Consider the following 52,975-nt stretch of genomic DNA (forward strand, 5'->3'; position numbering starts at 1 on the left):
AGGTGAACGCCGCCAACGTGATGGCGCCACCGACCAGGAGTCCCATCTTCACCTTGAACGACGCGAACGGGTCCAGCGGCCGGGGCAAGCGGTCCCACCAACCGGCGGCGGATCCGCTCACCGCGGCGTCTCCAACGAGTAGCCGACGCCGTGGACCGTGCGGATCAGCTCGGTTCCGAGCTTGCGCCGCAACGCCTTCACGTGACTGTCCACGGTGCGCGTCTCGACACCGGACGCCCATCCCCAGACGTGCTCGAGAAGAGTCTCCCTCGGCACCGCGGCGCGCGGACGGGCGGCGAGGAAGGCAAGGAGGTCGAATTCGATTCTGGTGAGGTGAACTTCCTCGTCACCGCGGTGGACGCGGCGGGCCTGCAGGTCGATTCGGCAGTCCCCCACCGCCAGCGGTTGCACGTCTGCCGCCCGTTCCACTCGGCGCAGCAGGACCCGGACGCGGGCGACGAGCTCCCGCATGCTGAACGGTTTGGTCAGGTAGTCGTCGGCACCGATGCCCAGGCCGATCAACATGTCGGTCTCGTCGCTGCGGGCGGTCAACATGAGCACCGGCGTCGACCGCGCCGCCTGGATGCGCCTGCACACCTCCAACCCGTCGAAACCGGGCAGCATGACGTCGAGCACCACCAGGTCGGGGTCGGTGGCGGCGGCCTTCTCGACCGCCGACGGCCCGTCGACCGCCGTCTCGACCAGGAACGCCTCGGCGCGCAGTCGGGTCGCCACGGCGGCGAGGATGGTCGGCTCGTCGTCGACCACCAGGATTCGCTTCACACACCAGACTGTATGTGCCGGTCGTGGTGCTTTCGGGCAGCGAATGTGAAGAAACGGTGCAGATGTCCGCCGCTAGGCGCGTTGGCTCGACACCGAGATCACTTCACCGGTCAGGTAGCTCGAGTAGTCACTGGCGAGGAAGGCCATGGTGGCGGCGACTTCCCACGGTTCGGCGGCCCGACCGAAGGCTTCGTCGGACGACAACTGGTCGAGAAGCTCGGAGCTGCTGGTCTTCTCGAGGAACTTGTGCCTGGCGATGCTGGGCGACACGGCGTTGATTCGGACGCCGTACTCGGCGGCTTCGATTGCGCTGCAACGTGTCAGCGCCATCACGCCAGCCTTCGCCGCCGCGTAGTGCGACTGCGAGTGCTGTGCCCGCCAGCCGAGAACGCTCGCGTTGTTGACGATGACACCGCCGTGCTCGACGTCGCGAAAGTACCGCAGCGCCGCACGGGTCGCACGCATGACCGAGGTCAGCGTCACGTTGAGCACGCGGTCCCACTCGTCGTCGGTCATGTCGACCAGCGGCGTTTGACCGCCGAGCCCGGCGTTGTTGACGAGCACGTCGAGGCGGCCCATCTTGGCCACCGTGTCGGTGATCAGCGCGTCGACTGCCGGGGTCGACGTGACGTCACAGACCACGGCGTCGACCCGCCCCAGTCCGAGTGCGGCCAGTTCGTCGCGGGTCTCGCCGAGTCGGCGTTCGTGGAAGTCCGAGACGACGACGTCGGCGCCCTCGGCCAGTGCGCGCCTTGCGGCAGCCGATCCGATGCCGGTGCCGGCTGCGGCCGTCACCAGCACGACCTTGCCTGCCAGCAATCCGTGACCGTCGATCTCGTTGGGTGCGATGGAAAGATCCACTAGCCCCTCGCTTCCCGCGGTAGGCCGAGCACTCGCTCGGCGATGATGTTGCGCTGGATTTCGTTGGAACCGCCGTAGATGGTGTCCGAGCGGGAGAAGAGGAACAAGCGCTGCCACTCGTCGAATTCGCCACCGTCGAGCAGCAGTCCGGCCTTGCCCTGGACATCCATCGCGATCTCGCCGAGTTCACGATGCCAGTTGGCCCACAACAACTTCGACACGCTGTCTTGCCCGGGACGTTCGACGTCCATGGTCGCCATCGCATAGGAACGCATGCTCTTCAAGCCAACCCAGGATCGCGTCAGCTTCTCGCGGATGACCGGATCGTCGATCGCGCCCGTCTTCTTCGCCAGCTCGACGATGCCGGACAACTCTCGCGCGTAACGGATCTGCTGGCCGAGGGTGGATACGCCGCGCTCGAAGGTGAGCGTCGCCATCGCGACACGCCACCCGTCACCGGGCTCACCCACCACCAGGTCGGCGTCGGTGCGGGCGTCGTCGAAGAAGACCTCGTTGAACTCCGAGTCGCCGGTGAGCTGGACGATGGGGCGAATCTCGACACCGGGTTGGTCGAGCGGAATGAGGAGGTAGGACAGTCCGGCGTGCCGCTTGGAGCCCTTCTCACTGCGGGCGATGACGAAACACCACTGCGCCCAATGGGCCAGCGACGTCCAGACCTTCTGCCCGTTGACCACCCAGTGGTCGCCGTCAAGCTCCGCGGTGGTCGACACGTTGGCAAGGTCGCTGCCCGCGCCCGGCTCCGAGTACCCCTGACTCCACAGCTCGGTGACGTCGAGGATCCTGGGCAGGAAGCGCTGCTGCTGCTCGGGGGTGCCGTACGCGATGAGCGTCGGCCCGACCAGTTCCTCACCGAGGTGGTTGACCTTGTCGGGCGCGTTGGCGAGCGCGTACTCCTCGTAGAACGCGACGCGGTGCGCCACGGTCAGCCCGCGCCCGCCGTGCTCTTCCGGCCACCCGAGACACGTCAGCCCGGCCGCGGCCAGGTGCTGATTCCACGCTCGGCGCTCAGTGAACGCCTCGTGTTCTCGACCCGGCCCTCCGAGCCCCTTGAGCGCGGCGTATTCACCGACGAGATTGTCGGCGAGCCACTGCCGGACCTCGGCCCGGAACTCCTGGACCTCTATCACCCCTGTAGGCTAACCTACCAAGCACTTGCTTTGTTAGAGGAGTCTCGATGGAGAGCAAGCCGAGGACCATTCCCGGCGAACTGAACCGGGTCACGGGCGAGTTCTCCGATCACGAAGCGCTGGTCACCGACGACCGCACGCTGACCTACGCCGACCTCAGAGCCGAGGTCAGACAGGCCGCAGCCGCCATCGTCGACCTCGGCGTGAACGCCGGAGACCGCGTGGCGATCTGGTCGCCGAACACCTGGCACTGGGTGGTCGCCTGCTTGGCGGTCCAGTACGCCGGCGCGGTCGTCGTGCCCCTCAACACGCGCTACACCGCGAGCGAGGCCACCGACATACTGGCCCGGACCGCAGCGCCACTGCTGATCGGAATGGGCCGGTTCCTCGGCTCCGACAAGACCGCCGAACTCGACCGCACGGCACTGCCCGCGTTGCGACACGTCGTCCGCGTGCCCATCGAGGACGACGACGGCACGTGGGACGAATTCATGTCGCGTGGAACCGATCTCGAGGCCGCGGACGCGCGCGCCGCCGCCGTCACGCCGGATGACGTGTCCGACATCCTCTTCACCTCCGGGACCACCGGCCGCAGCAAGGGCGTGCTCAGCGCCCACCGGCAGTCACTCGACGCACCCGCCGCCTGGGCCGCGTGCGGTCAGCTCACCAGCACCGACCGATACCTCTGCATCAACCCGTTCTTCCACAACTTCGGCTTCAAGGCCGGAATCCTGGCGTGCCTGCAAACGGGGGCGACGCTGATTCCGCAACTGACGTTCGACCCCGAAAAGGCGATGCGGGCGGTACAGGACCAACGGATCACCGTGCTTCCCGGTCCGCCGACCATCTATCAGACCCTGCTCGACCATCCCAAGCGCGCGGACTACGACCTGACGTCTCTGCGGTTCGCCGTCACCGGAGCCGCCGTCGTCCCCGTCGTGCTGATCGAGCGGATGCAGGACGAGCTGGACATCGACATCGTCCTGACGGCTTACGGACTCACGGAGGCAACGGGTTTCGGCACGATGTGCCGGGCCGACGACGACGCCGTCACCGTCGCGACGACCTGCGGCAGACCGATCGCGGGCTTCGAGCTCAAGATCGACGCGATCGGCGACGCCGAGGCAGGCGAGGTGCTGCTGCGCGGTCCGAACGTGATGCTCGGCTACCTCGACGACCCGGATGCCACCGCCGCCGCGGTCGACTCCGACGGTTGGCTGCATACCGGTGACGTCGGAAAGCTCGACGAGGCAGGCAATCTCAGCATCACCGACCGCCTGAAGGACATGTACATCTGTGGCGGCTTCAACGTCTACCCCGCCGAGATCGAGCAGGTCCTGGCCCGGCTCGACGGGGTCGCCGACAGCGCCGTGATCGGGGTGCCCGACGAACGCCTCGGCGAGGTCGGCAAGGCCTTCGTCGTGGTCAAGGCGGACCGTCACCTCGACGAGAAGACCGTGATCGACTACACCCGTGAACACCTGGCGAACTTCAAGACCCCGCGGTCGGTGGTCTTCGTCGACGTGCTGCCGCGCAACCCTGGAGGAAAAGTGGTCAAACCGCTTCTGCGAGAGATCCGTTGATGGACCTGACGTTCGACGACGAGACCGAGGAATTCCGCGCCGAGGTGCGTGACTTCCTCGCCGCCAACACCGAACACTTCCCGCGCGTGTCCTACGACCTCGCCGAGGGCTTCGAGCAGCATCGCCACTGGGACAGGGTGCTGTTCGACGCGGGCCTGTCGGTGATCGCATGGCCCAAGGAGTTCGGCGGCAGGGACGCCACACTGCTGCAGTGGATCGTCTACGAAGAGGAGTATTTCCGGGCGGGTGCGCCGGGCCGGGCCAGCGCCAACGGAACCTCCATGCTTGGCCCGACGTTGTTCGCGCACGGCACCTCCGAACAGCGCAAACGCATCCTGCCCAAGATGGCCAGCGGCGAGGAGATCTGGGCCCAAGCCTGGTCGGAGCCCGAGTCGGGCAGCGACCTCGCCTCGCTTCGGTCCACCGCGACCAAGACCGACGGCGGCTGGAAGCTCAACGGCCAGAAGATCTGGAGCTCGCGGGCACCGTTCGGCGACAAGGCCTTCGGCTTGTTCCGCACGGATCCGTCCGCGCAGCGGCACAAGGGTCTGACCTACTTCATGTTCGACCTGCACACCGAGGGCATCACGGTCCGCCCCATCGCCCAGCTGGGCGGAGCCACCGGCTTCGGCGAGATCTTCCTCGACGACGTGTTCGTCCCCGACGACGACGTGATCGGCGCCGTGGATGCGGGCTGGGCCGCTGCGATGAGTACGTCGAGCAACGAGCGCGGAATGTCACTGCGCAGCCCCGCACGCTTCTTGGCACCGGCCGAACGTCTGGTCGACGCCTGGCGCTCGGAGCGCAACCCCGCGTTCGCCGACCGCGTTGCCGACGCCTGGATCAAGGCGCAGGCCTACCGGCTGCACACCTTTGGCACCGTCACGCGGTTGACCGCAGGCGGCGAGCTCGGCGCGGAGTCCTCGGTGACCAAGGTGTTCTGGTCGGACCTCGACGTCGCGCTACACCAAAGCGCACTCGACCTTCGCGGCGCGGACGCCGAGCTGGCCGACACCTGGACCGAGGGCCTGCTCTTCGCCTTGGGTGGCCCAATTTATGCAGGTACCAACGAAATTCAACGCAACATCATCGCCGAGCGGCTACTGGGCCTGCCTCGGGAGCCGAAATGAGGCTTCGCCGTGCACTTTGAGCTAGACACTTCGCAACGCGACTTCGCCGCCAGCATCGACGGTGCCCTGGCCGCAGCCGACGTGCCGAGCGCCATCCGCGCCTGGTCGACGGGTGACACCGGGCCGGGCCGCAAGGTGTGGGCGACACTGGCCGACCTCGGCGTCACCGCCCTGATGGTATCGGAGGACTACGACGGCATCGGCGCCCACGCGACAGACCTGGTAGTGGCGGCGGAACGCTTGGGCCGCTGGGGAGTACCCGGTCCCGTCGCCGAGTCGATCGCCGTCGCACCCGTACTGTTGGCCGACGACCAGCGGAGCTCGGCGCTGGCCGCGGGCGAACTGATCGCGACCGTCGCGATGCCGCCGCGCGTCCCCCGCGCCGTCGACGCCGATGCCTCAGGACTGGTGCTGCTGGCCGCCGACGGCCAGGTGTGGGACGCCGAGGCGGGAGCGCGACACGACTCGGTGGACCCGGCGCGCCACCCGTTCGACGTCACGTCCGTCGGCGACGCCAGGACCGCCGACACCGCAAGGGCCTTCGAGTTCGGTGCGTTGACCACCGCCGCCCAGCTGATCGGCGCCGGCCAGGCCATGTTGGACGGCTCGGTCGAATATGCCAAGCAGCGCAGCCAATTCGGCCGGGTAATCGGCTCCTACCAGGCGATCAAGCACGCCCTGGCCGACGTGCACATCGCCGTGGAGTTGGCCCGCCCGCTGGTCTACGGTGCCGCGCTCTCACTCGCCGACGGCTCGTCGGACGTCGCCCGCGACGTCAGCGCAGCGAAGGCGGCGGCCTCGGACGCGGCGCTGCTGGCGGCCCGAACCGCGTTGCAAACCCACGGCGCCATCGGTTACACCCAGGAGCACGACCTCTCCCTGCTGATCTTGCGGGTGCAGGCTCTGCACTCCGCCTGGGGTGACCCGACCTGGCACCGTCGCCGAGTACTCGAGGCACTGGCCGGGAGCGCGTCATGAGCGAAGAACGGGACATGCTGCGCGACACCGTCGCGTCCATCGTCGCGAAACACGCGTCGCCCGAGGCGGTTCGCCGCGCCATGGAGTCCGAACGTGGCTACGACGAAACGCTGTGGACGTTGCTGTGCGAACAGGTCGGTGCCGCCGCGCTGGTGGTCCCCGAGGAGTTGGGCGGAGCGGGTGGCGAACTCGCCGACGCCGCCGTCGTCGTCGAAGTCCTTGGCAGCGCCCTGGTTCCGACTCCCCTGCTGGGCACCACCCTGGCCGAGCTCGGGCTGCTGGCAGCCGACGAACCCGACGTCGACGCGCTCGAGGCGTTGGCCGCGGGCACGTCGGTCGGTGCGGTCGTGTTCGACCCGAACTACGTCGTCAACGGTGACGTCGCCGACGTGGTGCTGGCGTGCGAGGACGGCAGGCTCGACCGCTGGACGGGCTTCACCGCCCACCCCGCCGTGACCATGGATCCCACCCGCAGGCTCGCGCGCGTCGAGGCCGCAGACCCGGTGACGATCGGCTCGGATCCCGGCCTCGCCGACGTCGCGGCGATCCTGCTCGCGGTCGAACAAATCGGTGCCGCCGCAAGGTGTCTCGACCTGACGGTCGCCTACACCAAGGAGCGGGTCCAGTTCGGCAGGCCCATCGGCAGCTTCCAGGCGCTCAAGCACCGGATGGCCGACCTCTACGTCCTGGTTCAGACGGCGCGCGCCCTGGTTGACGACGCCGTGGCAGAGCCGTCGCCGACGTCGGCGGCGCTGGCGAGGGTCGCCGCAAGCGAGGCGTTCTCTGCCGTCGCGGGCGAGGCCATCCAGATGCACGGCGGAGTCGGCATCACCTGGGAGTACGACATCCAGCTGTACTTCAAACGGGCCCACGGCAGCGCGCAGCTGCTCGGACCGCCGAGGGACTTCCTACGCCGGCTCGAGCCCGAGGTGCTCTAGCCTGGCTGAGATGAGCCACCGAGTCGCCCAGCGGGCCGGGATCGCACCGTTCTACGTCATGGACGTGTGGCTGGCCGCCGCGGAACGCCAACGCTCCCACGGCGACCTGGTGAACCTGTCCGCAGGACAGCCGAGCGCACAGGCTCCGACCCCGATCCGGGCCGCGGCCGCCGACGCCCTGCCCAACCACAACCTGGGATACACCGTCTCGCTTGGCATTCCCGAGCTGAGAGAGGCGATTGCCGCGTCGTACCCGCAGCGTTACGGCATCACGGTCAGCCCGGAGGACGTCGTCGTCACGACGGGGTCAACCAACGGATTCCTGCTCGCCTTCCTGGCCTGCTTCGACGTGGGCGATCGCGTCGCCGTGCCAAGCCCGGGGTATCCCTGCTATCGGAACATCCTCTCCGCATTGGGCTGCGAGGTCGTCGAGATCCCCTGTGGCCCGGAGACCCGGTTTCAGCCGACCGTCGAGATGCTGGCCGACATCACCCCGCCCGTCACCGGCCTCATCCTCGCCAGCCCGGCCAACCCGACTGGCACCGTCATTCCCCCCGAGGACCTGGCCGCCATCGCGACGTGGTGTGAGACGTCGGGGGTTCAGCTGGTCAGCGACGAGCTCTACCACGGCCTGGTCTACCCCGGCGCGCCCGCGACGAGCTGCGCGTGGGAGACCTCCCGCGACGCAATCGTCGTGAACAGCTTCTCGAAGTACTTTGCGATGACGGGCTGGCGCCTCGGCTGGCTTCTGGTGCCACCGCACCTGCACCGCGCGGTGGACCGGCTGACCGGTAATTTCTCGATCTGCCCGCCGACCCTGCCCCAACTCGCTGGGGTCGCCGCGTTCACGCCCGAGTCCGTCGCCGAGGCCGACGCACTCGTCGACGACTACGCCGTCAACCGGGAACTCCTGCTGCGCGGGCTGCCGGAGATCGGGTTGCCCCGGCTGGCGCCCGCCGACGGTGCGTTCTACGTCTACGCCGACGTCTCCGACTACTCGACGGACTCACTCGACTTCTGTGCCCGGCTGCTGGCCGACACCGGTGTTGCGATCGCTCCCGGCGTCGACTTCGACACCGTGCACGGCGGCTCCTACGTGCGGCTGTCGTTCGCCGGAGCCACGGCCGAGGTATCCGAGTCGCTGCGCCGGATGGGCCCGTGGCTGGCCGGTCAGCGGGCCGACCAGCCGCCGTCCATCGTGTAGGACGCCCCGGTCACCATGCCCGCGTTCGACGACGCGAGCCAGGCCACCAGCGAGCCGACCTCCTCGGGTTCGACCAGCCGCTTGATCGCACTCTCGGTCAGCAGCACCTTGTCGAGCACCTCGTCCTCGGTGATGCCGTGAGTTCGGGCCTGATCGGCGATCTGCTTGGTCACCAACGGAGTTCGCACGTAACCGGGGTTGACGCAGTTGCTGGTGACACCGCGCGACCCACCTTCGAGTGCGGTCACCTTCGACAGCCCCTCCAACGCATGCTTGGCGGTGACGTATGCAACCTTGAACTCAGAGGCGCGAAGGCCGTGCACCGACGAGACGTTGACGATGCGGCCGAAGCCCTGGGAGTACATGTGCGGCAGCGCGGCCCGGATCAGCAGGAACGGCGCTTCGACCATCAGCACCTGCATGGCGCGGAAGCGGGCCGGGTCGAATTCGGGGATCGGCGCGACGGTCTGGATGCCTGCGTTGTTGACCAGGACGTCGGTGTCCAGCCGCAGCGACTCCAACGCCGACACGTCGAGAAGGTCGACGGCCCAAGCACTTCCACCGATGTCGGCAGCCAGCGACTCGGCCGCGTCGGCGTCTACGTCGGCGATCGTGACCTTTGCTCCCAGGCCGGCGAGCGCCTTCGCACACGCCGCCCCGATCCCGCTCGCCCCGCCCGTCACCAACGCGGAACGACCGTCCAGGTCCGGCATCAGACGGTGGCCCTGCGCCGCTCGGCGACGAGATCCTCGGCGTCGGCGATGTCGAGCGATTCGAGATCGATGCCGTTGGTCTCCCTGGTGAAGAGCACCGCGACGAAGGTGATCACACACGCCGCAGCGAGATAGATCGCGACCGGCACCGAGGAGTCGTAGATGTCGAGCAGCTTGACCGCGATCAGCGGTGCCAGCGAGCCCGCCACGATTGAAGTCACCTGATAACCAAGGGACACACCGGAATACCGCATCCTGGTCGGGAACATCTCGGCCATGATGGCCGGTTGCGGGGCGTACATGAACGCGTGGAACACCAGGCCGATCGTGACGGCAGCGGTCACCACGACGTAGTTGCCCGAGTTCATCATGGGGAAGGCGAAGAAGCCCCACGTGGCACCGAGGACCGCGCCGACCATGTAGACGGGTTTGCGACCGAACCGGTCCGACAGATGGCCCACCAGCGGCACGACCGCGAAGTGCACCACGTGGGCGACCAGCAGGTACCAGAGGATCGAGCTGGTGTCGGCACCCACCTGAACCTTGAGGTAGGTGATCGAGAACGTGACGACCAGGTAGTACATGATGTTCTCGCCGAAGCGCAGACCCATCGCAGTGAACACGCCGCGCGGGTAGCGCTTGAGCACCTCGACCACGCTGTACGACGACGCCTTGACCCGCTCTGCCTCGCGCTGCGCCTCGACGAAGATCGGCGCGTCGGTGACCTTGGTGCGGATGTAGTAGCCGATCAGCACGACCACGGCGGACAGCCAGAACGCCACGCGCCAGCCCCATGACAGGAATGCCGCGTCGGACAGCGTCCCGGTCAGTACCAGCAGCACGACCGTCGCGAGCAGGTTGCCCATGGGGACACCGGCCTGCGGCCAGCTGGCCCAGAATCCTCGTTGGCGGTCCGGGCTGTGCTCGGCCACCAGCAGGATCGCCCCGCCCCATTCGCCGCCGACCGCGAAGCCCTGGATGAACCGCAAGGCCACCAAGAGACCTGGCGCCCAATATCCGATCTGCCCGAACGTCGGCAGACAACCCATCAGGAACGTGGCGGCGCCGACCAGGATCAGGCTGAACTGGAGGAGCTTCTTCCGACCGAACTTGTCGCCGTAGTGGCCGAACACCACGCCGCCCACCGGTCGGGCAACGAAGCCTACGGCGTACGTGGCGAAGGCCAGGAAGATGGCATTCAGTTCACTGGTGGTCTCCGAGAAGAAGATCTTGTTGAACACCAGGGTGGCGGCGGTGCCGTAGAGGAAGAACTCGTACCACTCGACCACCGTCCCCGCCATCGAGGCCGCGACGACGCGGCGCAACCCGGTCGGTACTGGCTCTGCCATGTGACTCTCCATTCTTCACTGGTGTGACGCGCAGCACACTCCATGCTGAGTATTACTGCAGCTCCGAAAGCCCGCAATGCCCAACGATGCACCGATGCTCTGCAAAAATGCAGATGTGACCGAGCCGAAGCGATTGAGCGCCGACGATCTGCTGGTCCTGCTCGCCGTGGGTCGCTCGGGCCGCTTCGTCTCCGCCGCCGACGAACTCGGCCTCAACCACACCACCGTCTCGCGCCGCATCGCGGCACTCGAACACTCCGTCGGCGGGCGGCTGCTCGCCCGCAGCGCGGCGGGCTGGGAGCTCACCGAACTCGGCAGGGAGGCCTTGGCCGCCGCCGAAGCGATCGAGTCCGCGGTCCGCTCGCTGGCCGGGCCTGCGGGGTCAAGGACGCTGGAAGGCGTGGTCCGGATGTCGGCGACCGACGGGTTCAGCGCCTACATCGCCGCGCCCGCGGCGGCCCACGTCCAGCAGAGGCACCCGAAGGTGTCCGTCGAAATCGTCACCGCCACCCGCCGGGTCACCCAGCAGCGCGCCGGACTCGACGTCGAAGTCGTGGTCGGCGAGCCGCAGGTGCACCGCGCCGAAGTGGCCCGCCTCGGTGACTATCGCCTCGGCCTCTACGCATCACGGCGGTACCTCGCCGACCACGGTGCGCCCGGTTCCACCGCCGACCTCGCCGCCCATCCGCTGGTCTACTTCATCGACTCCATGCTGCAGGTCGACGACCTCGATCTGGCCCGCACCTTCGCCCCTGCCATGCGCGAATCCGTCACCTCGACCAACGTCTTCGTCCACGTCGAGGCGACGCGCGCGGCGGCCGGCCTCGGGTTGCTGCCGTGCTTCATGGCCGATCGGCACGACGACCTGGTCCGCGTGCTGCCCGACGACGTCGGACTGCTGTTGAGCTACTGGCTGGTCGCCCGTGCCGAGACGCTGCGCCGACCAGAAGTGCGCGCGCTGGTCGACGCAATCCAGGCCCGCATGGAAGACCAGCGCGACGTACTCCTCGGCAGCGGCGTTCGACCGGCCCATCGTGGGTAACCCCATGACATGCATTCAGTGCGGACCGGATCCGGCAAGCCACTCCTCCTTATCCACGGGATCTCCAATCTGCACAACTGGGATCCGATCGTTCCGGCGCTGGCCCGCGAGCGCACCGTCATCGCCGTCGACTTGCCAGGGTTCGGCGACAGCGAGCCTCTGCCGGGTCAGGTGACCGTCGCGTCCTTGACCGACGCGGTGGAGAAGTTCATCGCCGAAGAGAGTCTTGGCGACGTCGACGTGGTCGGAAGTTCGATGGGCGCCCGGATGTCCCTCGAGCTGGCCCGCCGCGGACATCGCGGCAACGTCGTCGCGCTCGACCCCGGCGGCTTCTGGACCGACCGCCAGGTGAAGCTGTTCGGAGCGACCGTCGGCCCGTCGATCGCGTTGGTGCGGCGCATCCAGCCCCTGCTGCCTGCCCTGACCGCAAGCCCGGTCGGGCGCACCGCGTTACTGCTGCAGTTCTCGGCCAGGCCGTGGCGGCTGCCCGCCGATCTGGTGCTGCAGGAGCTGCGAAACTTCGCCGGCTCCCCCAGCCTCGACGACGCCCTGCATGCCCTGGTGCACGGGCCGAAACAGCAAGGCGCTCCGGCCGGTTCACTGCGCGGGCGCGTCGTCATCGGTTGGGGCCGCAACGACCGCGTTACGGCGCCAAGCCAGGCGGAGCGCGCGATCCAGCTGTTCCCGGACGCCTCCCTGCACTGGTTCTCCGATTGTGGGCACTTCCCGCACTGGGATCGGCCGCGGGAGACCGAACGCCTCATCCTCGAGTCCATCGGGTAACAGCTGAGCGGATGTCTTGCGGGACGGCGGCCCACCTGATGGGCTCGACGCATGCCCTTCCTGGAGACCGATGCCGGCCGTGCCTACTACCGCCACTGGGCGGCGCCCGACCCACGGGCGGCAGTGATCTTCCTGCACGGGTTCGGCGAGCACACCGGGCTCTATCACCGATACGGCTTCGCGTTGAACGCCGCGGGCGTGGACCTGTGGGCGGTCGACCAGTTCGGGCACGGCCTGACCCCCGGTGACCGGGGGGACTTCACCACGCTGGAGGCCAGCATCGGGTTGGCCGACCGCCTCGCCGCGTTGGCCGAGGCGGAGCACCCGGGCATACCCCTTGTCGCCCAGGGCCATTCGTTCGGAGCGGTGGCCACGCTCTGGAAGCTACTGACAGATCCCGCGCCCTACCGCGCGGCGGTGATTTCGGGCGCACCGCTGGTGCCCGTCCCCAGCCTGGTCGACGCCAACTCGACCTTCGAGATCGCCCCGAGTCAGCTGTCGGCCGACCCGTTCTATCTCGACGCGATGGAAAACGATCCGTTGGCGTTCGTCGACGCCGACGGTGGCCCCCTGGCGCGGGAACTCGACCGGGGCTGGGACTCCTTCGGCGCCACCCTGCCCACCCTGACGCTGCCGACGCTCGCGGTTCACGGCGTCAACGATCCCATCGCCCCGGTCGGTGCCATACGGGCCTACGCCGAGCAGATCGACAGTCTGTCGATCGTCGAGATCGAAGGCGGCGGGCACGACATCCTCAACGACGTGACCCATCGCGAGGTGGCCGCCCACATCACGACCTTCGTGCTCGAGCTCTCAACGGACTGAGTCAGTCGGGCTGTCCGTACACGTGTTGGTAGCGGTTGAAGAGATGGTCGACGGCCGCGTCCGGGATGGGACTCGGACGGCCGAGCTGCCACGCGACGTGCACGGTCTTGGCCACGTCCTCCAACATCACCGCGGCCTTCAGGGCGTCCTTCGCATCGGTGCCGATGGTGAAGGGACCGTGGTTGCGCATGAGCACGGCCCGGCTGCGGTGCCCCGTGAGCGTCTCGACGATGCCGCGACCGATCGAGTCGTCACCGATCACCGCGAACGGACCCACCGGTACCGGGCCACCGAATTCGTCTGCCATGGCAGTGATCACGCATGGGATCGCCTCGCCACGGCAGGCCCATGCCACCGCATACGTCGAGTGGGTGTGGACGACTCCACCCACCTCCGGCATGTGCCGGTAGACGTAGGCGTGCGCTGCGGCGTCGCTGGACGGTGCGCGGTCCGCGCCGACCGAGTCGGGAACGACCCGGCCGTCCAGCGTGCACAACACCATGTCGTCGGGACCGAGTTGGTCATACGGCACGCCGCTGGGTTTGATCAGCATGAGATCGGCTCCGGGAATCCGGCTGGACACGTTGCCCGCGGTCCACACCACCAGGCCGTTGCGCACCAACTCTTGGTGCAGAGCCGTCAATTCGTGCCGCGCCTCGGCGACCGCCGCGTCGGTGGCACTCATGCCGGAACACCCATCGCGCCAGCCCCGGCCACGTCGAACCGGTACTCGGTGCGGCTTCGATAGGCCTGGCCCGGACGAAGTTCGACCGACGGGAAGTCCGGCTGATTTGGTGAGTCCGCGAAGTGCTCCGGCTCGAGGGCGATGGCGTCGCCCTGACGGTAGACGTGACCGCTGGCTCCGACGACGCTGGCGTCCAAGAAGTTGCCGGTATAGACGTCCAGGCCGGGTTCGGTGGTCCACACCTCCAGCACGCGTCCCGACGACGGTTCCCGGAGGTGGGCGGCCCTGGCGAAGGAACTGACGCCCGACGGCTTGCGCAGCACGAAGTTGTGGTCGTATCCGCGCGCGAGCCGCAACTGCTCGTCTCCGGTGCGGATGCGCTCGCCGATGGGGTGCGGCCCGCGGAAGTCGAACGGCGTGCCGTCGACCGGCGCGAACCGTCCGGTGGGAACCAACTGCGCCGTCACCGGCAAGTAGAAGTCGGCGTCGACCGTCAAGACGTGCTCACTCACGCTTCCAGAACCCTCTCCACCAAGGTTGAAGTAGCTGTGGCCGGTCAAATTCACGATGGTGGGGGCATCGGTGCTCGCTTCGAAGCCGAGCCGTAACACGTTGTGTTGGTGCAGCAATTCGTAGCGCACGGTAATGGTGACGTTGCCGGGAAAGCCGTTGTCCCCGTCACCGCTGGTGGTGGTCAGCGCGACGCCGCACGCCTCGTCGCCGTCTACGGACTCCATTGCCCACACCCGCTTGTCGAGGCTGGCATTGCCGCCATGCATGGTGCCGAACGGATCGTTGCGGTCCAGCTGGTAGGTCACGCCGTCCAGGGCGAATCGGCCGTCCAGAATGCGGTTGGCGCACCGCCCAACGATGGCGCCGAAGTAGGCGTCGTCGGACTCATAGCCGGACAACTCCTCGAAGCCCAGGACGACGTTTGCCGCCGCACCGTCGCGATCGGGAACCTCCAGACTCTGGATGATTGCGCCGAAGGAAAGGATCGACACCCGCATCCCCGTGCTGTTTTCGAGGACCGCTCGACGGACTCGCGTGCCGTCGCTGGTGGTCCCGAAATCGTGTATCTGACTGAGACAGGTCATGTCATCCTTGCTTCGTCGGCGTCCGCGGCCGCCTTCGCGTCGAAGAGCTGAAAATTGTGCCCGTCGACGTCGGTGTTGATGGTGTCGTGACTGGTCACCGACAGCGCCGAGAGCGCGGTCGCCCGTTCGTTGGCGGCAACCAGATCAAATCCGGCGATCGTGCCGAGGATCAGCCCCGCCAGATGCGAATCACCGGCTCCCGCAGTGTTCTTCGCCGCCACGGTGAGCGCCGCCTGGTGATGGAGAACCTCGCCGTCCCACACCCAGCTGCCAGCGCGGCCCGCCGTGACGCAGAACGCAAGCCCGGGATGCGAGTCGACCAGGAGCTCGACTGCAGCATCGACGATCCCGGCGGGATCCAGCTGCCGCTCGAAGTGCTCGGCACCGACGAGGGCGGCGGCTTCGTCGACGTTGACCGCCAATACGTCAACCAAGCGCAGCACGTCGTCGGAGTAGGCCTGACGGATCTCACCGGAGAGGAACGACGCGAACCGCGTAAAGCCGTGGCGGGTCGCCGATTCGAGCAGGGCCACCCGCGCGTCGACCGGCACTTCTGGAGCCGCCAGCACGATTCCACGATTGGCGTGCGTCTCGAACAACGAGGACATGGCCTCGACGTCCATCGGCCCGACCACCGAGCTGGCGGTGTCGGTCAGGGTGAGGTTGCCACCGTCGCCGTTGGGGTAGCTGAAGCAGATCGAGCTCAACGTCGGACGTGTGTGGTCGACGGCGACGTGCGAGACGTCCATTCCCTCGGAGACGAGTTCGGCCAACACGGTTCGGCCCGCGGCGTCGTCGCCGACGCGGCCAACGGGCACCACCCGCACGTGGCGATCGACCAGCCGGGCGACGTAGTGCAGGATGATGTGTAGTTTGCAGCGGTCCTGTGTGTCGACCAGCCGGACCGCTCTGCTCTCTTCCCTGCCCAAGGTGTGGTCGCCCTCCAGAGCCACGAAGGTGCCGGTTCCCAATCCGCCCGTACCGATGACGACGTCACATCGGCGGCGATGGACACCGCTCACAGCGCGGTCAGCCAGCCGGGGTTCAGCGAGATCTCGTGTTCGGCAGTCGCCTTGGTGGCCGTCAGCATGGCATCGGGGTGATCCTGCAGGAGCGTGACCGGATACTCCACGGTGGGCAGGCCAAACAGGGCCACCCGAAGAGCCGTCTGCTTCCACGCCCCGGTGTCACTGAACAGACGCACCTTGCGGGCCGCGAGAATCTCCCGCATGCCAAGCGTCACCGACATCGGCGGAACGAATTGGTAAGCGCCCCCTAGCGTTCGCTGTGAAAGTGCGATGATCGTGTCGACGTTGTTGTCCTGGATGCGGGCGGTGGAGTTTCGCAGGTCGTCGACCGAGAGCTCGCTGAACGGGTTGCGCCGCGCCTGGTTGTAGGCCACGTGGCCGTCCTGCCCCCACCCGCCGTAGGCGAGGTCGGCGGGATGTTCGATCAGCTCGGCCGACATGGCGGCACACGTGTCGGGCGTCAGCCAGTGTCGTCGCTCGACGGCGGGCCGCAGTTCGGCGTCGACCGCCCCGTAGAACTCGCGCTCCATGGTTCCGCGGAAGCTGTAGGGGTGCTGGTGGGAAATCTCCCGTCCCTGCCAGTCCAAGCATTCGTCCATGTGGAAGACCTGAAGGTTGTGCAGACTTACGCTGCGGGAGTTGATGATTCGAGCGAATGGCGCCATCCATGCCATCGGTCCGCACGGCAGGATCACTCGAAGGTCGCGCTCCTCCTGCTGCGCCTGCACGATCGCGTCGACGAACTCCTCGGCCATCAAGCGGCCCATCTCGGCGGAGTCCTCGACCATTCGGAAGGGAATCCGACGGGCGGGGTGGGTGGCGAGCTCGGCCGCGGGAATCGCGCACCACGTCAACAGCGCGCTCTTGGACAGGGTTTCCATGAAGACTTCTCCTCGTGTGGTGGTGACGGTCGCCGGGTTCGGGACCGTCGTCAGGGCATGGGGTTGAGCGAATCGAAGGCCCGCTCGGTGGCCTTGTAGAGCGCTCCGGTGACACCGCCGTCGCCCCCGAAGGCGGCCAACCGCACGTCGGGCATGACCGGCACTAGCTCTCTTAGCTCGTCGCGCAGCGCGTCCAGGAGCAGTTCGCCGCCCTTGGACAGACCGCCGGCAATCAGCACGCACTCCGGGTTGATGACGCATACGGCGGCGGCGATGCCTGCCGCGATGCGGTGAGTCATGCAGCGGAACACCGCAAGCGAGGCTGGGTCGTCCTCACGGATGCCGCGAAACACGACCTCGGCGTCGACGTCGTCGGGATTGCCGCCTGCGAGCTGCCGCAGTCGCGAACCGCCGGGCTCGGTGGCAGCGGCCCGACCATGCCTGGCCCAGGCCCGTCCGCCGGCAGCCCATTCCCACGGTCCGATGCCGCTTCCCGACGGCGGGTCGTCACCGAAACTCATGGGGAGATAGCCGAGTTCGCCTGCCGCACCGTCGGCGCCGGCGCACGGGACGCCGTTGGCGATGATCCCGCCGCCGATGCCGATGCCCAGCTGGACGTAGAGCACCGTTTCGATGCCCTCCGCGGCTCCGGCTACGGCCTCGGCAAGCACGGACAGGTCGGTCTGTCGTTCGACGAAGACCCGCTCCGGCTCGACGCCAAGGCACTCGGCGAAGGCGGCGCGCAAATCCGTACCGTCCCAGCCGAGTATCTGCGGTGCGAGACTGACCACCTGGGTGCGTGGGTCCACCACACCCGGCGTGCTGACCACGATCGTGTGAAACTGCGAGCCGTCCTCGGGCCCGTCCTCCCGCAGCGACGCCACCGCCTCGGAGACCAGACTCAGCAGGTAGTCCTTGTCGGGCTTCTCCCGGCGCGTCCGAACCTCCTTGGACGCCAGGACGTCTCCGTCGAGAGTCGCCGTTCGGGCGTTGACCTTGTCGGCGCCAACGTCGACGCCGAGCACGCATCCGGGTGTGGTCGAAATCCTCAGACTCAGTGCGGGACGGCCTTGTTGACGCTTGGACGGCTCCGACTGGTACTCCTCGAGCAGACCCTCCGCGACGAGGTCGTCACAAATTTCCTTGATGGAGGTCTTCGACAGCTTGATGATGGCACCGAGTTGTGCGCGGGTGACGCCGCGACGGCTGTGCACGACGTCCAGCACCAGGCGGCGATTGCGTGCCCGGGCTCGCTGCGGGCTGTCGAAGACGACCATGGACGTCAGGCCTTCTCGTCGATCGGTGCCGTCGGCGACAGGTCGGGAGCGGCGATCACCGCTGCGGGCTCGCCGCGGAACTTCGAGACCAACGCCGCCACCGCGGCGACCGCGATGAACACGATTGCGGCCAGGTTGCCGAGGTTGCCTGGGTACGGCGGCCACGGAATGAACTGGAAGTACAGGGGCGCCAACAGAATTGCGATAGCCAAGCCGGGAAATATCACGTGAAGGACGATATTCGTGCCGCGCTCGGTGCGGTCGGTGAGGTGGTACTTGATGCAGGCGATGCAGGTCATGATGTAGATGATGATGGCGAACACCGTGATCAGTGCGCCAAGCACCGAGAACGTGACGACCGGCCCGAGGATGAGCCCCAACCCAAGCGCGGCAACGATGGACACCGCGGTTTGGAAGTAGATGGCGAAGGTCGGAGTGGCATGTTTGGGGTGGGTGCTGGCGAAACGTGCTGGCAGTCGGCCCATCCGCCCGAAGGCGAAGAGGATTCGAGACGCGGCGATCGTGCCGGCGTTCGCGTTGCCGAGGAAGCTGTTGACCAAGGCGAACAGCACGAGTACCCACGCCGGGCCCCAGAACTTTTGCGCCAAGACGGCCCAAGGGCTGTCCGAGCCGGCGAAGTTCGCCATGTCGTCGAAGCCCCATCCGATCACCGAGGCGTAGGAGCACACGACGTAGAACAACCCGCAGGCCACCGCCGAGTACATGATGGTGCGCGGAATCGTACGACGTGGATCCTTGACCTCTTCGGCGAGGGGCGCGGCCGTTTCGAAGCCCTGGAAGGCGAGGATCGAGAAGACCACGGCCTTGAAGATCCCCGTCCAGCCGGGTTCCAATGCGTTGGCGGGATCGAACACGGCGAGGGTGTTGTGGTGCCCGCCGGCGACGATCATCCAGACTGCGAGAACGAGGAAGACTCCGATCTCCGCGGCACCCATCACCACGCCGGTCGCCGTGGACTGCTGCACCCCGCGGACGTTCAACACGCACACCAGCAGAGCAGTGGGTATGACGAACACCCACCATGGGATGTCGACCCCTATCGCCGTATTGACGGTGCCGGAGAGGAACTGGCCGAAGAACACCAGAACGATTGGGGCAATCAGCAATTCGAGTGGTGCGTACAGCCAGCCGACGAAGGCTCCCGCGCGCTTGCCAAGGCACTGCTCGACGTAGTCGGCGAGACCGCCCGCCGAGCTGAACACCCGGGCCAGCGAACCGATGGCCACGCCAACCAGCAGAATGACGATCATCGCCAGGAGCACCGCCAAGGGCGTCGCGGGTCCGGCGAACGACACCGCCACCAGTAGCGAGGATGCGACACCTGACGCCGGCCCCATGTGGGTCAGCGCCTGGAAGACCCCGGGCACCAGGCCGATGGAGTTACTGCTCAGAGATGGCGTCGTCGGTGGTGCTGTCATGTCGGTCTCCCATTTAGATCGGACAGTGTCCGTATTAATGAAGAAGAAGTTAACCCCCGGCGGTCCACCTGGCAATAGCTGCGCGTAAAGACTGTGTTACGCGATCACCACCCGGCTATCCACAGGAGTTATCCACACTGTGGATGAATTACACGGCTGTGATTTCGGCTGGCGCTCACTCCGCCGAATGTGAACGTGCCGACGCGACGCGCCGGGAATCCGTGGCCGAAGTCACGCTGGAGTGCAGGTGGGAGGTGCCGCGACCCTACAGCCAGGTGTCGGCGGTGGTCGCGGTCAGGAAGGCGTCGAGATCGTCGCGCCACTGGGCCGGGGTGGTCTTGTCGGGTTCGATGCCGGTGTACTCGCCACGGTAGAAGAGCAGCGGCCGCGGTTTGGTCTTCGGTGGCTCCGACATTGCATGCACCGCGCCGAACACCACGAAGTGGTCGCCGCCGTCGTGCACCGAGGCCACGGTGCAGTCGACGTGCGCGAGCGTCCCGGCGAGCACGGGCGACCCCAGGTGCGACGGGCTCCAGTCGATACCGGCGAACTTGTCCGGCTCCCTCGACCCGAACCGCGCCGACACGTCCTTCTGGTTCTCGTGCAACACGTTGACGCAGAACTTCCCGCTGGCCTCGATGGCCTGCCAGGATCGCGACTGCTTGGTTGGGCAAAAGAGCACCAGCGGCGGGTCCAACGACAGCGCAGCAAAGGACTGACACGCGAAGCCAACGGGCTCGTCGTCGTGGACGGTCGTGATGATGGTGATGCCCGTGCAGAACTGCCCAAGTACGTGGCGGAACGTGCGCGCGTCGATCGGCTCCGGCATGGCTACTTGAAGCCGACGCTGAAGTCGTGTCCCCACAACGACACCGCGGTGCTCTCCCGGGCCACCCAACTGGTGTCTTCGACTTCGAGCCCCTCGCAACCGAATTCGATGTCGAATCCGCCGGGAGTCTTGATGTAGAAGGACAACATCTTGTCGTTGGTATGCCGGCCCAATGTCGCCGACATCTTCACCTTGCGGCGCAGCGCGCGGTCCAGGCAAAGGCCGACGTCGTCGGCTTCCTGGACCTCGACCATCAGATGCACGATGCCAGTCGGGTTGGGCATCGGCATGAAAGCCAACGCGTGGTGGCGGGGGTTGCAGCCGTAGAAGCGCAGCCAGATCGGATCGCCATCGGCGGGGCGGCCGGCCAGTTCCGGCGGCAGGCTCATCGAGTCCCGCAGCCGGAAGCCCAGCACGTCCTGATAGAACGCCTGGGCCGCGGCATCGTCGTCGCAGGTGAGCACCACATGCCCGAGGCCCTGCTCGGCAGTGACGAACTTGTGGCCGTACGGGCTGACGAACCGGCGGCCCAGATACTGGGCGCCGTGGAACGCCTCCAGGACATTGCCCGCGGGGTCGTTGAATCGGATCAGTCCCTCGACGCGCCGTTCGGATTTATCCTCGCGGCTGCCCTCGGTGAATTCGACGCCGGCCTTGGCCAGCGTCTCGCGCAAAGCCTGTAGAGCGGGCGCGTCGGCGACCTCCCAACCGGAGATGAGCAGACGGTCGTGCTCGCCCGGCACGATCACCAACCGGGCGGCCATCTCGTCCATGCGTAAATAGAGCGCGCCCTCGGTGGATGCCTTGTCGGGGGCGGAGCCCTCGACCATGCCCAGCACCTTCAGCGCGAACTCACGCCATGCCGACACGTCGGTCGCCTCGATGCGCATGTACCCCAGCGCCTTGATGCTCATGGTCTAACTCCCCAGGAAATTAACAGTGAGCTCGTTGAATTCGTCGAACTTCTCGAGTTGCGCCCAGTGCCCGCACTGACCGAACACGTGAAGCTGCACGCGCGCGATCTGCTTGAGCGCGACCAGTGCGCCGTCGATGGGATTCACCCGGTCCTCACGGCCCCAGATCAGCAGCACCGGTTGACGAAGCTTGTAGACGTCGCGCCACATCATGCCGAGCTCGAAGTCCGCGCCCGCGAACGACTTTCCCATCGCCTTGGCCGCCGCGAGCGATTCTGGCTGGCTGGCGATCGCGAAGCGTTCGTCGATCAGTTCCGGGGTGATGAGCTTCTGGTCGAAGACCATGATGCGCAAGAACTTCTCCATGTTCTCGCGCGTCGGATCGACGGTGAATTTGCCGAGCAACTTGACGCCCTCGGTCGGGTCGGGCGCGAAGAGGTTGACGCTCAAACCGCCGGGGCCCATCAGCACCAACCGGCCCGCCCGCTTCGGGTTGTCGAGCGCGAAGCGCACGGCGGTCCCGCCGCCCAGCGAATTACCCACCAGCGCAGCGCGTTCGATGCCCAGCTGGTCGAAGAGGTTCAGCAGGGCGGTGGCGCTGTACCGGTTGTACTGCTCGTGCTCGGTGTGCTTGTCGGACAACCCATACCCGGGCTGGTCGACGGCGAGGACGTGAAAGTGCTCTGCCAGCACCGCGATGTTCTTCGAGAAGTTGGACCAGCTCGACGCGCCGGGACCGCCGCCGTGCAGCAGGACCACGGTCTCGGAATTGCCGACGCCGGCTTCGTGATAGTGCAGGCGCATGTCGTCGCGCACCTGCGCGAACCGGGACGTCGACTGAAAGGTGATCTCCTGCAACGCAGTCATCGTCAGACCATCGTGTCGGCCGGCGGCAGCCCGAAGGCCTCGTTGCCGAAGATGAGGTAGGCCCGCTCCGGCTCGTTGGCGGCGTGCACGCGACCGGCGTGGGCGTCGCGCCAGAACCGCTGCACCGGCTTGTCGGTTTCGAGAGCGGTGGCACCGGACGCCTCGAACAGCATGTCGATCGACGAGATGGCACGGGCGGTGGCACGCACCTGGTCTCGACGGGCCCTGGCACGGAGTTCGAACGGAATCTCCTGCCCCGCCGTCAGCAGCGCGTACTCGTCGCCGACGTTGCCGATCAGCTGACGCCAACCGGCGTCGATGTCGCTGGCCGCCTCGGCGATGCGCACCTTGGCGAACGGGTCGTCCTTGGACTTCTCCCCGGCGAACGCGGCACGCACCCGCTTGCCCTGATGCTCGACGTGCGCGTCGTAGGCGCCGTACGCCATGCCCATGATCGGAGCGGTGATGGTCGTGGGATGCATTGTGCCCCAGGGCATCTTGTACACCGGGGCGGTGTTGGTCTGCAGTCCGCCCGCGGTGCGGTCGTTCATCGACTTGTACGACAGGAAGCGGTGCTTCGGCACGAACACGTCCTTGACGACGACGGTGTTGCTGCCGGTGGCCTTGAGCCCCACGACGTGCCACACGTCGTCGATGCGGTAGTCCGACCGCGGGATGAGGAAGCTGCCGAAGTCGACGGGACGGCCGTCCTTGATCACCGGCCCACCGAGGAAGGCCCACGTGGCGTGGTCGCAGCCCGAGGACCACTGCCAGGCACCGCTGACGAGGTAACCGCCGTCGACGACGGTGCCCGCTCCCATCGGCGCGTAGGAGGACGAGATGCGGACCGACGGGTCGTCGCCCCAGACCTCTTCCTGCGCCTGCTGGTCGAATAGCGCGAGGTGCCAGTTGTGCACGCCGATGATCGAGCTGACCCAGCCGGTCGAGCCGCATGCGCTGCCGAGCCGACGCACGGCCTCGTAGAACGCGGTGGGGTCGCACTGGAGGCCGCCCCACTGTTCGGGTTGCAGCAACTTGAAGAAACCGGCCTGGTCGAGCTCGGCGATGGTCTCGTCCGGGATGCGCCGGAGATCCTCGGCGGCTTGCGCGCGCTTGGCGATCAGCGGCAACAAGTCGTCGACGCCGTCTAGGACCGATTGCACGTCGCGTTGTTCAATGGACGTCACTGGTTGCCTCCGGGCATCTAGGGGCGGATGAAGAACTTGACCAAGATTAGAACACGTTACGATTTGTGTCGAGCAAGGCATTCCTATGATGGCTAGACCTGCGGAAGCGCGTTTTTGTAACATGTTCTAGTTTTGACCTCTCAACTGATGGAGGACGACCGTGACGGACGAGCCGCTCGGCACCCACGTGCTCGAGTTGCAATTGGCTGGCGTCGTCGAGGAGACCGCAGATGCGCGCTCACTGGTCTTCAAGGTGCCCGACGGCCCGGGCGTCCCGGCGATTCCCGCGGAAAGGCTTCGCCACCAGCCCGGTCAGTTCCTCACCCTGCGGGTGCCCAGCGACCGCACCGGGTCGGTGGCTCGCTGCTACTCGTTGTCCAGCTCGCCGTTCGGCGACGAAGCGCTAACCGTCACGGTCAAGCGGACCGCGGGCGGCTACGCGTCGAACTGGCTGTGCGACAACGCGCACGCCGGCATGACGATGCACGTGCTGGCCCCGTCCGGCACGTTCGTGCCCAAGACGCTCGACACGGACTTCCTGCTACTGGCGGCGGGCAGCGGCGTGACGCCCATGATGGCGATCCTCAAGTCCGCGCTGTCGGAGGGCGCCGGCAAGGTGACGCTGGTCTACGCCAACCGCGACGAGAAGTCCGTGATCTTCGCCGCCGCCCTGCGCGAGCTGGCCACGAAGTACCCGGACCGCTTCACCGCCGTGCACTGGATCGAGACCGTCCAGGGACTTCCGAGTGCGGCCGCCCTTGTCAACCTGGTGGCCCCCTACGTCGAGCGCGAGACGTTCATCTGCGGGCCGGGCCCGTTCATGGTGGCGGCCGAGGAAGCCCTCAGGGTCGCAGGCGCCGCCCCGGAGCGAGTCCACCTCGAGGTGTTCAAGTCCCTGGAGTCCGATCCGTTTGCTGCCGTCGTCGTCGACGAGGACGACAGTGACGAAGAACCTGCGACCGCGGTCGTCACCCTGGACGGCGAGACGCAGGACATCCGCTGGCCGCGCAACGCAAAGCTGCTCGACGTCCTGCTCGACAAGGGCCTCGACGCACCCTTCTCCTGCCGCGAAGGCCATTGCGGCGCCTGCGCGGTGCTCGTCAAGAGCGGCGAGGTGGACATGGACGTCAACGACGTCCTCGAAACCTCCGACCTCGCCGAGGGACTGATCCTGGCCTGCCAGGCCAGGCCGAAATCCGATTCGGTCGAAGTCACCTACGACGAATGACGTGCGGGCTAACATTCGCTGGACCCATAGGAGCGCTCGTGTTTCGATCGGCTAAGAGTCTCGCCGCGGTGTCGGCACTCCTGCTCGCGTTCGGCGTCCTCAGCCCGACTGCGCAGTCCGTCGCCGCGACGAACACCGCCACCAAGGGCATTGCCGTCGACGACACCCACACCGTGCAAATTCACGTCACGGCCAACTGCGTCAAGGCCGAGAACCGGTGCTACTTCGACACGCTCGCCGACGTCCTGACGCCGGACGGCACCACGGGATTCCCACCGGACTTCTACGGCAGGCAGAACACCACGATTCGGTCGACGAATCGACTGGTCTACATGGACGCCGACTTCGACGCCGCCAACACCCGGATGTTCAAGTCCCTCAGCGACACCCAGTTCGCGACGGTCTACTTCGCGGGCAACCCGCCCGTCATGCGCGGCGACGCCCGCACCGTCCAGTTCGAGACCGGGCAACCGAACACCGACGCCGGGTTCATCGCCTGCGCTTACATCCAGGTGGTCTACGGCGGCGTCAACCTGACCACCCCGACTGCCTGCGCCCAAACCACCTACGCCTGAACCGAATTCGTCAGTCGACCTTGCCCACCAACACAGGTTGCGCGCGGTAGTCGCCACCGAAGAGCTGCTCGAGCGCGGCGACCTTCGGCATGTCGTTGGCCGCGATGTAGGAGCTCGTCGGGTGTGAATTGAGATAGTCCTGGTGGTACTGCTCGGCGGGGAAGAAGCCAGTGTTGGGCTCGACCGTCGTCACGATGGGAGCGGGAAACACCTTCGCGGCGGAGAGCTGGGCGACGTAGGCGTCCGCGATGCGCTGCTGGGTGGCGTCCTGGGCGAAGATCGCCGACCGGTACTGCGTGCCCTCGTCGGGACCCTGCCGGTCGAGTTGCGTCGGGTCCTGCACCACCGAGAAGTAGATCTGCAAGAGCTTCCCGAAGCTGACCTGGGCCGGGTCGTAGGTGATGCGCACCGACTCGGCGTGCCCGGTGGTTCCGGTGCTGACGGTCTCGTAGTCGGCCGTCGCCTGCTGCCCGCCTGCGTAACCGGACTCGGCCATCGTCACACCCTTGACGTGCTGAAACACGCCCTGGACGCCCCAGAAGCAGCCGCCGGCGAGCACGGCGGTCTCCGTCGCCCCCGGCGCCGCCTTGGGTTCGTCGACCGTCGGTGCGGGGACGACGACGGAGGACGCCGACCCGATTCCCGCGAGCACCGCCGGGCTGGTGATGGTGCCCGACTGCACGCCGATGAACAGCGCCGCCGCCACGCCGAGCACCCCAAGACCACTGCCAAGCGTCAGCCTGCGGTTCGCCACCATGTCACCAGTGTCCCGTCGGACCGGCCGAGATGGGCGGCGGCGTTCTTACGGGAGACTGACGAAACCCGCTTCTACCGCGGCAACCCCAGCAGTCGCTCGCCGGCGAGGTTGAGCAGGATCTGCTCGGTGCCACCGGCAATCGACAGGCACCGGGTGTTCAGGAAGTACCGCACGTCGGGCGAGTCGACGATGCCCGCGCCGTCCCGGGAATCCATGATCGCCTCGGCGAGATTCTGCCGGTACCGCACGCCGATCAGCTTGCGCACGCTCGAGGGAGCACCGGGGTCGTGACCGCCGACCGCCATCTTCGCGATCAACGCGTCGAGAAGCGCCCCGACCTGAGCCGCGACGATGAGGACCCCGAGGCGGTCGGCCTCGGCGGGATCGAGATCCCCGGCGTCTTGGCGTGAGTCCAGCACCTCCAGGAGGTGTTCCATTCCCCGGTCGAGCGCTCCGCCGGCGGCCATCGCGACCCGTTCGTTGGCCAGCGTGGTGCGGGCCAACGGCCAGCCGCCGTCGACCGGTCCCACCACCATGTCGTCGGGCACGAAGAGGTCGTCGAAGAAGACCTCGTTGAAGAGGGCCTCGCCGGTGATCTCGCGCAGTGGACGGATGTCGATGCCCGGGGACTTCATGTCGACCAGGAAGTACGTGATGCCCTTGTGTTTCGGAGCGTCTGGGTTGGTGCGGGCCAGGCAGACGCCCCAGTCCGCGCGATGCGCATTGGACGTCCACACCTTCTGACCGCTAAGAAGCCAGCCGCCTTCCGTGCGAATTGCCTTGGTGCGCAACGCCGCAAGATCGGATCCGGCGCCCGGCTCACTGAACAGCTGGCACCAGTACACGTCACCGTTCAGCGTGCCGGGAATGAACCTCTCGATCTGCTCGGTGCTGCCGTGACCCAGGATCGTCGGGGCCGCCCACCACCCGATCGAGATGTCCGGCCGCACCACGCCCGCCGCCTCGAGCTCCTGGTCGATGACCAACTGCTGCGCGGGGGACGCCGCCCGCCCGTAGGGCTTGGGCCAGTGCGGTGCCATCAGACCCTTCTCGGCGAGGGCGGCCTGCCGCTTCTCCTCCGGCAGCGCGGCGATGTCGGCGACGATCCCCGCGACCTCGGCCCTGACGTCCTCACCGTCGGTGACGTCGACGTGGAGTTGACGACGCACCCCGTCGCGAGTCAGCGTCGCGCACCGGCGCAGCCACGACGACCTGCCGCCGAGGAACTGGGCGTTGGCGTAGGCGCGTCGCATGTAGAGATGCGCGTCGTGCTCCCAGGTGATGCCGATGCCACCGAGCACCTGAATGCAGTCGCGGGCGTTGACCTTCTCGGCCTCGATGCCGACCGCCGAGGCGACGGCGGCCGCGATCGAGAGTTGGTCGGGGTCGGCGTCGGTCACCGCGCCGGCCGCGTCGGTCGCGGCGATGCCGATCTGCTGGGCGCGCAGCAGCATCTCGGCGCACATGTGCTTGACCGCCTGGAAGCTGCCGATCGGCTTGCCGAACTGTTCGCGCACCTTCGCGTACTCCGTGGCCGTCTCCAGGCACCACCGCGAGAGCCCGCTGGCCTCCGCGGCCAGCAGGGTCGCGGTGAGGTCGACGACCCGTTGGTGCGGCAGGTCGATCTTGGTGGCCGGGGCCGACGACAGCTCGACGCGGGCCAACGGGCGGGAGAAGTCGGTGGCCTCCAGCCGCTCGACCGTCACCCCGGCGGCGGTGGCGTCGACGTGGATCCAGCCATCCCCGGCGGGCAGCACGAGAACCCCGTCCACCAGAGCACCGAGGACGTACTTCGCCGTGCCCGTCGCGGTCGTGCCGTCGAAGGTGATGTCCGAACCGAGCGCGACCCCCGCGGTGCGCTGCCCGGAGGCCAGCGCGTCGAGGAGCTTCTCGTCGGTGATCACCAGCGTGGCCAGCGCGGTCGTCGCGACCGGGCCGGGCACCAGCGCGGCGGCCGCCTCGTCGACCATCAGGCACAGGTTCTCGACGCTGCCGCCGGCACCACCGAGCTCCTCGGGCACGGCCACCCCGAACATGCCGAGCTGAGCCAGGCTGTCGTAGACCGGCCGCCACGACTCGGGGTCGCCCTCCTCGACGCCGCGCACCGCGGCGATGGCGCCAGAGGATGCCGCCCAATCCCGGACGAGCTCTCGTACGGCAAACTGATCGTCGGTGATGGTGGCGGACACCGCACCTGTCGAAGCCATGGTCGGGCCCTCCTGGGTCTTGGAGAGAAGACGATGCTTCTCACTAGAACGTGTTCTAATGGTGACATCGTTCTAACGTCAAGTCGACTGCCATTACGCCAGGACAAGTCGGCGACCCGGGGGCACGGAGGTGGGACATTCCTGATTCGCGTGCGTATCGTTTTCACCTAGTGCGTACTACGAAGGAGATGCCTACCGCATGTCCGGTTCTTCTGTGCCAGCAAGCGAGTCAGCAGCAACCAGCTCGGGTTCGGGGTCGTCGTCGACCACCGGCCCGCGCCAGGTGACGAAGGTGGCCGTCCTGGCCGAGTCCGAATTGGGCTCCGAGGCCCAGCGCGAGCGCCGCAAGCGCATCCTCGACGCCACCCTCGCCATCGCGTCCAAGGGTGGTTACGAGGCAGTTCAGATGCGTGCGGTCGCCGAGCGCGCCGACGTCGCGGTGGGCACGCTGTACCGCTACTTCCCGTCCAAGGTGCACCTCCTGGTGTCCGCGCTGGGCCGGGAGTTCGAACGCATCGACGCCAAGACAGACCGGGCGTCGCTGACCGGGGGCACTCCCTACCAGCGACTCAACGTCATGGTCGGGAAGCTCAACCGCTCGATGCAGCGCAACCCGCTGCTGACCGAGGCCATGACCCGCGCCTTCGTCTTCGCCGACGCGTCGGCTTCGGGTGAAGTCGACCACGTCGGAAAGCTGATGGACTCCATGTTCGCCAGGGCGATGAGCGACGGCGAGCCCACCGAGGACCAGTTCCACATCGCCCGCGTCATCTCCGACGTGTGGCTGTCCAACCTGTTGGCCTGGCTCACCCGCCGCGCCTCGGCAACCGACGTCAGCAAGCGACTGGACCTCGCCGTGCGACTGCTGATCGGCGACGGGGAACACCCTAAGATCTGAACGGTGGCACTCCCGGCAGACCTCGTCCGCGCCCTCGACGCCGTCGCCGCCACCCCGCGGCTGCTCGTCGCCTCCGACTTCGACGGCACCCTCGCCCCGCTCGTCGACCGTCCTTCCGACGCCCGGCCGCTGCCGCAGGCAGCCGAGGCGCTGATCGCCATCGCCGACTTGCCGTCGACCGAGGTCGCGCTGGTCTCCGGACGCGCCCTTGCCGTGCTGCGGGAGTACTCCGGCATGCCGTCGAGCGTGCACCTCGTCGGCAGCCACGGCGCCGAGTTCGAGACCGGTTTCGCCCTCGAAATCGACGAGACGCTGTTGGCCACGATCACCACCGAACTCAACTCGATCGCGGCGGGCAGGCCAGGGGTGACCGTCGAGCTCAAGCCGGCCAGCGTCGCGCTTCACGTCAGGAACGCCTCCGCCGCCGACGGCGAGGCCGCGCTCACCGCGGCCCACTCGGTGGGCGAAGTCTCGGGCGCCGAGATCACCGCGGGCAAGAACGTGCTGGAGTTCGCGGTCATCTCCACCGACAAGGGCGAGGCGGTCGACGTCTTCCGCCGACGGGGTGACGCCACGGCCGCGGTGTTCTTCGGCGACGACGTCACCGACGAGAAGGCGTTCCGGCGCATGGTCGGATCCGACGTCGGCGTGAAGGTCGGCCCCGGCGAGACGCTGGCGGCCTACCGGGTCGACTCCCCCGAGGACGTCGCGGAGGCACTGAGCCACCTGCTCGAGCGACGCCGCGGCTAGCGCGTGGTCGGCGGCGGGCCGCCAGCTCGGGCTCGAGGTGCGCGAACCACGCGTGCTCTACGACGTGTTCTCGGTCGTCGTCCATTTGGCCCCCTGCCCCGTGGTGGTCCGGGTGCCGACCGTGCTGCCGCCGTCGTACGCGCTTCGGCCGGACGCTCAACTCGCGCAGCAGCGCGCGGAGCTCGCCGTGACCGGGTGGCTTGCCGACCACGGCCATCCGGTCGTACCACCCAGCCCGCTGGTCCCACGTGAACCCGTTGTGCAAGAAGGGTTCTCGATGACGTTCTGGCAGCTGGTCGAAGAGGTCCTGGTTCCCGAGCCGGACACCACCGCTCGCCTCGCGATGACCGCGAAACTCCATGCCGTGCTCGCCGACTACACCGACGAGAACCTGGGCCTCTGGGCTCCCTTCGCCACCTACGTCCCCGACGGGCTGACCGCGCTGGAGAGCCTTCCCGACCTGCTGCCCGCGGCCGATCTCGACCGGGCTCGGCGCGAATGGTCGACCGTCGAGCCGATCGTGTCGAGCCGGGACGCCTTCGAGCGGGAGTTCCCAGGGGTGGCAATCCAGACGATCCACGGCGACGCACCGTTCCACAACATGATCACCACCCCAGCCGGCGAGTACTGGGCGGACTTCGAACTCGTCACCCTTGGGCCGGTCGAGTCCGACGTCGCACTGGCCGGCGCGGATGGCGTGGCGACCTACGATGAGGCAGCGGTGCGCCTCGGCCTGCGGGCCTCCGACCCCCGGGTGCTGCGCCTGGTCGAGACCGCCGGATCTCTCGCGACGGTCGCCTGCCTTGCCATGGCTCCCCAGCTGCCGATGCTCGTCGGGGCAGTCGAACCCGCTCTCGCACAATGGCGTTCGACGCCGCTCTTCACCGGACCCTAGCTAGGCGGGCGGGCCCGACGTGCGTCCGCGCACCAGCTCGGTCTCGAGGATCTCCAGCGCAGGCAGGCCCGACCGTGGTGGGTTGTGCAGCAAATGGCCGGCCCGACGCCCCTTTTCGACGCTGGGCTGCTTGACGGTCGTCAGCCCGCGCGCCAATGCATCGGGGACACCGTCGAATCCGGTGACGGTCATCTGCCCCGGCACGTAGATGCCACGGCCACGCAGGTAGTCCATCGCCGAAAGTGCGAGCACGTCGGTGGTGCACATCAACGCCGTGATTCGAGGGTTGATGTCCAGCGCGACCTCGGCTGCCGCCCCGCCGGAGGCCTGAAGATGATCGCGAGTCTCCACCACCGTCAACGAATCAGGTTGCAAGCCAGCATCCTTCATGGCCTCACGAGTGCCTTGAATGCGCTCCCGCTGAACGAAGAAGTGCGGGTTGTCCATGCGGTCCAGATCGGCCGCCGCGGCATCGGCGTCACCGTGGGGCCAGTCGCGCCCCAAGCGCATCGTCAGGACTCCGATGTGTCGGTGACCGAGCCCGATGACGTAGTCGGCCACACTGCGCATCGCGGCGCGGTCGTCGATGCCGACGCGCGAGGCGTCGGGGACGTCCCGTGGTTGGTCGACCACCACCACCGGCAGCGCGCGCTGCGCGACCACTTGAAGGTACGGATCGTCGTCGGAGGCCGAGTAGACGACGAAACCGTCGACGCCCGCGGACAGCACCGCGGCGGTCCCGTCGCTGACGCTGCGATTGGGGCCGGCGGCGACCAACAGCAGCCCCTGTCCCACCGCCTCACAGGACTCGGCGAGGCCCGCGACGAAGTCCAGCGCCGCCGGGTCACGGAACGAGTAGTTGAGCGGCTCGGTGAGGATCAGGCCGACCGCACCCGCGCGCCGGGTGCGAAGCGAGCGTGCGACCGGATCGGGTCCGGCGTAACCCAGCTGCTTGGCCGTTGCCAGAACGCGCTCACGAAGATCGGCGGACAACTGATCCGGCCGGTTGTAGGCGTTGGAGATCGTGGTGCGCGAGACCTTCAGTTCGGCGGCCAACGACGCCAGGGTTGCTCGCCGGCGTGGCGCAGGTCCTCTGGGCATGGAGTATGACGCTAGCCGATTCCCCGCAGTTCACACCGTCATCGGGCTGCGTGGCGCACGCTGGTGATCACGCGGACGGTGCCGCCCATGACGTCGGAGACGTAGACGGTGCGGCCGTCGCGACTCGCGGCCATCAGTCCGGGCTGGATGCCGACCCCGATGGTCGCGACGGTGTTGTTGGTGGCGGCGTCGACGACCGTGACGGTTCCGCAGTTGATGTTGCTCACGTACAGGCGGTCGCCTCGGACGATCATGTCGACCGGGGCCGCGTCCGGTGGGATCGCGTCGAGCGCACGGGTCTTGGGGTCGATCTCCACGGCCGTGGTGGTCGACCCGTCCACCACGGTGAGGGCGTTGGTGGCGGCGTTGACGACGTACAACCGCTTGCCGACGACGGCACCGTAGTACGGGTATCCGCCGGTCGCCGCGTGATCGGCGGTGTTGGTCGTCTGGTCCAGTACCGCCACCGTGCCGCCCGAATAGTTGGTGACGTAGACCCGGTCCGCCGTGGCGGCGAGCCCAAATGGGTCACCGCCGACGGGGATCCGGACGAGTTCGGTGTTGTCGGCCAGGTCGATCACCGACACCGTTCCGGCGAGATCGGCGACGTAGAGGCGGTCGCCGCTGACCTCGAGACCAAACGGATTGGCGCCTACGTCGATGACGTCGACGACGGTGTTGGTCGAGGCGTCGACCACCGAGACCGTGCCGTCGTCGGCGTTCCCGACGTAGAGCGTTCCGCCCCTGGCTGCCAGCGCGAACGGCATGCTGCCGACCTCGACCGAACCGACCACCGTTCTGGTCGTGGTGTCCACGACCTTCACCGATCCGTTGCCTGCCGCGTCGTCGGAACCGTTGAGGACGTACAGGCGGTCCCCGATGACCGCAAGACCGTAGGTGAGCCCGCTGCCGACGTCGATGGTGTCGGTGACGGCGGCCTCGGCCGGGTCGACGGGCGCGCGAACGTCGACCGTCTGACCGTCGGACGCCGCGACCGCGAACATCGCGACTCCGTCGCCCGGATTCAGGTGTGCCGCCAGCCTGGCGGCCTGGGTTGGCGTGAACGCCCACTGCCCGGAGTCGGCGTCGACCGTGGCGGCACCGAGCCGACGGTCGACCTGCCGGACCAACGAGTAGGTACGTGGAATGGGATGGCCGACGACGTTGACGTGACCGGCCACTCGTCCCGACATGCGGTCGACCCGGTCGACGACCGCACCCGGGGCGGCCAGCGGGTCGGCGTCGACCAGCTCGGTCCGCTGTGGATCCGCGACCGACAGCTGCCGATGGCCGACGGTGCCGGGCTCGGACTGACGCCGCACCCAGGCCAGTACCGCCCACAGCGCCGGGGTGTCCGCCGGGCTCCCCGGCACCGGGACGACGAAGGGCGCCAACACCGCGGCGATGACGCCGGTGAAGGTACTCGCCCGTTCACGAGTCGAGTCCTCGGCGGGCGCCGTGGACACGCCGCGGGCCGCGACGGCCGTAGCGTGGGCCGCCCCGTGCTCGTCCACGGATGTCTGATCGCCGGCCGCGGCGCCCAGGAACGTCCCGGCGCCGCCACCGCCGCCGAACGAGACGGTCGCCAGCGAAATCGACGAGATCGCCGTGACGACAACGCTATTCGACGTCGCGGCGATGACGTCCGCGGTGAAGACCCTGGCCGCCTTCGCGTCGTCGTGGACCGCAGCGGCCGCAGTCGGGACGGCGACGGGCGCGGCCTCCGGGGCAGGGATGGCGATCGGCTCCGCGGTGGGTGGCGTGACGACCGGCGAGTCCTGGGGCGCGGCTTGTTCCTGCGCAACGGATTCCTGTGCGACCGGCTCGGTTCCGCTCGACGAGGACGCGCCGTCGGATGACCCCTGCTCGTATTCACTCGAGGTAAGCGCACCGCCGGAACTGCGGACCGAGACGCCGGGCGCCGGTTCGGTCGTCGACCCCGTCGACCCGAGAGCCTGATCGGGGTCTGACGATGCGTCAGACCCCGACCCGGCATCGACGGAACCCGCCCCCACGGGTGGTGTCGACCCCCCAGACGACACCACCCCGGGCTCCGCCTTCGAGTCCGGGTCCCCCGATCCCGAACTCTCGACCTGCGACACGCCGGGCGACGGCTCAGACGTTGGTTCGGCAGCCGCGAGACCCGGATAGGTCATCGCCGCCGCACCAACGCCGAACACCACTGCGAGGGCCCCCGCGCATCGAAGGCGTTTCGTGTTGCTCACCGCCGATGCCCCTCGCCGTTGTCCCTTCCGACGTCGTCCTCGTAGATGATCGCCCCGAATGCGGACCGGTCGCATCGGGGATTCCCCTATGGTTCTGCCGCCTACGACCCCATGCCGCCGACTCTCGTCACGTCAGCCGCCCGTGGCGACGGGGCGAGCCGGTTCGCCGCTCCACTGCGACCACGACCCGGGAAACAACGCTGCGTCGACGCCGACCACGGCCAGCGCGGCGACCGCCACCGCCGCGGTGACACCCGACCCGCAGTACGCACCGGCGGTGTCACCGAGTGCGTCGGCGAGGTCGGCCGTGGGGAGGAACGCGCCGTCGGCGTCGAGCAGCGACGTGCTCGGCACGTTGACGGCGCCGGGGACGTGACCCGCGACCGGGTCCACGGGCTCGACGTCGCCACGAAAGCGCTCCGGTGCCCGTGCGTCGGCCAACCGGGAGCCGAGCGCCGCGGCCTCGTCGGCGGTCAACGTCGGCATGGCCCCCGCGTAGAGGTCGGGATGGGTGAGGGTGACGTCACCCGGCTCGGGGTTGACGACGCCGGATTCCAGAGCGCCTCGCCACGCCGCCAGACCGCCGTCGAGGATGCGCACGTCGGCCAGACCGGCGGCCGTCAACACCCACCACGCGCGCGCCGACCCGGCCCGGTTCCAGTCGTCGTAGACCACGACCGGGTCGCCGTCCCGGATTCCCCACCGCCGCGCCGCCGCCTGCAGCGCGGCGCCGGACGGCAGGGGGTGCCTCCCCTTGCCAGTCACGGCGTGATCGGTCAATTCGTCGTCGAGGGAGACGTACACCGCGCCGGGAAGGTGGCCCGCCTCGTAGGCCGCACTGCCGTCCGGCTCGGCCAACTGCCAGCGGACGTCCAGGATTCTCGGCGGCGCACCTCCCGCGATCAGCTCCTCGAGTTCGGTTGCGGTGACCAATACTTCGGATCTCACGCACTCGAACGTACGCTGACCCGTGTGGGCGAGCACGCGTTCAGCGCAGCGGAGACAAGGGCCGTGTACCGAGCCATCGCCGAGCGCCGCGACATGCGCCGGTTTGCACCGGGCGACGTGCCAGAAGAGGTCCTCGCCAGACTGCTCGCAGCTGCACACGCCGCCCCAAGCGTCGGACTGATGCAGCCGTGGCGGTTCATCCGCATCACCGACGACGCCCTGCGCCACCAGATCCACGACATCGTCTCCGACGAACGTCGGCAGACCGCGTCGGCACTGGGTCCGCGGGCCGACGAGTTCCTCCGGTTGAAGGTCGAGGGCGTGCTGGACTGCGCCGAACTGCTCGTCGTGGCGCTGCGCGACGGGCGCGACAAGCACGTCTTCGGGCGCCGAACCCTGCCGCAGATGGATCTGGCCTCAGTGTCGTGCGCCATCCAGAATCTGTGGCTTGCGGCCCGTGCGGAGGGCCTGGGCATGGGCTGGGTGTCGATCTTCGACCCCGCGCGCCTCGGTCCGCTGCTCGGAATGCCAGACGACGCCGAGCCGGTGGCGATCCTGTGCCTCGGCCCGGTTCCGGACTTCCCCGACCGGCCCGCGCTGGAGATCGACGAGTGGACGTTCGGCAGGCCGCTCGACGAATTCGTCTCGGAGAACGGCTGGGCGGGCCAACCCGCGCCCGCCGTAGGCTTGCCGCCGTGTCCCCCGTGACCGTCGACCTCAACGCCGACCTCGGCGAGGGTTTCGGGGTGTGGCAACTCGGCGACGACGACGCCATGCTCGAGGTGGTCACCAGCGCCAACGTGGCGTGCGGCTTCCACGCAGGCGACCCGGCCGGCTTGGCGACGGTGTGTCGAGCCGCAGCCCGCCGCGGCGTCCGGATCGGAGCACAGGTGAGCTACCGCGACCTACATGGGTTCGGCAGACGCTACATCGACATGGCAGCCGACGATCTCATCGCCGACGTGATCTACCAGATCGGCGCCCTCCAGGCCCTGGCCGCCGCCGCCGGATCCACGGTCAGCTACGTCAAACCCCATGGCGCGCTGTACAACACGATCGTCCACGACGAGGGTCAAGCCGACGCGGTCGCCAAGGCGGTGCACGCCGTCGACCCGGGTCTGGCCGTGCTGGGGCTGGCTGGTTCCGCGTTCTTCTCCGCAGCCGGCGCCCTCGGCCTGCGCACCGTCGCCGAGGCCTTCGCCGACCGGGCCTACCAACCCGACGGACGGCTGGTCTCGCGCCGCGAACCCGGCGCAGTCCTCGACGACGCGGAGGCCATCGCCGCCCGGGTGTCCTCGATGGTCGGGCGCGGCACAGTCGAGGCAGCCGACGGGACGACCATCCCCATCATCGCGGAATCTGTGTGCGTGCACGGAGATTCACCGGGCGCCGTGCGCAGCGCCACGGCAGTCCGCGCCCGCTTGGCCGCCGACGGGGTCGTCGTGAAGGCGTTCACCTGATGCGTCTCAAGCTCGGCCGGCCGAACCTCGCCGACTACAGTCGGTACTTCGACCAACCGCCTGCGACGTGCCAGTCGCCGCTGACCGTGACGTGGGCGGGCGTGACCACCCTCCTCGTCGACGACGGCCAGTCGGCTTTGCTGACCGACGGATTCTTCACCCGCCCAAGACTTCTCACCGTCGGCCTCCGGAAGCTGGCCCCCTCACTACCCCGCATCGACGGATGCCTGGCCCGCCTCGGAGTCGAACGCCTTGAGGCCGTCCTGCCCGTCCACACCCACTTCGACCACGCGATGGATTCGGCGGTGGTGGCCCAGCGCACGGGCGCGAAGCTCGTCGGCGGCACGTCGGCGGCTCAGCTAGGCCGCGGGGCGGGACTGCCAGAAGACCAACTCGTGGTCGTCACCCCGGGTGCACCAATGTCGTTGGGGGCGTTCGACGTAACCCTCGTCGTCGGCAACCACTGTCCGCCCGACCGGTTCCCCGGCACCATCACCGAACCACCGGTCCCGCCGGTGCGGGCCTCGGCGTACCGGTGCGGCGAGGCGTGGTCGACGCTGATCCACCACCGCCCAACCGACAGACGCCTCCTCGTCGTCGGCAGCGCAGGCTTCGTCCCCGGCGGACTGCGAGGACAGCGGGCCGACGTCGTCTACCTCGGCGTCGGACAGCTGGGGCTGCAGCCCGAGCGCTACCTCCGCGACTACTGGGACGAGGCGGTGCGCGCAGTGGGCGCCAGGCGCGTCGTCCTGGTCCACTGGGACGACTTCTTCGGCCCACTCCGGGAACCGGTGCGCGCGCTGCCATACGCGGCCGACGACCTCGACGCGTCGATGCGAGTGTTGGCCCGGCTGGCGACCGAAGACGCTGTGGCACTGCACCTCCCCGCACCATGGGAGCGCGCCGACCCGTGGAGCTGACGCTGGCGCTCGGCGCGCTGGCCGTCGTCCTGGCATTCGCGATGTTCCGGCCGCGGGGGTGGCCAGAGGCCGTCGCAGCGATACCCGCCGCGGGCCTGCTGATCGCGCTCGGAGTGGTGTCGCTCGACGACGCCATGGTCGAGGTCGACGACCTTCTGCCGGTGGTCGGGTTCCTCGCGGCGGTGCTGGTGCTGGCCAAGCTGTGCGACGACGAAGGCTTGTTCCACGCCGCCGGTGTGGCGATGGCCCGCCGCAGCGCAGGCGAACCACACCGCCTGATGGGCACCGTCTTCGCCATCGCGGCGACGACGACCGCGGTACTCAGCCTCGACGCCACCGTCGTCCTGCTGACACCCGTGGTGACGGCGACCGCCCGCACCCTCGGCATCCCGTCTCGACCGCACGCCTACGCCACCGCGCACCTGGCCAACACCGCGTCCCTCCTCCTGCCGGTGTCGAACCTGACCAACCTGCTGGCCTTCTCCGCCGCCGGCCTCACCTTCGCGCACTTCAGCGCCGTCATGGCACTACCGTGGCTACTCGCGATCGCCGCCGAGTACGTCCTGCTGCGCTGGTTCTTCCGTCGCGAGCTGGCCCAGCGGCCCACCGACCACGTGACACCACCACCGGCGGAGATGCCGGTCTTCGTGATCGTCGTGCTGGCACTGACCCTGGTCGGCTTCGCGGCCACCTCGCTTCTCGACGTGGCGCCCGCCTGGGCGGCACTCGCAGGCGCGGTCGTCCTCGGGGTGCGAGGACTCGTCCGTCGCCGCAGCAGCGTGGCCGGCATCGCGGCGGCCGCCAACGTGCCGTTCCTCGCGTTCGTGCTGTGCCTCGGCGTGGTGGTGACCGCGGTGATGAAACACGGCCTCGACGAGGCGATGCGGCACCTGTTGCCGACCGGCACGACGTTGCCCGCGCTGCTTGGCATCGCCGTGGCGGCCGCGCTGCTGTCCAACGTGGTCAACAACCTGCCCGCCGTGTTGGTTTTGCTGCCGCTGGTCGCGGGGATGGGACCCGCCGCCGTGCTCGCCGTGCTGATCGGAGTCAACGTCGGACCCAACCTCACATACCCCGGCTCGCTGTCGAATCTGCTGTGGCGCAGCGTGGTGCAGCGCGAACGCCTACCGGCGGGGTTCGTTGAGTTCAGTCGCGTCGGGCTGGTCACGGTCCCGGTGACCCTCGTCGTCGCTGTGTTGGGCCTGTGGGTGGGCATCGAAACGTTCGGGGTGCGATAGCTTGCTGGTGACCTTCCGAACCGAACGAGGTGATCGTTGACGACGCACGTGATGCCGTCACGCCAGTCGTTGCGCGCGCTGGACGCCGTCAACTTCTTCCTGGCCGACGTCCGCGACGGATTGGGCCCCTACCTCGCGATCTATCTCCTCGCGGTCCGCGGACCCGAACACGGCTGGAACGAGGCCACGGTCGGCTCGGTGATCACCATCGCCGGCGTCGTCGGACTCCTCTCCCAGACCCCGGCGGGCATCCTGATCGACCGGATCAAGAACCGGCGGGCGATCATCGTCGTCGCCGCCCTTGCCGTCACCGTCAGCTCGCTGGTGCTGCCCTTCGTCAGCGGGTTCGCGTTGATCGCGATCAGCCAGTCGGTGGCGTCCCTCGCCGCCGCGGTGTTCGCCCCGGCGATCGCAGCCGTCACCCTCGGTCTGATGGGACCGCGGATGTTCGCGCCAAGAGTCGGCCGCAACGAGGCGTTCAACCACGCGGGCAACGCCACCGCCGCGGGCGTCGCCGCCCTTCTCGCCTGGTCGCTCGGCCCGGTGGTGGTGTTCTGGCTGATGGGCGTGCTTGCCGTGCTCAGCGTCGTGGCCACCACGCGCATCCGCGGCGACGAGATCGACGACGAACTGGCCCGCGGCCTCACCCCCGACGACGACGGGAAGTCCGTCGGCGCCTGGACCACGCTGGTGACCAACCGCCCGCTGCTGATCTTCGCGATCATCGCGTTCACCTTTCACCTCGCCAACGCTGCGATGCTCACCTCGGTCAGCCAGCTCCTGACCCGCGTCGTCGGAAAGGACAGCGCCACGTCCCTGGTCGCGTTGTGCATTCTGGCCGCGCAGCTGGTCATGGTCCCGGTGGCGATCGTGGTCGGCCGCAAGGCCGACGTCTGGGGCCGAAAACCGATCTTCCTGGTCGCGTTCGCGGTGCTGACGGCTCGCGGCCTGCTCTACACGGTGTCCGACAACGCGGCGTGGCTGCTGGCCGTGCAGGCACTCGACGGCATCGGTGCGGGCATCTTCGGGGCGCTGTTCCCCATCGTGATCGCCGACCTGACCCGAGGAACAGGACGGTTCAACGTGGCCCAGGGCGCGGTGTCGACCGTGCAGGGCGTCGGCGCCGCCCTCAGCGCGACGGTCGCCGGGTTCGTCATCGTCACCGAGGGATACACGATCGCGTTCTGGACGCTGGCAGCCGTGGCCGCCGTCGGCTTGGTCCTCTACGCCCGCTTCATGCCGGAGACCAAGTCGGAAGGCGTTGGTCACGCACCGTCGGCCGACTCGTAGACGTAGTGAACGAGCAGCTGGCTCAGCTCGTCGACGAAGCGGTCGACGGGAATCGGTGGGCGGTCGACGGTGTAGCGGATCGCCAACTGGGTGGTGGTTTGCACCACGAACCACGAGGCGGTGTCGAGGTCGTCATGCCGAAGCCGGCTGCTATTGGCGAGCAGTTGGTGGTAGACCAGGTCGCGGCCACGGGCTAGGAGCGCAGCCAGGACGTCGGTCTCACCGAAGCGGGGCACCTGTTCGACGGCGATCCGCAGCAGATCGGCTTGGGCGGCGAGGGCGTTGACCAGAGTGGTGAGTGCCACCCTGGTGCCCTCCTCGGGTGAGCGTCCCGTCATGCTTCGGAAGACGGTCGAGATGTTCGCGCTGACGTCTTCGGCAAGGCGGTTCACCACCGCAGCGGTGATGGCGTCCTTGTCGGTGAAGTACTGGTAGAGCGAGCCCGGGCTGACCCCTGCCGCCCGCGCGATGCGGTTGGTGGACGCGCCGTCGTACCCGTACGCGATCAGTACGCGAGCGCCGGCCTCCAAGATGCGTTCCACCGTGGCGCGCGACCGCTCCTGTCGCGGGAGTTTTCGCGGGCCGGAGCGGACGACGGACATCGGAGAAGTGTGGCACGGAACGCGAATTGAAAGCGAGCTATCGCTCACGTTTGACTGGAGTCATGGTCAACCTCATCGCAGCGGCCGACGAAGAGCTGCATACACCCGGTGCCGCGCCGCACTGGCAGGAGAGCTTCTACTTCAATTGGGTCGACGTCGAGCGCGAAGCGCTGGGCTTCGCCCGCCTTGGCTACCGATTCGCTCAGCGGCAGGCCGACGCGGTGGTCGTCACCATGCGCGACGGCCGGCGGGAGTTCGTCTACGGAGCCGTCGACGTACCCATCCAGGGAGACCCCCTGGCCTTGCGCTGCGCCGACGGCCTTACCGTCGGCCGGCTGACCTTCCGAATGACCGAACCGCTGCAGCATTGGGAGCTCACCCTGGCTGGCCGCGACGGACTCAACCTGGCGTGGACGGCGTCTGCACCGGCCTTCGACTTCGGCCACAACGGCTCCGAAGTCATCGCACACCGTCACTTCGAACACCCCGGGGTCATCGCCGGCCGGTCCGTCATCCGGGGCCACGAACACCGGATCACCGGGTTCGGGACTCGCGACAAGTCGTGGGGCCCACGGGACTGGGCAGGCATCTCCGGCTGGGATTGGATCTCCGCGCAGTTCGGCAACGAGTTGGCGTTCACCGTGACGCAAACGTTCGCTGACGGCCAGCCCATGCAGTCGGGCTTCGTCAGCCGCCGCGGCCGCACGACTGCCGTGGCCAGCTTCGAGCTGCGCTACACCTCCAGCGGCGAACACAGCGCGCGCGACGCCAAACTGACGATCGTCGACGACGAGGGTGCGACGTTCCACGTCAGCGGCCGCGGGATCAGTCAGGTTCCGTTGTTCAAGACCGGGATGATGCTCCACGAGACGCACACCCGGTTCGAGGCCCGACTGGACGACGGATCGCGGCTGAGCGGTGCCGGCGTAGTGGAGCACACCTGGCACGCGGGGTCACGCGAACTGCTCCGACGGCTGCCGACGCTGCTTCCCGTCGCCGCGGACGCACTGAGGTCGAGGCTCCGATGATCATTGCGCTGCAACCCGATACCGACGCTGACGCCGAGGTGATCGGCGGCAAGGGGCAGGGTTTGCTCCGGCTGCTGGCGGCGGGATTGCCCGTACCCGAGGCGTGGTGCATCACCGCCGACACGTCGCTCGACGCGGTTGCCCGCGACACGTGTCTGGACAACGAATTGGCACACTGGTGGTCCGACGTCGTCGACCTGTTCCCTGGAACGCCCTGGGCAGTACGCAGTTCGGCCGTCTCCGAGGACCTCGCCGACGCGTCCTTCGCAGGCGTGTACGAGACGGTTCTCGGCGTCGACTCCCTCGACGGCATCCGTGACGCGGTCCGCCAGTGCTGGGCATCCCTCGGCGGCCAGCGCGCCACCACCTATCGCGACGAGCACGGCAAGTCCGGCGGCATGGCGTTGATCCTGCAGCGGATGATCGCCCCCGACGTCGCAGGGGTGCTACTGACGGCAAACCCGTTGCGGCCGTTCGCCTCCGAAATCGTCATCGACGCGGCCTGGGGGTTGGGCGAGACGGTGGTCTCCGGTCGCACCGACCCGGACAACTTCGTCCTGGATCGCAGCACCGGTGTCACCCGCAGCCGCCAGCTGGGCGGCAAGGCGCTGGAGGCCGTCTGGGACCGCGGTGTCCACGAGCGTGACGTCGATGCCGACCGACGGGGCCAATTCTGCTTGACGGCAACGCAATTGACTGACCTGCACGCGCTGTCGAAGACCGTGTCCGAGCGCATCGGTCCACGCCGCGACCTGGAGTGGGCCATTGCGGGCGGACGGCTGTTCGCGCTGCAGGACCGGCCCATCACCAACCTGCCCAACCCGGATCCCGTGGACGTGTGGTCGCGTCGGTTCGGCGACGAGTATCTCTCCGACTGCATGCTGCCACTGCCGGAGGATCTGATGCTGCCCTGGATCGTCGAGATGAGCATGAAGGAGATGGCCGCCCTGCAGGGCCGCCGCGACATGGCGGCGATGTCTCCGGTTCGCCTGCACCACGGCTACAGCTACTTCAGCGGTGCGTACTTCGTCGAGGGCCTGCGGATGCTGCCGAGGTCGATGCGGTCCAACGGTGCCGACCAGTGGTTCCCGCCCGTGGTCCTGGACCGGGTCCGGGACGCCCGATGGGATCCCCGCTTCCTCGTCGGCTTCGTGTTGGCCCCGTGGCGGGACCGCGGACGCAGCGGACTTCGAGGCAACCTGGTCGCCTTGGAACGCCATTGCGCGGCAATCGAACACCGCATCGTCCCCAAGCTGACCCAGGACTACGGAACGCTCGGCGACGACGAGTGGCGTCGCCAGTACGACGAGGTCAACGCCTTCGGTGAGGAGCACTTTCGGATCGTGCGTTGGGGCATGACCATCTACAACGGCTTTCTTCATGCGCTACTGGAACGGCTGTTGGCGAGCTGGTGTGGTGACGACTCCGGCGAGCTGTACCAGAACGTCATCGGCGGACTGGACGATACGAAGACGGCCACCATCAACACCGAGATCGTCCGCCTTGCCCAATTGGCGCTCGACGATGGCGAGCTCGCAGACTCCATACGAACCGGCGGGACCTATCACGACGCCCGCGAGAGCACCGCGGACGCAGAGTTCTGGCGGCGCTACGACGAATTCCTCGCTCGCCACGGGCACCGATCCGACAGCCGCGACATCGGCAGGCCCCGGTGGCGAGAGCAACCGCACCTCATCCTCGAACTCGTCCGCGCCCAATTGCGCGCGACGGATACCGCTGCACCACAGTCGAATTCATCTCACGACCGCCGAATCGCCGCCGAAGCAGCCGCCCTGGCCGAACTCCGCAGAGGACCGGCGAGATGGGTGCGGGCTCCAATCCTGATCCGACTGATGACACTGGTCCAGGACTACACGCGGTATCGCGAGAACCAGCGCTACCACCTCGACTACCTGCTCACCCACCTCCGCGCACTAGTTCTCGAGCAGGCCGCACGCCTGGTGCGGCGCGGAATGCTCGCCGACCGCGACGACGTATTCCTGCTGCACGGCGCCGAGTTCTTCTCGGCAATCTCCGGGGGTGGGGCCGGCGTCGACCTGAGTGGCGAGCTCGACATCAGGCGCCGCGAATTCGCCCGCAATACCGGCCGGTTACCCGCCACCTACCTCTTCGACGACGTCGAGACAGAGGTGCACGACGAATCGTCGGCCGGGTACGCGGATCTGCCGGAGGGTTCGATCGCCGGCACCGCGTTCTGCCGCGGCCAAGCCAGCGGCCGAGCCCGGGTCGTGCACACGTTGTCCGATCTCGGAAGGGTCGAAGCCGGCGACGTCCTCGTCGCCCCCAACATCGACCCGGGCTGGACCAGCGTCTTCCCGCTACTGTCGGGGCTCGTCGTCGAAACCGGTGGAAAGCTGAGCCATGGCGCCATCCTGTCCCGCGAATACGGCATCCCGGCCGTCGGGGGAATCACCGGCGCCACCACCGTGATCGCCGATCGGGCCGACGTCGCCGTGGACGGACACCGAGGAACCGTCACCCTCGGTCCGGACGAAGGCTCCTAGCGACGCTGCCTGGCGATCTCCGCCAGTACCACACCCGCGGCCACCGAGGCGTTCAACGACTCCGTCGGTCCCGCCATCGGGATGGACACGATCGCGTCGCAGTTCTCCCGCACCAAGCGGGACAGGCCCTTGCCCTCGGAGCCGACCACGACGACCATCGGACCGCTCGCGTCGACCTCGTCGAGCTGGGTGTCACCACCGGCGTCCAGACCCACCACCAGCAGGCCCTCGTCCTTCCAGCTCTGCAGCGTGCGGGTCAGGTTGGTGGCCCGCCCGACGCGAAGCCGCGCGGCAGCGCCAGCACTGGTGCGCCACGCGACGGCCGTCACCGACGCCGACCGGCGTTGCGGGATGAGCACGCCGTGACCACCGAACGCGGCGACCGACCTGACGATCGCACCCAGGTTCCGGGGATCGGAGATGTTGTCCAACGCCACCAGCAGAGCCGGCGTCGAATCCGCCTTGGCCACACGCAGCAAGTCGTCGGGATGGGCGTAGTTGTACGGCGGCACTTGCAGGGCGATGCCCTGGTGAAGACCGTTGGCGCTGAGCCGGTCCAGGTCGTGCTTCTGCACCTCGAGGATCGAGATGCCCTTGTCGGCCGCGCGCTGCACAGACTCGGTGAGGCGCTCGTCGGCTTCGGCTCCGAGCATCACCCACAGGGCGGTGGCCGGCACGCCGGCGCGCAAGCACTCCAATACGGGGTTGCGGCCGAGTACGACCTCGGTCTCGTCGGTCTTCTTGTGCCTCCCCTGGTCCTTGCGGGCCGCCGCGGCGGCCCGCTTTCCGGCGGGGTGGTGCGGCCGCGCACTCGCCGGCGGGGTGGCACCCTTGGCCTCCAACCCGCGCCTGCGGACACCGCCGGAGCCGATCGTCGGCCCCTTCTTGGTACCCGCCTTGCGTACCGCTCCACGTCGTTGGGAGTTGCCTGCCATTATTTGTTGCTCCCGTCGACGAGCGCCCATTGTGGTCCGTCTGCGGTGTCGGTGACGTCGATGCCGGCCGCCTTGAGCCGATCGCGAATCTCGTCGGCCCTAGCCCAGTCTCGTTGTTCCCTGGCCTCCGCGCGACCCGCGAGCGCCCACTGGACCAGCTCGTCGATCGCTGCGAGGGCCGCCGACGTCTCGTCGCGCGATTCCCAGCGCTCGTCGAGCGGGTCGCAACCGAGGATGCCCATCATCGCCCGGATGGACCTGGCGTGCCTCATCGCGGTCTCGTGGTCCCCCGCGTCCAGCGCACGATTGCCCTCGGCCCGCGCGGCGTGCACCTCGGCCAACGCGGCCGGGACGGCCAGATCGTCGTCGAGCGCGGCGCCGAACTTCTCGGTCCAGTCGCCGGGAACGATCGTCCCCACCCGGTTGCGCACGCGGTGCAGGAACTCCTCGATGCCGGTGTAAGCCTTCACCGCGTCCTGCAGGGCGTTCTCGGAGAACTCCAGCATCGACCGGTAGTGCGCCGAGCCGAGGTAGTACCGCAGTTCCGCGGCGCGAACCCGTTGCAGCACAGCGGGAATCGCCAACACGTTGCCGAGGGACTTGCTCATCTTCTCGCCACCCATGGTGACCCAGCCGTTGTGCATCCAGTACTGCGCGAAGCCGTCACCGGCCGCCCGTGCCTGCGCGATCTCGTTCTCGTGATGCGGAAACACCAAATCCATCCCACCGGCATGGATGTCGAACGCCGACCCGAGGTACGTTTCGCACATGGCGACGCACTCGGTGTGCCAGCCCGGGCGACCCGGGCCCCACGGCGTCGGCCACGACGGTTCGCCCGGCTTGGCGCCCTTCCACAGGGTGAAGTCACGCGGGTCGCGCTTGCCCGTCGCGACGCCCTCGCCCTGGTGCACGTCGTCGATCCGGTGGCCGGACAGCTGGCCGTAGTCGGGATAGCTCAACACGTCGAAGTAGACGTCCCCGCCACCCGTATAGGCATGGCCTTCGGCGAGCAGCCGCTCGATCAGCTCGACCATCTGGGTGATGTGCCCGGTGGCGCGCGGCTCGGCCGACGGGGGCAGGACACCGAGGGCGTCGTATGCGGAGGTGAAGGCGCGCTCGAAGGTCGCCGCCCACTCCCACCACGGCCGGCCGGCGTCGGCAGCCTTGTTGAGGATCTTGTCGTCGATGTCGGTGACGTTGCGGATGAAGGCGACGTCGAAGCCCTTCGCCGTCAGCCAGCGACGCAGTACGTCGAACGCCACGCCACTGCGGACGTGGCCGATGTGTGGCAGACCCTGGACCGTGGCGCCGCAGAGATAGATGGACGCGTGTCCGTCGCGCAGGGGGACGAAGTCACGCACCACACCCGTCATGGTGTCGTGAATTCGCAGGGGCTGAACGGTCACGACGGGCCAGCTTACCGGCCCGTCAGCCTTCAATCGTCCACACTACTGTTCTGCTCCTCATCTTCCACGATCAGCACCGTCGCGATCGCGGCCAGACCTTCGCCCCGACCCGTCAGGCCGAGCCCGTCGGTGGTCGTCGCCGACACCGACACCGGCGCGTCGAGCAGCTGAGAAAGAAGTTGTTGCGCCTCCGCGCGGCGCGGACCGATCTTCGGTCGATTTCCGATTACCTGAACGGCGGCGTTGCCGACGCGGAAGCCTTCGGCGCGGAGCAGCCCGGACACGTGGCGCAGCATGTCGGCGCCGCCGACGCCGCGCCATTCGGGACGGTCGGTTCCGAAGACGGAACCAAGATCGCCAAGACCGGCTGCGCTCAGCAGAGCGTCGCACAGCGCATGAGCCGCGACGTCTCCGTCGGAATGCCCAGCGCAGCCGTCGGCGTCATCGAAGGACAAGCACAGCAGCCAACACGGCCGCCCAGCTTGAATCGGGTGCACATCGGTACCCAGACCGATTCTCGGCACCATGGAGCGCCCCTGAAAGGTCAGGAAGCTGCTGCCAGAACCTCGTCGAGGATGCTTTCGGCCTTCTCCTCGTCGGTGTTCTCGGCAAGAGCCAACTCGCCAACGAGAATCTGGCGGGCCTTGGCCAACATGCGCTTCTCGCCGGCGGACAGCCCGCGCTCCTGATCACGACGCCACAGGTCGCGAACGACCTCCGCCACCTTGTTCACGTCACCAGAGGCCAGCTTCTCCAAGTTGGCCTTGTACCGACGCGACCAGTTGGTCGGCTCCTCGGTATGCGGGGCGCGAAGCACCTGGAAGACCTTGTCCAGGCCCTCCTGGCCGACGACGTCGCGGACGCCGACGTACTCTGCGTTGTCAGCAGGAACTCGAACGGTGAGATCGCCCTGCGCAACCTTGAGGACGAGATATTCTCTCTGCTCGCCCTTGATGGTTCGGGTTTCGATCGCCTCGATCAATGCAGCACCGTGGTGTGGATAGACAACGGTGTCTCCGACCTTGAAAATCATCAGATTCGAGCCCCTTTCACAACCCAATGTTAGCACGGAGCTAAGACACGTGTTGCGCAACGATGCAGGTCAGGGGCACCGCGGGTGAAGACGAGGGGTTGACAGGGTGAGGAATCCGTGCAACGCGAAGGCCGCTCGGCAAACCTCCAGCGGACGATCGGCGGCCCTCGCAGGGCCGATTCGAGCGGTGCGAAGAGCCCCGTCGCCAGCCCTCGGCTTCCGCCGCTCCACACCACCTACTACTCTGCATAGTCGACACTCGGGATGCACGTCACGGTCGTCCCGTCGCCGAGCAGGAGGCTTCAGTGACGCTCTCGAAAACGCGGACTTCCGCCGTCGCGCTGGCCGCTTGCGGCCTGTCGGCCGCCATCGTCCTGTCCGGCTGTAGCGCAGGGCAGATCTCCCAGTCGGCGTCGCAGCAGCCTGCCGTCAACGGCACCCTCGCCTGGGTCGGCGACCCCACCTCGGGAATCGCGCTTCGCAACGTGCACCTGCGCGCACCCCAGACCTCCGACTACGTCCGGCCCGGCGGCGACGCCGAGTTGCTGTTCGTCGCCGTGAACGAATCGGCGGAGAAGGACGACCGGCTGGTGTCGATCACGTCCAGCGTCGGCACCGTAAGCCTCACCGGGAATCTCACCGTGCCCGCGGGGGGCACCCTGATCGTGGGGACGCCGGACGGCACGCCGAGCGCACTGGACGCCACCGAGGGCGCGAGCACCGTCGAGGCTTCCGTCCAGCTCACCGAGCCGATCAGCAACGGCCTCAACTACCCGTTCACCTTCACGTTCGAGCGCTCCGGCCAGACGGAGCTCAACGTGCCGATCTCCGCAGGGGAGACTCCGCGCCGCGAGGCAGCGGTCGAGGCGGGCTCCGAAGCCGACACGGGCGGCCACTGACCTTCGCCGGCACCGTTCTGTCGGTGCCGACCGATACGGTCGGCACGTGGCAAAGGTCGGTTCCAAGGCGCGTTCGCAGCACCGCTGTTCGGAGTGTCAGCACGTCACTGCCAAGTGGGTTGGCCGGTGCCCTGACTGCGGCAGCTGGGGCACGGTCGACGAGATCGCCGTCCTCACCCCGATCTCGGGCGCTGCCACCAATCGCGCCGTCGCACCAAGTTCGCCCGCCGTCCCGATCAGCTCGATCGATCCCGGCTCCACCAGGCACTTCCCGACCGGAGTCAGTGAGCTCGACAGGGTTCTGGGAGGCGGCCTCGTCCCCGGTTCGGTGACGCTGCTCGCCGGCGATCCCGGCGTCGGCAAGTCGACGCTGCTGCTCGAGGTGGTCCATCGCTGGGCCGAATCCGGTCGTCGAGCGCTGTACCTGTCGGGCGAGGAGTCGGCGGGCCAGATCCGGCTGCGCGCCGAACGCACCGGCTGCACGCACGACGAGGTGTTCCTCGCGGCCGAGTCGGACCTGCAGACCGCGCTCGGTCACATCGAGCAGGTGAAGCCGTCGCTCATCGTCGTCGACTCGGTCCAGACGATGTCGACCACCGAGGCCGACGGAGTCACCGGCGGCGTCACCCAGATCAGGGCCGTCACCACGGCACTGACGATGGCCGCGAAGACCACCGGCGTCGCGATCATCCTCGTCGGCCACGTGACCAAGGACGGCGCCATCGCGGGACCCCGTTCGCTGGAGCACCTGGTCGACGTCGTGATGCACTTCGAAGGCGACCGCTCGTCGGCGCTGCGCATGGTGCGCGGGGTGAAGAACCGCTTCGGCGCCGCTGACGAAGTCGGTTGTTTCCTGTTGCACGACAACGGGATCGAGGGTGTCGCCGATCCCTCCGGCTTGTTCCTGGACCAACGCCCACAACCAGTGTCGGGCACCTCGGTGACTGTGACCCTCGACGGCAAGCGGCCTCTCATAGGCGAGGTTCAGGCGCTCATCGGCTCAGCGTCGGCGGGCAATCCGCGGCGTGCGGTCAGCGGCATCGACTCGGCCCGCGCGGCGATGATCACCGCCGTCCTAGAGAAGCGCGCGCACCTCAACGTCGGGCAGAACGACATCTACCTGTCGACGGTCGGCGGCATGCGCCTGACCGACCCGTCCTCCGACTTGGCGGTGGCGTTGGCGATCGCGTCGGCGTATGCCGACATTCCGATGCCGACGACAGTGGTCGCGATCGGCGAGGTCGGCCTCGCGGGCGACCTTCGCCGCGTGACGGGCATGGACCGCCGCCTGGCGGAGGCGGCCCGGCTGGGGTTCACGTGCGCCGTCATCCCGCCTGGAGTGAAGGACGTTCCCGCAGGGTTGACGGTGCAGTCCGCGGACAACATCTCGGGGGCCTTGCGGGTGCTCAGGAACATCTCCGACAATGTGAGGGACAATGGCGGCCGACGCTAGGAGAGGTGATCGCCGTGAAGGCTGCCAGAAGCGGGCGCGGCAATGTCGTTCAGCTCGCTCGACCGACACTGCGTGAGACCCTCGGTCAGCTCGCCCCGGGTACAGCGCTTCGCGACGGCCTCGAGCGCATCCTGCGTGGGCGTACCGGCGCCCTGATCGTGCTCGGGTTCGACGACGCCGTCGAGGCGATTTGTGACGGCGGCTTCGCTCTTGACATCGCCTACGCGCCGACGCGGCTTCGCGAGTTGTCCAAGATGGACGGCGCGGTCGTGCTGTCCAGCGACGGAACCCGCATCCTGCGGGCCAACGTACAGCTCGTCCCCGATCCCTCGATCCCGACCGACGAGTCGGGAACCCGGCACCGGTCAGCCGAGCGCACCGCCGTACAAACGGGTTATCCCGTTGTCTCCGTTAGCCATTCGATGAGCATCGTCACCGTCTACGTCGCCGGCGAGCGACACGTGGTGCCCGATTCCGCGACGATCCTGTCGCGGGCGAATCAGACGATCGCCACACTCGAGCGGTACAAGGCCCGGCTCGACGAGGTCAACCGACAGCTTTCGACCGCAGAGATCGAAGACTTCGTGACGCTGCGCGACGTCATGACCGTGGCGCAGCGCCTGGAGATGGTCCGCCGGATCAGCCTCGAGATCGACGCCGACGTCGTCGAACTCGGCACCAACGGACGCCAGCTCAAGCTGCAGCTCGAAGAACTCGTCGGTGACAACGACACCGCCCGCGAACTAATTGCGCGCGACTATCACGCCAACCCGGATCCGCCTTCGACCGCGCAGGTGCTCGCGACTCTGGACGAACTCGACACCCTCAGCGACAACGAACTCCTCGACTTCACCGCGCTGGCCAGGGTCTTCGGCTACCCGTCGACGCTGGAGGCGCAAGACTCCGCGATGAGCTCCCGTGGCTACCGCGCGATGGCAGGCATCCCGCGACTGCAGTTCGCCCACGTCGACCTGTTGGTCCGCTCCTTCGGGTCGCTGCAGGGCGTGCTGGCCGCTAGCGCCAACGACCTACAGTCGGTCGACGGCATCGGGTCGATGTGGGCCCGGCACATCCGCGAGGGACTCTCCCAGTTGGCGGAGTCCACGATCGCCGACCAGCTGGCCTGATCCTCGGTGCGCACCGTCCTCGTCGTGGTGCATCCTGAGGCGACTCATCACGTCGACGGGCTGGTCGGCGGGTGGTACGACTCCGACCTCACCGCCGTCGGCCGTCGCGAGGCCGAGTCGGCCGCCGTCGCCGTCCGCAACGCGATCCCCGGCGGTGCGCCGGTCGACGTCTTCTCCTCCGACCTGATCCGTTGTCAGCGGACCGCCGAGGCGATCGCGACGCCCCTGGGGGTGACGCCGTCGTTCGACCGGCGCCTGCGCGAGAAGTCGTACGGGATCGCGGGGGGCCGACCGCAGAGCTGGCTCGAGAGTCGGTTCGTACCTCCGCCGCCGAGCGGAGAGCGGATGCTCCATGACGAGGGCGTCGACGGTGCGGAGACCAAGGCGGCCTTCGCCGAACGCGTCTACGCCGTCATGGACGACGTGCTGGCCCGGCCGGTCGAGTGGCAGGTGATCGTCACCCACGGATTTGCGCTGACCTACGTCGTCGCGGCTTGGATCGGCATGCCCGTCGACGCGCTCGGGTACGTGCACTTCCGTGGCGGGCCGGGGAGCATCACCACCCTGCACCAGGACGACCACTTCCACAATCGATCGGTCATGACGCTGGCGAGTACCGATCATCTGCGGTCGACTTAGCATGTGGCACTGACACATTCGGGCTATGGCGGCGAAGTTGTGCACAGTTGGTCATCCATCCCCAGATTGGGGTCTACGGCCAAGAAATCGGTGGACCCTTCGGTCGCCAAGAGTAAATTCGAATGCATGTTCGACTCGCTGGTTTCCGGTACGACTGGCACATCAGGTGCCAGTGCCGTGGACGCGTGGACCCGAGTTGAATCCGCCGCCTGCGCCCGCCGCGTCGCGGCGATGGTCACCATCCTCGACGCCGCACACGCCGCCTCCGGGTCAGCCAGCCGCGACCAATGGTGCGTCGACAACTGGGATGCGGTGGTCGCCCACATCGGCGCCACCCAGTCCCTCACCCCCGGAGCCGCCTCCACCATGCTGCTCGTCGGAGTCTCGCTGGAGGAACGGTTCCCCAAGGTGGCCGCCGCATTCCTCGCTGGACTGATCACCTACCCACCGGTCAGGGCAATCACCCTGCGCGCAGCGCTGGTCACCGACCCCGACGCCCTCCGCGCGCTCGACGCGGCGTTGGCCGGGGCGTTCGGATCGTGGGGACCGATGTCGGCCGACAAGCTGAGCAAGACCGTCGATGCACTCATCGCCGAAGTCGACCCACAAGCAGTGCGCCGCACCCAGACCAAGGCCCGCAGCCGGAGCATGGACATCACCGTCGACGACGGAAGCGGGCTTGCCGCCCTCTTCGGATCCTTGTTCGCCACCGACGCCCGCGCCCTCGACGCCCGACTGGACGCGTTCGCCGAGACGGTGTGCCCCGCCGACCCTCGCACCAAGGACCAACGCCGGGCCGACGCCATGGGGGCGCTGGCCCACGGCAGCGACCGGCTGGCCTGCCAGTGCGAGTCCGCGGATTGCGCCGCCGCACAGAACCCGCCGTCCACCGGGGTGGTGGTCTACGTCATCGCGCACCAAGACACCGTCGAGGGTCGCGCCGCTCCCGCACCCGAGGCGCCGGTCCCACCCGAGACCGAGCCCAGCGTTCCCGACAACGAGGGCCAGGGCGAGGACTCGGACGATGATGCCGCTGTGAACCAGTCCGACGAGCGCACCGCCCTCGACGGCGAATCCCCGGCCTCGTTCACCAAGCCGCTACCCGAGCTGACGCTCACCGAAGCCCTCACCCCCAACCCGGGTTACCTCGCCAGCCTGCGGCCCGCGGCACTGATGGGCGGTCAGTTCTTGCCCGGCGCGATCGCCTGCCGCGCCAGCCAAGGGGCCACCATCACCGCGATCATTCATCCCGGCCAAGCGCCACCCGAACCGCGCTACCGACCGTCGAAGAAGCT

Annotated in this window: 51 protein-coding genes (1 of these 51 running past the window's edge); 25 read left to right on the forward strand and 26 right to left on the reverse strand. The window is 68.0% G+C overall.

The annotated features are described in order from the left end of the window. The 4 genes from B1790_RS07010 to ipdE1 form a co-directional block, all read right to left on the reverse strand. A protein-coding gene (locus tag B1790_RS07010) for a HAMP domain-containing sensor histidine kinase (protein WP_079922550.1) crosses the window boundary here: on the reverse strand, nt 1-46 show its 5' end (the start). The gene continues 905 nt to the left of window position 1, outside the view; only the first 46 of its 951 coding nucleotides appear in the window; its start codon is at nt 44-46; its stop codon lies off the left edge, out of view. A gap of 71 nt (nt 47-117) precedes the next feature. Next, complete coding sequence (locus tag B1790_RS07015; RefSeq protein ID WP_079922497.1) at nt 118-783, reverse strand: response regulator transcription factor; 666 nt, start codon at nt 781-783, stop codon at nt 118-120. 72 nt (nt 784-855) lie between these two features. After that, nucleotides 856-1,644 carry a (5R,7aS)-5-hydroxy-7a-methyl-1-oxo-2,3,5,6,7,7a-hexahydro-1H-indene-carboxyl-CoA reductase gene (gene ipdF / locus B1790_RS07020; protein WP_079922498.1) on the reverse strand — a complete coding sequence of 263 codons (789 nt, stop codon included), beginning with the start codon at nt 1,642-1,644 and terminating at the stop codon, nt 856-858. Further along, the gene (ipdE1, locus tag B1790_RS07025; RefSeq protein WP_079922499.1) at nt 1,644-2,792 is read right to left on the reverse strand and encodes an acyl-CoA dehydrogenase IpdE1; all 1,149 of its coding nucleotides are present in this window, start codon (nt 2,790-2,792) and stop codon (nt 1,644-1,646) included. The genes ipdF and ipdE1 overlap by 1 nt, the downstream gene beginning before the upstream one ends. A gap of 47 nt (nt 2,793-2,839) precedes the next feature. On the opposite strand from ipdE1, the gene fadD3 reads away from it, so the two are divergent. Genes fadD3 through B1790_RS07050 form a run of 5 tightly spaced genes read left to right on the forward strand, consistent with a single transcriptional unit; the run spans nt 2,840 to nt 8,625 of the window. Further along, nucleotides 2,840-4,375, forward strand: a complete 1,536-nt coding sequence (gene fadD3, locus B1790_RS07030; RefSeq protein ID WP_079922500.1) for a 3-((3aS,4S,7aS)-7a-methyl-1,5-dioxo-octahydro-1H-inden-4-yl)propanoate--CoA ligase FadD3 — start codon at nt 2,840-2,842, stop codon at nt 4,373-4,375. Beyond that, entirely contained in the window at nt 4,375-5,505 is a 1,131-nt protein-coding gene (locus tag B1790_RS07035; protein ID WP_079922501.1) for an acyl-CoA dehydrogenase family protein, read from the forward strand. Before fadD3 ends, B1790_RS07035 begins: the two co-directional genes overlap by 1 nt. 9 nt (nt 5,506-5,514) lie before the next feature. Continuing rightward, on the forward strand, nt 5,515-6,483 hold the full coding sequence (locus B1790_RS07040) for an acyl-CoA dehydrogenase family protein (RefSeq protein WP_079922502.1): 969 nt from the start codon (nt 5,515-5,517) through the stop codon (nt 6,481-6,483). Then, nucleotides 6,480-7,421, forward strand: a complete 942-nt coding sequence (locus B1790_RS07045; RefSeq protein ID WP_079922503.1) for an acyl-CoA dehydrogenase family protein — start codon at nt 6,480-6,482, stop codon at nt 7,419-7,421. The genes B1790_RS07040 and B1790_RS07045 overlap by 4 nt, the downstream gene beginning before the upstream one ends. A gap of 10 nt (nt 7,422-7,431) precedes the next feature. Then, nucleotides 7,432-8,625: a pyridoxal phosphate-dependent aminotransferase gene (locus B1790_RS07050; protein WP_079922504.1), complete on the forward strand. Its 1,194-nt coding sequence runs from the start codon at nt 7,432-7,434 to the stop codon at nt 8,623-8,625. Here B1790_RS07050 and B1790_RS07055 read toward each other — a convergent pair. Then, nucleotides 8,592-9,338: a 3-hydroxybutyrate dehydrogenase gene (locus B1790_RS07055; RefSeq protein WP_079922505.1), complete on the reverse strand. Its 747-nt coding sequence runs from the start codon at nt 9,336-9,338 to the stop codon at nt 8,592-8,594. The genes B1790_RS07050 and B1790_RS07055 overlap by 34 nt on opposite strands. Beyond that, nucleotides 9,338-10,687 (reverse strand): MFS transporter, encoded by a 1,350-nt coding sequence (locus B1790_RS07060; RefSeq protein ID WP_233164979.1) that lies wholly within the window; start codon nt 10,685-10,687, stop codon nt 9,338-9,340. Before B1790_RS07060 ends, B1790_RS07055 begins: the two co-directional genes overlap by 1 nt. Before the next feature lie 76 nt (nt 10,688-10,763). Between B1790_RS07060 and B1790_RS07065 the strand changes: the two genes are divergently transcribed. Genes B1790_RS07065 through B1790_RS07075 form a run of 3 tightly spaced genes read left to right on the forward strand, consistent with a single transcriptional unit; the run spans nt 10,764 to nt 13,337 of the window. Then, entirely contained in the window at nt 10,764-11,729 is a 966-nt protein-coding gene (locus B1790_RS07065; protein ID WP_079922507.1) for a LysR family transcriptional regulator, read from the forward strand. 9 nt (nt 11,730-11,738) lie between these two features. Beyond that, on the forward strand, nt 11,739-12,512 hold the full coding sequence (locus B1790_RS07070) for an alpha/beta fold hydrolase (RefSeq protein ID WP_079922508.1): 774 nt from the start codon (nt 11,739-11,741) through the stop codon (nt 12,510-12,512). 51 nt (nt 12,513-12,563) lie between these two features. Further along, a complete protein-coding gene (locus B1790_RS07075; protein WP_079922509.1) occupies nt 12,564-13,337 on the forward strand; it encodes an alpha/beta hydrolase in 774 nt (257 codons plus the stop codon). A gap of 1 nt (nt 13,338) precedes the next feature. Here the strand turns inward: B1790_RS07075 and B1790_RS07080 are convergent, their stop codons facing one another. The 10 genes from B1790_RS07080 to hsaA all read right to left on the reverse strand — a co-directional run bounded on the left by B1790_RS07080 (nt 13,339) and on the right by hsaA (nt 23,541). After that, a complete protein-coding gene (locus B1790_RS07080) occupies nt 13,339-14,022 on the reverse strand; it encodes an L-ribulose-5-phosphate 4-epimerase (protein ID WP_079922510.1) in 684 nt (227 codons plus the stop codon). Next, nucleotides 14,019-15,119 (reverse strand): aldose epimerase family protein, encoded by a 1,101-nt coding sequence (locus tag B1790_RS07085; RefSeq protein WP_079922511.1) that lies wholly within the window; start codon nt 15,117-15,119, stop codon nt 14,019-14,021. Before B1790_RS07085 ends, B1790_RS07080 begins: the two co-directional genes overlap by 4 nt. Then, on the reverse strand, nt 15,116-16,141 hold the full coding sequence (locus B1790_RS07090) for a carbohydrate kinase family protein (protein WP_158083782.1): 1,026 nt from the start codon (nt 16,139-16,141) through the stop codon (nt 15,116-15,118). Before B1790_RS07090 ends, B1790_RS07085 begins: the two co-directional genes overlap by 4 nt. After that, nucleotides 16,138-17,028 carry a 6-phosphogluconolactonase gene (locus tag B1790_RS07095; RefSeq protein ID WP_079922513.1) on the reverse strand — a complete coding sequence of 297 codons (891 nt, stop codon included), beginning with the start codon at nt 17,026-17,028 and terminating at the stop codon, nt 16,138-16,140. The genes B1790_RS07090 and B1790_RS07095 overlap by 4 nt, the downstream gene beginning before the upstream one ends. Nucleotides 17,029-17,078: 50 nt before the next feature. Continuing rightward, a complete protein-coding gene (locus B1790_RS07100) occupies nt 17,079-18,305 on the reverse strand; it encodes an ROK family transcriptional regulator (RefSeq protein ID WP_079922514.1) in 1,227 nt (408 codons plus the stop codon). Between the two features lie 5 nt (nt 18,306-18,310). Further along, nucleotides 18,311-19,744 (reverse strand): APC family permease, encoded by a 1,434-nt coding sequence (locus B1790_RS07105; RefSeq protein WP_079922515.1) that lies wholly within the window; start codon nt 19,742-19,744, stop codon nt 18,311-18,313. A gap of 265 nt (nt 19,745-20,009) precedes the next feature. Then, a complete protein-coding gene (hsaB, locus tag B1790_RS07110; protein WP_079922516.1) occupies nt 20,010-20,573 on the reverse strand; it encodes a 3-hydroxy-9,10-secoandrosta-1,3,5(10)-triene-9,17-dione monooxygenase reductase subunit in 564 nt (187 codons plus the stop codon). A gap of 2 nt (nt 20,574-20,575) precedes the next feature. Then, nucleotides 20,576-21,487 carry an iron-dependent extradiol dioxygenase HsaC gene (gene hsaC, locus B1790_RS07115; RefSeq protein ID WP_079922517.1) on the reverse strand — a complete coding sequence of 304 codons (912 nt, stop codon included), beginning with the start codon at nt 21,485-21,487 and terminating at the stop codon, nt 20,576-20,578. Nucleotides 21,488-21,490: 3 nt separating this feature from the next. Further along, the gene (hsaD, locus tag B1790_RS07120; RefSeq protein ID WP_079922518.1) at nt 21,491-22,354 is read right to left on the reverse strand and encodes a 4,5:9,10-diseco-3-hydroxy-5,9,17-trioxoandrosta-1(10),2-diene-4-oate hydrolase; all 864 of its coding nucleotides are present in this window, start codon (nt 22,352-22,354) and stop codon (nt 21,491-21,493) included. Between the two features lie 2 nt (nt 22,355-22,356). Beyond that, nucleotides 22,357-23,541: a 3-hydroxy-9,10-secoandrosta-1,3,5(10)-triene-9,17-dione monooxygenase oxygenase subunit gene (gene hsaA, locus B1790_RS07125; protein WP_079922519.1), complete on the reverse strand. Its 1,185-nt coding sequence runs from the start codon at nt 23,539-23,541 to the stop codon at nt 22,357-22,359. 160 nt (nt 23,542-23,701) lie between these two features. On the opposite strand from hsaA, the gene B1790_RS07130 reads away from it, so the two are divergent. Both B1790_RS07130 and B1790_RS07135 read left to right on the forward strand, forming a co-directional pair. Next, a complete protein-coding gene (locus B1790_RS07130; protein ID WP_079922520.1) occupies nt 23,702-24,769 on the forward strand; it encodes a ferredoxin--NADP reductase in 1,068 nt (355 codons plus the stop codon). A 38-nt stretch (nt 24,770-24,807) separates the two neighbouring features. Beyond that, nucleotides 24,808-25,344 (forward strand): hypothetical protein, encoded by a 537-nt coding sequence (locus tag B1790_RS07135; protein ID WP_079922521.1) that lies wholly within the window; start codon nt 24,808-24,810, stop codon nt 25,342-25,344. A 10-nt stretch (nt 25,345-25,354) separates the two neighbouring features. Here the strand turns inward: B1790_RS07135 and msrA are convergent, their stop codons facing one another. Together msrA and B1790_RS07145 are read right to left on the reverse strand one after the other, a co-directional pair. Continuing rightward, the gene (msrA, locus tag B1790_RS07140; RefSeq protein ID WP_079922522.1) at nt 25,355-26,101 is read right to left on the reverse strand and encodes a peptide-methionine (S)-S-oxide reductase MsrA; all 747 of its coding nucleotides are present in this window, start codon (nt 26,099-26,101) and stop codon (nt 25,355-25,357) included. 71 nt (nt 26,102-26,172) lie between these two features. Further along, a complete protein-coding gene (locus tag B1790_RS07145) occupies nt 26,173-28,290 on the reverse strand; it encodes an acyl-CoA dehydrogenase (RefSeq protein WP_079922523.1) in 2,118 nt (705 codons plus the stop codon). Between the two features lie 310 nt (nt 28,291-28,600). Between B1790_RS07145 and kstR the strand changes: the two genes are divergently transcribed. The 3 genes from kstR to B1790_RS07160 are packed head-to-tail and all read left to right on the forward strand — an operon-like array spanning nt 28,601 to nt 30,851. Continuing rightward, nucleotides 28,601-29,206, forward strand: coding sequence for a cholesterol catabolism transcriptional regulator KstR (gene kstR / locus B1790_RS07150; protein WP_162253333.1), 606 nt, complete (start codon nt 28,601-28,603; stop codon nt 29,204-29,206). Nucleotides 29,207-29,209: 3 nt separating this feature from the next. Beyond that, nucleotides 29,210-29,956 carry a trehalose-phosphatase gene (gene otsB / locus B1790_RS07155; protein WP_079922525.1) on the forward strand — a complete coding sequence of 249 codons (747 nt, stop codon included), beginning with the start codon at nt 29,210-29,212 and terminating at the stop codon, nt 29,954-29,956. Between the two features lie 37 nt (nt 29,957-29,993). Beyond that, entirely contained in the window at nt 29,994-30,851 is an 858-nt protein-coding gene (locus B1790_RS07160) for a phosphotransferase (RefSeq protein ID WP_079922526.1), read from the forward strand. Here B1790_RS07160 and B1790_RS07165 read toward each other — a convergent pair whose 3' ends face one another. The 3 genes from B1790_RS07165 to B1790_RS07175 all read right to left on the reverse strand — a co-directional run bounded on the left by B1790_RS07165 (nt 30,852) and on the right by B1790_RS07175 (nt 35,125). After that, nucleotides 30,852-31,952 (reverse strand): LacI family DNA-binding transcriptional regulator, encoded by a 1,101-nt coding sequence (locus tag B1790_RS07165; protein WP_079922527.1) that lies wholly within the window; start codon nt 31,950-31,952, stop codon nt 30,852-30,854. 38 nt (nt 31,953-31,990) lie between these two features. Beyond that, the gene (locus B1790_RS07170; RefSeq protein ID WP_158083783.1) at nt 31,991-34,177 is read right to left on the reverse strand and encodes a YncE family protein; all 2,187 of its coding nucleotides are present in this window, start codon (nt 34,175-34,177) and stop codon (nt 31,991-31,993) included. A 132-nt stretch (nt 34,178-34,309) separates the two neighbouring features. Then, nucleotides 34,310-35,125: a sulfurtransferase gene (locus tag B1790_RS07175; RefSeq protein ID WP_079922529.1), complete on the reverse strand. Its 816-nt coding sequence runs from the start codon at nt 35,123-35,125 to the stop codon at nt 34,310-34,312. Between the two features lie 24 nt (nt 35,126-35,149). Here B1790_RS07175 and bluB point away from each other — a divergent pair, with 24 nt between their 5' ends. Genes bluB through B1790_RS07200 form a run of 5 tightly spaced genes read left to right on the forward strand, consistent with a single transcriptional unit; the run spans nt 35,150 to nt 40,033 of the window. Further along, a complete protein-coding gene (bluB, locus tag B1790_RS07180; RefSeq protein ID WP_079922530.1) occupies nt 35,150-35,833 on the forward strand; it encodes a 5,6-dimethylbenzimidazole synthase in 684 nt (227 codons plus the stop codon). Next, entirely contained in the window at nt 35,821-36,585 is a 765-nt protein-coding gene (locus tag B1790_RS07185; protein ID WP_079922531.1) for a LamB/YcsF family protein, read from the forward strand. Before bluB ends, B1790_RS07185 begins: the two co-directional genes overlap by 13 nt. Further along, entirely contained in the window at nt 36,585-37,505 is a 921-nt protein-coding gene (locus tag B1790_RS07190; RefSeq protein ID WP_079922532.1) for an MBL fold metallo-hydrolase, read from the forward strand. Before B1790_RS07185 ends, B1790_RS07190 begins: the two co-directional genes overlap by 1 nt. Further along, nucleotides 37,478-38,743 (forward strand): SLC13 family permease, encoded by a 1,266-nt coding sequence (locus B1790_RS07195; protein ID WP_142271105.1) that lies wholly within the window; start codon nt 37,478-37,480, stop codon nt 38,741-38,743. Before B1790_RS07190 ends, B1790_RS07195 begins: the two co-directional genes overlap by 28 nt. A gap of 51 nt (nt 38,744-38,794) precedes the next feature. Then, a complete protein-coding gene (locus B1790_RS07200; protein WP_079922533.1) occupies nt 38,795-40,033 on the forward strand; it encodes an MFS transporter in 1,239 nt (412 codons plus the stop codon). Here B1790_RS07200 and B1790_RS07205 read toward each other — a convergent pair. Continuing rightward, nucleotides 40,009-40,635 (reverse strand): TetR/AcrR family transcriptional regulator, encoded by a 627-nt coding sequence (locus B1790_RS07205; protein WP_079922534.1) that lies wholly within the window; start codon nt 40,633-40,635, stop codon nt 40,009-40,011. The two genes, B1790_RS07200 and B1790_RS07205, sit on opposite strands and share 25 nt — an antisense overlap. A 62-nt stretch (nt 40,636-40,697) precedes the next feature. On the opposite strand from B1790_RS07205, the gene B1790_RS07210 reads away from it, so the two are divergent. Then, entirely contained in the window at nt 40,698-41,663 is a 966-nt protein-coding gene (locus B1790_RS07210; protein ID WP_079922535.1) for a hypothetical protein, read from the forward strand. Further along, nucleotides 41,660-44,188: a PEP/pyruvate-binding domain-containing protein gene (locus B1790_RS07215; protein ID WP_079922536.1), complete on the forward strand. Its 2,529-nt coding sequence runs from the start codon at nt 41,660-41,662 to the stop codon at nt 44,186-44,188. The genes B1790_RS07210 and B1790_RS07215 overlap by 4 nt, the downstream gene beginning before the upstream one ends. On the opposite strand, the gene rlmB is transcribed toward B1790_RS07215, so the two are convergent. From rlmB to carD, 4 genes are read right to left on the reverse strand one after another with little or no spacing between them, the layout of a single operon-like run. Continuing rightward, nucleotides 44,185-45,123: a 23S rRNA (guanosine(2251)-2'-O)-methyltransferase RlmB gene (gene rlmB, locus B1790_RS07220; RefSeq protein WP_079922537.1), complete on the reverse strand. Its 939-nt coding sequence runs from the start codon at nt 45,121-45,123 to the stop codon at nt 44,185-44,187. The two genes, B1790_RS07215 and rlmB, sit on opposite strands and share 4 nt — an antisense overlap. Further along, nucleotides 45,123-46,529, reverse strand: coding sequence for a cysteine--tRNA ligase (cysS, locus tag B1790_RS07225; protein ID WP_255407251.1), 1,407 nt, complete (start codon nt 46,527-46,529; stop codon nt 45,123-45,125). Before cysS ends, rlmB begins: the two co-directional genes overlap by 1 nt. A 29-nt stretch (nt 46,530-46,558) precedes the next feature. Next, nucleotides 46,559-47,056: a 2-C-methyl-D-erythritol 2,4-cyclodiphosphate synthase gene (gene ispF / locus B1790_RS07230; RefSeq protein ID WP_079922538.1), complete on the reverse strand. Its 498-nt coding sequence runs from the start codon at nt 47,054-47,056 to the stop codon at nt 46,559-46,561. A gap of 17 nt (nt 47,057-47,073) precedes the next feature. Then, nucleotides 47,074-47,562, reverse strand: a complete 489-nt coding sequence (carD, locus tag B1790_RS07235) for an RNA polymerase-binding transcription factor CarD (RefSeq protein ID WP_056560753.1) — start codon at nt 47,560-47,562, stop codon at nt 47,074-47,076. A 305-nt stretch (nt 47,563-47,867) separates the two neighbouring features. On the opposite strand from carD, the gene B1790_RS07240 reads away from it, so the two are divergent. From B1790_RS07240 to B1790_RS07260, 5 genes are all read left to right on the forward strand, one after another. Then, complete coding sequence (locus tag B1790_RS07240; RefSeq protein WP_079922539.1) at nt 47,868-48,461, forward strand: hypothetical protein; 594 nt, start codon at nt 47,868-47,870, stop codon at nt 48,459-48,461. Between the two features lie 46 nt (nt 48,462-48,507). Then, nucleotides 48,508-49,914, forward strand: coding sequence for a DNA repair protein RadA (gene radA, locus B1790_RS07245; RefSeq protein WP_079922540.1), 1,407 nt, complete (start codon nt 48,508-48,510; stop codon nt 49,912-49,914). Nucleotides 49,915-49,922: 8 nt separating this feature from the next. After that, nucleotides 49,923-51,041, forward strand: coding sequence for a DNA integrity scanning diadenylate cyclase DisA (gene disA / locus B1790_RS07250; RefSeq protein ID WP_079922553.1), 1,119 nt, complete (start codon nt 49,923-49,925; stop codon nt 51,039-51,041). A 24-nt stretch (nt 51,042-51,065) separates the two neighbouring features. Further along, complete coding sequence (locus B1790_RS07255) at nt 51,066-51,680, forward strand: histidine phosphatase family protein (protein WP_198951935.1); 615 nt, start codon at nt 51,066-51,068, stop codon at nt 51,678-51,680. A gap of 126 nt (nt 51,681-51,806) precedes the next feature. After that, the coding region (locus B1790_RS07260) for a DUF222 domain-containing protein (protein WP_079922542.1) at nt 51,807-52,975 on the forward strand (1,169 nt) is incomplete at its 3' end.

Source organism: Mycobacterium sp. AT1 (assembly GCF_002043095.1).
In the GTDB taxonomy this organism is placed as follows: domain Bacteria; phylum Actinomycetota; class Actinomycetes; order Mycobacteriales; family Mycobacteriaceae; genus Mycobacterium.

Bases quoted from the DNA above. Each gene is read 5' to 3' on its own strand.
- fadD3 (WP_079922500.1), top strand. From the start codon at position 2,840: ATGGAGAGCAAGCCGAGGACCATTCCCGGCGAACTGAACCGGGTCACG.
- B1790_RS07035 (WP_079922501.1), top strand. From the start codon at position 4,375: ATGGACCTGACGTTCGACGACGAGACCGAGGAATTCCGCGCCGAGGTG.
- B1790_RS07045 (WP_079922503.1), top strand. From the start codon at position 6,480: ATGAGCGAAGAACGGGACATGCTGCGCGACACCGTCGCGTCCATCGTC.
- B1790_RS07050 (WP_079922504.1), top strand. From the start codon at position 7,432: ATGAGCCACCGAGTCGCCCAGCGGGCCGGGATCGCACCGTTCTACGTC.
- B1790_RS07055 (WP_079922505.1), bottom strand. From the start codon at position 9,338: ATGCCGGACCTGGACGGTCGTTCCGCGTTGGTGACGGGCGGGGCGAGC.
- B1790_RS07060 (WP_233164979.1), bottom strand. From the start codon at position 10,687: ATGGCAGAGCCAGTACCGACCGGGTTGCGCCGCGTCGTCGCGGCCTCG.
- B1790_RS07065 (WP_079922507.1), top strand. From the start codon at position 10,764: ATGCCCAACGATGCACCGATGCTCTGCAAAAATGCAGATGTGACCGAG.
- B1790_RS07070 (WP_079922508.1), top strand. From the start codon at position 11,739: ATGCATTCAGTGCGGACCGGATCCGGCAAGCCACTCCTCCTTATCCAC.
- B1790_RS07075 (WP_079922509.1), top strand. From the start codon at position 12,564: ATGCCCTTCCTGGAGACCGATGCCGGCCGTGCCTACTACCGCCACTGG.
- B1790_RS07080 (WP_079922510.1), bottom strand. From the start codon at position 14,022: ATGAGTGCCACCGACGCGGCGGTCGCCGAGGCGCGGCACGAATTGACG.
- B1790_RS07085 (WP_079922511.1), bottom strand. From the start codon at position 15,119: ATGACCTGTCTCAGTCAGATACACGATTTCGGGACCACCAGCGACGGC.
- B1790_RS07095 (WP_079922513.1), bottom strand. From the start codon at position 17,028: ATGGAAACCCTGTCCAAGAGCGCGCTGTTGACGTGGTGCGCGATTCCC.
- B1790_RS07100 (WP_079922514.1), bottom strand. From the start codon at position 18,305: ATGGTCGTCTTCGACAGCCCGCAGCGAGCCCGGGCACGCAATCGCCGC.
- B1790_RS07105 (WP_079922515.1), bottom strand. From the start codon at position 19,744: ATGACAGCACCACCGACGACGCCATCTCTGAGCAGTAACTCCATCGGC.
- hsaB (WP_079922516.1), bottom strand. From the start codon at position 20,573: ATGCCGGAGCCGATCGACGCGCGCACGTTCCGCCACGTACTTGGGCAG.
- hsaC (WP_079922517.1), bottom strand. From the start codon at position 21,487: ATGAGCATCAAGGCGCTGGGGTACATGCGCATCGAGGCGACCGACGTG.
- hsaD (WP_079922518.1), bottom strand. From the start codon at position 22,354: ATGACTGCGTTGCAGGAGATCACCTTTCAGTCGACGTCCCGGTTCGCG.
- msrA (WP_079922522.1), bottom strand. From the start codon at position 26,101: ATGGTGGCGAACCGCAGGCTGACGCTTGGCAGTGGTCTTGGGGTGCTC.
- B1790_RS07165 (WP_079922527.1), bottom strand. From the start codon at position 31,952: ATGCCCAGAGGACCTGCGCCACGCCGGCGAGCAACCCTGGCGTCGTTG.
- B1790_RS07190 (WP_079922532.1), top strand. From the start codon at position 36,585: ATGCGTCTCAAGCTCGGCCGGCCGAACCTCGCCGACTACAGTCGGTAC.
- B1790_RS07195 (WP_142271105.1), top strand. From the start codon at position 37,478: ATGGGAGCGCGCCGACCCGTGGAGCTGACGCTGGCGCTCGGCGCGCTG.
- B1790_RS07200 (WP_079922533.1), top strand. From the start codon at position 38,795: ATGCCGTCACGCCAGTCGTTGCGCGCGCTGGACGCCGTCAACTTCTTC.
- B1790_RS07205 (WP_079922534.1), bottom strand. From the start codon at position 40,635: ATGTCCGTCGTCCGCTCCGGCCCGCGAAAACTCCCGCGACAGGAGCGG.
- B1790_RS07210 (WP_079922535.1), top strand. From the start codon at position 40,698: ATGGTCAACCTCATCGCAGCGGCCGACGAAGAGCTGCATACACCCGGT.
- B1790_RS07215 (WP_079922536.1), top strand. From the start codon at position 41,660: ATGATCATTGCGCTGCAACCCGATACCGACGCTGACGCCGAGGTGATC.
- rlmB (WP_079922537.1), bottom strand. From the start codon at position 45,123: ATGGCAGGCAACTCCCAACGACGTGGAGCGGTACGCAAGGCGGGTACC.
- ispF (WP_079922538.1), bottom strand. From the start codon at position 47,056: ATGGTGCCGAGAATCGGTCTGGGTACCGATGTGCACCCGATTCAAGCT.
- carD (WP_056560753.1), bottom strand. From the start codon at position 47,562: ATGATTTTCAAGGTCGGAGACACCGTTGTCTATCCACACCACGGTGCT.